Here is a 45175-nt window from a genome sequence, read left to right on the forward strand (position 1 = left end):
GGGGGCGCGGGGCCCGGGGTTGGGCCCGGGGGGGGGGGTGTTTTGCCGGGCCCGGGTTCCGGGCCCGCCCCCCCCCGCCGGCATCAGCAGCGCCGACGCCTCCGCGGCGCACGACGCGGCCGCGGGGTTCCAGGACGTCCTGGTCCGGTTCTTCGCCCAAGCCCCGGGCGCGCACGGACCGGTTTCGGTCCAGATCGCGCCGGACGCCTACGCCGTGTACGAGCTCTCGCCGGACTTCGTCGCCGGAAACCCCGACGCGGCACCAGGTGACTTTGCTTACTTCGCGATCCCCGCGCGTGCCTCAGACGGCCGGACCGCGACGCTCTGGTCGGTCCGCGGCCGGGACGGCACCTGGCAGGTCGGCAACATCGCCTCGGGTGACGTCGAGGGCGAGTACGCCCGGAAGCTGCCCGCGGGCGCCCAGCTGCTGCACGAACCGCAGGTCGACGCCTGGTACGCGGTCCGCGACGGCCGGGTCACGTCGCTGGCCGACGGCAAAGCGGTCGCCGGGTACCAGCAGACCGTCGAGGCGCGCTACGCCGACAAGCTCCCCGGCTCGGCGTACGCCCGCGACGGCGAGGCCGGCGGCTTCGACGCGACGTCCGAGGTGATGCCCCGCGGCGACGGCGGCCCGGCGCCGTCCGGCCACGACACCGGCTGGGTGCCGCTGCTGATCCTCGTCGGCGTGCTCGCGGTCAGCGGCGCCGGCTACGTGCTCCACCTGCGGCGGCACCCCGCCTGAGACGAACCGGCGGGCTCGGCGTCGATCCCCTCCACCGAGCCCGCCGGTCCACCACCGCTGTGCTGATCGGTACTGATCCGACCACAGTCACGGCCGAATGATTTCGTAGCAACGGTTGCGTGCGACCCGGGGGATCGGCCTGCTTTTGGCCGGATCAGTACTGTGACCGGCGTGGGTCGACTGGTGGTCATCGAAGGGCTCGACGGCGCGGGCAAGCGGACGCTGACCGACGGGCTGACGGCGGCGCTGGGCGCCAAGGGCGCGAGCGTGGCGTCGCTGGCGTTTCCGCGCTACGGCGAGAGCGTGCACGCGGACCTCGTCCGCGAGGCCCTGCACCGCGGGCACGGTGACCTCGCCGACTCGGTGTACGGCATGGCGATGCTCTACGCGCTGGACCGCAGTGGCGCCGCGGACCGCATCCGCGAGCTGCGGGACACCCACGACGTCGTCCTGCTCGACCGGTACGTCGCCTCCAACGCCGCGTACGCGGCCGCGCGCCTGCAGCAGGACGCGGCCGGCGAAGTCGTGAAGTGGGTGTGGGAGCTCGAGGTCGACCGCTTCGGCCTGCCCCGCCCGGACGCGCACCTGCTGCTGCGCGTCGCCCCGGCCGTAGCGGCCGAGCGCGCCGAACGCCGCGCGGAGACCGAGACCGGCCGGGAGCGCGACGCCTTCGAAACCGACGACGGCCTGCAGCGGCGGTGCGCGGCCGTCTACGACGAGCTGGCCGCGTCGGGCTGGCTCGCGCCGTGGCACGTCCTGGACGGCGTCGCGGGCGTGGACCACGAAGCGCTGGCGGCGACCCTGCTAGGGCAGTAACCGGGCCGGGTCGAACTGCGCGATCGGGTGCGCGGTGGTGCCGTCCACCACCAGGTCGGCGAGGATTTCCCCGACCACCGGGGCGAACTTGAAGCCGTGGCCGGAGAACCCGCACGCCAGCACCACCCGCTCCTCGGCCGGGTGCGGGGCGAGCACGAAGCTCTCGTCCGCCGTGTCGGTGTACATGCAGGTCGCGGCCCGGAGGAACGCGCCGGGCAGCGTCGGCAGGTGCCGCTTCACCGCGGCCGCGATCTCGTGGACCTCGTCGCCGGACACCGCCCGGTCGATGCCGTCGGGTGTGCACGTCCGGCCGCCGCCGTGGAACGCGACCTTGACGCCGTCCGCCGGCGCGTTGTGCGCCGGGAAGCCGTAGAACGTGTAGCCGTCGCCTTCCCAGAGGTAGACGGGGTGCTCCCGGAACGGCTCGATCCCGCCCGAGGGCGCGAACCAGTACTGCACCTGCCGCCGGACCGTGAAGGCGATGCCGAAGCCGCGGAGCAGCTCGCCGGCCCACGCGCCGGGGCACAGCACCAGGCGGTCGGCCGTGTAGTAGTGGTGCGACGTCCCGATGCGCACCCCGCCGGCCGTGGTGCTCCAGGTGAAGACCTTCTCCTCGTGGTGCATTTCGGCGCCGCACCGCGCGGCGAGCTGCAGGTGCGCGGCGACGCTGCCTTCGGGGGACACCAGCCCGGCACCCGGCTCGTACAGCGCGACCTCGTGCGGAGCCGGCGCCATCGTCGGGAACCGGCGCCGGATCTCCGCCGCGTCCAGGAGCTCGTGCGGGATGTCGAAGGCGCGAGCCGACGCCGTGCTGCCGGTGATCGTCCGCGACTCCGCCGTGCCGACCATGATCCCGCCGCAGCGGGTGAACAGCCGCCGCCCGCTGTCGCGCTCGAGACCGGCCCACAGTTCGTGGGCCCGCAGCAGCAGCGGCACGTACTCGGGGCCTTCGAGGTACGCCTGGCGCGTGATCCGCGAACCGCCGTGGCTCGACCCGCGGTTGTGCACCGGCGCGAACTGGTCGACGCCCAGTACCCGCTGCCCGCGCTGCGCCAGCCGGTACGCCGCGGCGCTGCCCATCCCGCCGAGGCCGACGACGATCACGTCGTAGTGCGTCATGCCACCCTCCCCGGGACCCGCGTGCCGAAGTGCCCGACCTCCACCGGTGTCCGGAACCCGCTGTATTCCACGGGAAGCCAGGCGTACGCGATGGCTTTGCCCGTGGTGTGCCCGTACCCGGCGCTGGTGACGTACCCGGCCGGGCGGCCGTCGACGTGCACCGGATCCCCGCCCGCGACGACACTTCCGGTCGTCAGCCGGGTCAGCCGACGGCTCACCGTCGCCGCCGAACGGGCCGCCAGCGCGTCGCGGCCGAGGAAGTAGCCCTTGTCCATCCGGACCGCGGAACCGAGGCCGGCCTCGTACGGGTCGTGCTCGGTCGTGAAGTCGACGCCGGGTGCCGGGACGCCGGCCTCGAGCCGCAGGCTGGTGCGGGCCCGGTGGCCGGCGACGGCCACGCCGCGGTCCCGGAGCGTGTCCCACAGGTGACGCCCGAAATCCGCCGTCGTGTGCAGTTCCCAGCCCGGTTCGCCCACTGTGGACAGTCGCAGGGCGACGACCGGGACGGTCCCGACGGAAGTCTCTTCGGCCGAAAGGTCCGTTGTGGACAGTTCCGGGAGGACTTCGCCGGCGAGCGGCCCCCACAGGCCGAGGCAGCACGTGCCGGGGGTGGTTTCGTGGATCTGCACCGTGCCGTCGCGCGGGAGATGCCGTCGCAGCCAAGCGAAATCGAGCCGCCCGCCGGCGCCGACGTGGAACCGCTCGTCGCCGAGGCGGGCCACGGTCAGGCAGCCGCGTACGCCGCCGTCCTCGCCGAGCAGCAGCGTTTCCGTCACGGTGCTTGGCGCTTTCGCGAGGTCGCTCGTCGTCATGGCCTGCAGGAACGGCAGCGCGCCGGGGCCGGTGACGGCCAGCCGCGGCTCGGACGTCAGGTCGAACATCGCGACGCGCTCGCGGGTGACCGTCGCTTCGGCGGCCACCTCGGCCGAATACCGCTCCGGCCGCGCCCAGCCGTCCGCGGAGCCGAAGTGCGCACCCAGCGCGATCTGCCGTTCGTGGAAGGGGCCGGCGCGGACCGGCTCCGGAGAAAACCGGGAGAACCGGGAGAACCGGGCGAGGTCGCAGCCGTGCAGGGCCAGCGACGGCTGCCCGTCGACGAGCCAGCGCGCCAGTTCGCGCGCGACACCGGCGGAGTGCTCGGGCCGGACGGCTCCGGCGATCCAGAAACCGTCGATGTCCGGGTGCTCGCCCAGCAGCGGCCGTCCGTCCGGGGTGCCGGGAAGCGTCACCGTCGTGGTGGTTTCGACGTCGGCGTCGCGGAGTGCAGGCAGCAGATCGGCGACGACGGCCACCCCGGCGCCGAGCCGGTCGACGTGCTCGCGGACGTACATCCCGGTGTCGAGGTGGCGCAGCACGGGCTTGCCCGCCTGCACGTGTTCGTCGTTGTGCCCGGCCAGTTCCGGCAGTGGTGACGTCAGCAGGTACTCGTGGGCCACGGGCACCTGCGGCACGTCCAGGCCGGCGAATTCGCCGGCGCACGACACGACGACGTCGGCACGGAACCGCGCGGCCGCGGTGACGACGCCGGTGACGCGGCCCCCGCTGCGCTCGATCGCCGTGACCTCCTCGGCGGCGAACCGGGCTCCGCGGGCTTTGGCCCGCCGGGCCTGGGCTTCGGCCGCGCGTGGCGCGTGCAGCAGGCCGTCGCCGGGGACGTGGAAGCCGCCGAGGACCCGGGCTTCGTCGAGCAGCGGGTGCAGGTCGGCGCACTCGCGGGGCGTGCGCAGGTAGCCGCGCACGCCCCACGACGTCGCCCAGCCGTGGTGCTGCTTCAGGTCCTCGAGCCGCTCCGGCGACGTCGCGACTTCGAGGCTGCCCACCGGGTTGAAGCACCACTGGCCGTCGAGCCCGCTGTACTTCTCGACGGTGTACTGGGCGAACGCCGTCAGCGTGCGGTCGGCGTGGGTGCGGAACACCAGGCCCGGGTGGTCGTCCGCGTCGGCGCCCAGGACGGTGACGTCGGTCCAGCCGCGGTCGGTCAGCTCGTCGGCCAGCGCGCAGCCGAGCAGGCCGGCGCCGACGACGACCACCCGGGGCCGTGCTGCCATTCGCGGATCCCTCCGGGCGAGGTTGCGTCTTCGGCAACAACGTGCGTCATGCGCGACGCAGTGTCAAGCACCCGAAACGGTGTCCCCTCAGGCGCGGGCGAACTCCATGATCCAGTTGCTCTCCCAGGTCTTGCCGCCGTCGGTGGAGAACTCCTGCTCCCACTGCGGGGAGGTGGTGGTCGTGCGTGTCCAGGCGTAGTGGACCTTGATCGGGGCGCCTTCGTGGGTGTCGTCGCCGTAGAAGTCGCCCCGATCACCGGTGAAGGTGCCCACCACCGGCGGGGTCAGCAGTCCGGTGCGGCTGCTGGCCCAGTGCAGCGACCATTCTTCGCGCTCGACGTCGAAGAGCCGGAGGGTGCAGCCGCGGAAGCCGAGGGTCGGGAAGACGATCTCGTCCATGTTGCCGCCGCCCTCGAAGAGGGACCAGCAGGTCGTCGTGCCGGGGAAGACGGTCCAGTCGTCGCTGCCGGTGAGCGGCTTGGCCAGCCGCCGGTTCGTGACGGTCCAGGAGCCGATCAAGAAGTCGAAGTCGTTCATGCCGGCGATCCTGAAGGGCTACCACTGACATCTTCTGTCAGTGGCTGCTGGCAGACTTCGCCGGGTGCGCGCGAGCCGGCTGGTGTCCCTGCTGCTGTTGCTGCAGAACCGGGGGAGGATGAGCGCCGCCCGGCTGGCGGCGGAGCTCGGCGTGACCGCGCGGACCGTGTACCGGGACGTCGAAGCGCTCGCCGCCGCCGGCGTCCCGATCTACGCCGAAGGCGGTCCGAACGGCGGCTACCAGCTGATGGACGGCTACCGGACCCGGCTGACCGGGCTGACCGAAGGCGAAGCGGGGTCCCTGTTCCTCACCGGGCTGCCGCAACCGGCCGCCGAGCTGGGGCTGGGTGCCCAAGTGGCCGCCGCCGAGCTCAAGCTGATGGCCGCGCTGCCGACGCCGTACCGCGACGCGTCGGTGCGGATCCGGCAGCGGTTCCACCTCGACGCGCCCGGCTGGTACCGCGAAGCGGATCCGGTGCCGCAGCTGCTCGCGGCCGCGGAAGCGCTGTGGCAGGACCGGGTCGTCGAGGTCCGGTACCGCCGCTGGTCGCCCACGCCCGGTGTCGTGACGCGGCGGCTGCACCCGCTCGGCCTGGTCCTCAAGGCCGGCGTCTGGTACCTCGTCGCCGGGCCCGAGCCGCGGACCTACCGCGTCGGCAACATCGAGAAGTTCCGGGCGCTCGACGAGCACTTCACCCGGCCGGCCGGCTTCGACCTGGCGGATTTCTGGCGCGCGCACGTCGAACGGTACGAGGAGAGCGAAGCGGGGGAGACCGCCGTCGTGCGCCTGTCGCCCGCCGGGATCGCCGCCCTGCCGGACATCCTCGGCCCGCGAGCGGCGCGGCTCGCGGGGCGCACGCTCGAACCCGCGGACGCCGAAGGCTGGCAGCGTGCGGAAGTCCCGCTGGAAAGCGTGCCCCACGCGGCCGCCGGGCTGCTGCGGCTCGGCGCGGACGCACAGGTGCTGGCGCCCGCGGAACTGGTGGCACACATGGGAACCACGATCCGCGCGATGGCGCGGCTGTACCCGGGTCCGGAACCCGGCTAGTCCCGGAAATAGCCCAGCTGCGCGGAAAGTTCCTCCGCCGCCTCGGTCATCGGCTTCACGATCTGCTTCACGCGCTGCTTCGAGAGCCGGTACGACGGCCCGGAAGCGCTCATCGCGGCGACGACGTCCCCGCCCGGGCCGTGGATCGGCACGGCGACGGCGTGCATGCCGAGTTCGAGTTCTTCGTAGCAGACGGCGTAACCGTCTTCGAGGACCCGTTCCAGCTCGGTCATCAGCTCGTCCGGCTCGACCGTCGTGCGCGGGGTGTACTGCTCCAGCTTCCGCTTCAGCACCCGCTTGCGCTCGGCTTCGCCCATGTACGCCAGGAGGACCTTGCCGCTCGAGGTCGCGTGCAGCGGCGTCCGCTGGCCCGTCCAGTTCTGCGTGGTGATCGCGGCCGAGCCGCGGGCCTGGCTGATGTTGATGGCGACGCCGTCGTCGGCGATGGCGATGTTCACCGTCTCGCCCAGCTCCTCGGCCAGTGCCAGGCAGCTGGCCCGGCCCAGTTTCGCGAGGTCCATGCGCCCGGTCGCGGCACCGGCCAGCCGGACGATGCCGAAGCCGATCGCGTACTTCCCGCGTTCGCCGAGCTGCTCGACCAGGCCTCTGGTCTCCAGGACGCTGAGCAGGCGCGACGCCGTCGACTTGTGGACGCCCAGCTCGCCCGCGATCTCGGTGATGCCGGTTTCGCCGTTGCGCGCGAGCAGTTCCAGCACGCTGATGGCCCGGTCGACCGATTGCACCTGGCTCTGAGTTGCGTTGCCCGAGTCCTGGTTTCGCATGGCGCAACAGTATCCGTTTTGCGGGGTTCCTATCCGCTGAGTGGGCGAATCTCTTGACGAGGGCGTACCCGACGCCGGATTGTTGCGCAAAGGGCGCATCGTCGCGTAATGCGCAACTTTCACCTACCGTCCCGGCATCCTGCCAGTCGTTCTCCGGAGGCCCTGATGATCCGAGCCTGCGCCGTCGCCGACCTGCCCCCGGGCGAGGCCCTCCGTCTCGACGGTCCCGCTCCGATCGCGGTGTTCCACACCGAGGACGGCTTCTTCGCCGTCGACGACACCTGCACGCACCAGGACGCTTCGCTCGCCGACGGCTGGCTGGAAGGCTGCTTCGTCGAGTGCCCGTTGCACGCCGCGCAGTTCGACCTGCGCACCGGCGCGCCCGCCTGCCTGCCGGCGAAGGACCCCGTGCGGACCCACCGCGTGGTCGTCAGCGACGGCGTCGTGTACGTCGACGCGCCCGTGCCGGCCGTTCCCTGAGCCCCCCTCACAGGTCCGTGGAGGCCGCACCGGGGTTCCGGCGCGGCCTCCACGGGCCGTCCAAAGCGGCCGGTACCGGCACCCGGATGGAGCAGGCAGTCCCGGCGATCTTGATCTTTCTGGTGGTCAAACACGCGGGTCGTGCGTGCGGGCGCCGGAACTAGTGCGAATATGTGGACATGAAGGCACGTGTTCTCGTGGTCGACGACGACCCCGCCCTCGCGGAGATGCTCACCATCGTGCTCCGTGGGGAGGGGTTCGACACGGCGGTGGTCGCCGACGGCTCACGCGCGCTGCCCGCGCTGCGTGAGCTGAAGCCCGACCTCGTCCTGCTCGACCTGATGCTGCCCGGGATGAACGGGATCGACGTCTGCAAGGCGATCCGCGCCGAGTCCGGGGTGCCGATCGTCATGCTCACCGCCAAGAGCGACACCGTCGACATCGTCCTCGGCCTGGAGTCCGGCGCCGACGACTACGTCGTCAAGCCGTTCAAGCCGAAGGAGCTGGTCGCGCGTGTCCGGGCCCGCATGCGCCGCACCGAGGCCGAGCCGGCGGAATCGCTCACCATCGGCGACCTGGCGATCGACGTGCCGGGCCACGAGGTCACGCGCGAAGGCAAGGCCATCCCGCTGACCCCGCTGGAGTTCGACCTGCTGGTGGCCCTGGCCCGCAAGCCGCGCCAGGTGTTCACCCGCGAGGTGCTGCTCGAGCAGGTGTGGGGCTACCGCCACGCGGCCGACACCCGGCTGGTGAACGTGCACGTCCAGCGGCTGCGCTCGAAGGTGGAGAAGGACCCGGAACACCCCGAGGTGGTGTTGACCGTTCGCGGCGTCGGGTACAAGGCCGGCCCGCCGTGATGAGTCGATGACTCTCGCGACCGGCCGACGGCTTCCTGCCTCCGCGCGTTCGACGGCACGCCTCCTGCGGCGTGTCGTCGTTTTCGCGCGCCGCCGTGCGGTCGCGTTCAACGAGCTGTGGAAGCACTCGCTGCAGTTCCGCGTCACCGTGTCGACGCTCGCGCTGTCCTCCGCCGTGGTCTTCGTGCTCGGCATGGTCCTGCAGAACCAGATCACCGAACGGCTGCTGGACACCAAGCGCACGGCGGCGGTCGCGCAGACCCGCGCGGCGGCGGACACGGCCGCCGGCGAGCTCGTCGGCCTCGGCTCCGAGAACGTCGAGGCGCTGAACAACCGGCTCGAGAACGCGCTGAAGAAGATCGCGATCACGCCGACCAGCCAGGACGCGGCCGGGTCGGCGGCGGGGACGTTCGTCCCGGTGCTCGCCAGCGGCGGCCACGACCAGTCCACCGCCAACCCGTCGTCCGCGGGGCCGTTCGAGAACGTGCCGCCGCGGCTGCGCCAGTTCGTCGAAGCCGACCAAATGAGCTTCCTCGAGCACACCGTCCCCGAGGCCGGGGGCGGGCGCACGACGTACCTGATCGTCGGCACGCCGTTGAGCACCGTGGCCGTCCCGCTGCAGCTGTACCTGCTGTTCCCGTTGACGACCGAGCAGAACACCGTCTCCACGGTGCAGAACACGCTGCTGGTCGGCGGGCTCGTGCTGCTGCTCCTGCTGGCGGGCATCACGAACCTGGTGACGCGGCAGGTGGTCCGCCCGGTCAGGCAGGCCGCCGCGGCGGCCGAGCAGTTCGCCGGCGGCGACCTCGACCAGCGGCTCGCCGTGCTCGGCGAAGACGACCTGGCGAAGCTCGCGGTGTCCTACAACGGGATGGCCGCGAGCATCCAGCGCCAGATCCGGCAGCTCGAGGAGTTCGGCGGCCTGCAGCGCCGGTTCACCTCCGACGTCTCGCACGAGCTGCGCACCCCGCTGACCACCGTCCGGATGGCCGCCGACGTGCTGCACGCGTCGCGCGAGCAGTTCCCGGCCGGCCTCGCGCGCTCGACGGAACTGCTGGTCGACGAGCTCGACCGGTTCGAGGCGCTGCTCGGCGACCTGCTGGAGATCAGCAGGCTCGACGCCGGCGTGGAGGAGCTGGCCGCGGAGTTCATCGACGTCCGCCCGATCGCCACCCGTGCGGTCGAGCAGGTCCGGGTCATCGCCGGCAACGCGGGCAGCTCGGTCGAGCTCGTGCTGCCCGGGGAAGAGGTGATCGCCGAGGTCGACGCCCGGCGCGTCGAGCGGATCCTGCGCAACCTGCTCGCCAACGCCGTCGACCACAGCGAGGGCAAGCCGGTGGTGCTGACGGTCGGGGCGAACGACACCGCCGTCGCCATCACGGTCCGGGACCACGGCGTCGGCCTGCGGCCCGGTGAAGCGGACCTGGTGTTCAACCGGTTCTGGCGCGCCGACCCGTCGCGCAACCGGCGCACCGGCGGGACGGGGCTGGGCCTGGCGATCAGCCAGGAGGACGCGCGCCTGCACGGCGGCGAGCTCGACGCGTGGGGCGAGCCCGGCAACGGCGCTTGCTTCCGGCTCCTGCTGCCGCGTCAGCAGGACGTGCCCGCCGGGGACTCGCCGCTGGTCCTGCCGCCGCCCGACCGGTTCGCCACCGAGGTGCCGCTCGGCGTCATCGACGTCACGCCGGCGCCGGAGGCGATCTTCGCCGAACGTGAGGGAATCGGTCAGTGAAACCACACGCTCTCCGGCGAACCGGGGCGAAGCTCCTGCTTTCGGTCCTGTGCGCGGTGCTGCTCGCGGGCTGCGCCAACGTGCCGCTGGAATCGCAGCCCCAGGTGGTGTCCGGCGAGCGGCAGGGCCAGGGCTCCGGTGACGTGGTGCCGGAGCCGCCGCCGGGCATCGACCCGCTGTCGCTGGTCCGCGCCTTCGTGGGGGCGACGCTCAAGCCGGGGCAGAACAACGCCGCCGCCCGGGCGTACCTGGACGAGCAGAGCCGGGCGAACTGGCGGCCGAGCCGCAGCCTGACGATCATCCAGGACACCTTCGGCACGGTCTACGACACCGGCCCGCCGCCGGACCCGAACACGCAGGTCGTCAACGTCCGCGGCATCGACATCGGCACGCTGGACCAGAACAGCGCGTTCGTGCCGGACTACAGCCTGGCGATGCTGCAGGTGAAGGTGCGCAAGCAGGCGAACGGCCAGTGGCGGATCGTCGACCCGCCGCCCGACCTGTACGCGACCGAGTCCGACTTCAGCGAGAACTACACACCGGTGCCGGTGAGCTTCTACTCGGAGTCGTCGGCCACCTTCGTCCCCGATCGGCGGTACGTCCTCGCGAAGCCGCAGTCGGGGCTGCCGGGCCGGGTGATGGACCTGCTGGTCAGCGGGCCGTCGAAGAGCCTGGCCGGCGCGGTGAAGAACCTGCTCGGCGAACCCATCGAGATCGACACGAACGTCAAGAGCCTCGACGACGGGACGCTGGTGGTACCGCTGACCGGGCTCTCGGGGGTGCCCGACGACATCCGGAACCTGATCGCGGCGCAGATCGTGCTGTCCCTGCAGTACGTCACATCGGCCCGGATCCGCATCCTCGGCGACGGCGCCCCGCTCGTGCCGAACCACCCGGACTGGCGGCAGAACGACCTGCCCGCGTACGGCGCGTCGCTGTCGATCAGCTTGCAGCTGCCGGGCTTGATGACGGTCGGCGGCCGGGTCCGTTCCCTCGGTGACGGCGCCCCGGTGCCGGGCCCGGCCGGCAACGGCGGGTACGACGTCGTGAGCGCGGCCCAGTCGATCGACGGCAAGCGCCTGGCGGTGGTGGAGCGCAGCGGCGGCGGCGTGCGCCTGCGGATCGGCGACCTCGGCCGCGATCTGGCGCTGACCACCCTCGGTGGCAGCTCCCTGACCCGCCCGACGTGGCGCCCCGGCACCGGCGAGCTGTGGACGGTGGTCGACGGGCCGTCGGTGGGCCGGATGGTGCTCGACCAGAACGGCCAGTGGACGGCGCTGAGCGTCAACGCCACCGACCTGACCCAGCAGGGCGACCTCACGGAACTCCGGTTTTCCCGCGACGGCGCCCGCGTCGCGGCGGTGATCAAGGGTGAGCTGTGGGTGGCCTCGGTGGTCGCCAACGGCGACTCGGTGTCGCTGCGCGAACCGCGCCACCTCCAGCCGCACGACCTCGAGGACGTCGTCGACGTCGACTGGGTCGCCCCGGACAGCCTGGTGGCGGTGACGAAGTCGCCGTCCCAGCCGGTGGTCAAGGTGACGGTCGACGGCCAGCGCCTGGACGCGTTCAACAGCAGCAACCTGACCCCGACGGTCCACGGCGTGACGGCGGCCCCCGGCCGCCAGATCGTGGTCGCGGACGCGAACGGCCTGTGGACGGCGTCGGTGCTGGGCGAGGTGTGGCGCCCGCAAAGCCACACGATGAAGGACGCGGACCCCTTCTACCCGGGCTGATCTTTTTCACTCGGGCGGGTGACGTCCGGGCGTTCGAAACTGTCGGTGCCGGTCGTGACACTGTCGGTGTGCTGAAGAGACTGCTCGATCTGCTGATCCCCAGCCGCTGCGCCGCGTGCGGAGCCCGCGGCGAGCCGTGTTGCGCCGGGTGCGAGCGCGTGTGGGGCGCGGCTCGGGAGGTGGTGCGAGGGCCCACGGCGGGGTTGGTGCGGGTGTTCGCACTGGCCAGGTACCACGGGGTGGGCCGGAGGTTGCTGATCGCGTACAAGGAGCGCGGCCGCCGTGACCTGGCGCCTTCGTTGGGGCGGGCGGTGGCGGAGGCGCTGGTGGCGCTGCCGTTGAAGCAGGCTGCGATCGGCGGGCCGGGTGGGGTGTTGGCTGGGTCTGGGTCTGGGTCTGGGTCTGGGTCTGGGTCTGGCGGAGCTTCGGCCCGAGTGAAAGCAGGTCCGGCTGGGGTGGGTGGGGTTTCGGCTGGTTCCGGCGGAGCTTCGAGCCGGGCGGGTGCTCGTCCGGCCGCGTCCAGCGCAGCTTCGCCCCGGCCGGCTGCCGGTCCTGGCCTACCGACCGGCGCTCATCCTGCTCCGGCGCATCCCCCAGACGGGTCCGATCCCACCCCGGGACGTGCCGCACCCCCGACCCCGGCAAGCCCCTCGGCCCGGGCGATCTGCCTGGTCCCGGCCCCGAGCCGCCCGTCGGCGGCGCGGGTGCGCGGTGGCCCGCACGTGGAGCGACTGGCCCACGCGGCGGCGAGCGTCCTCGCGGCGCGGGGCATCGAAGTCGTCGTTGCCCCGGCGTTGGAGCTGGCGGGCGCGGCCCGCGACGCGGTCGGCTTGAGCCGTGAGCAGCGCATGGCCAACCTGGCCGGCCGCCTGAGGTTCCGTGAGGCCGGGCGGCCGCCGCCGGGATTGAGCATCGTGGTCCTGGACGACGTGATCACCACCGGTGCCACCGCGGCGGCCTGCACCAGAGCCCTTGCGGCGGCGGGATTCACGGTCTCCGCCGTCCTGACCCTCCTGGCCGCCGGCTGAACCGGCCGGGCTCGCCGCCGCGCGCTGGAAACCGATCCATGGGCACCACTGTGGACCTTCCCCGGGAAGTGCGCAGACCGGGCCACCAAACCCGCAACACACGACGAACCATCGTGGTACCGGTTCCGCCGCTCACCCCGATCAAACGCCCCCGGCCCGCTCAGCAACCAACTTCTCCCCAGCTCAAGCCGCAAAAAAGTCCGACCGGGAACCACTTCTCGCGCCCGGGTGAACCTGATGTCACCTATCCGAGTGACAACTGCCGGGAACGCGAGCGGACCGGCGCCCGTTGTCCGGGCATGAGGGTGTCGATCACGATCACTCGGCCGCCGCACCACTCCACCGGAGTGGCGGCTGCGGGAGACCGGGCTGTCACCCTCGGCGTCCACCAGCAGGCAGCGGTGCGCCGTCCGTGTGAAAGCACGGTCACCGCGCCGCGTCCGACCAGCGGGTGTTTTGTGGTGCCCACTCCGCGATCACTGCGCGGGGTGACCGGGTCCCACCCCCTGACATCCCCCGGCTCGGGGGCTGTTGTAACGGGCGTGAGGAAGCTAACGTGCTCCGCAATCAGCAATCCCCGCAGGCAGGGAGGTGACGAGCCCATGTCCCTGGCGCCGGAGGTGCGCTGAGTCCGCGCTCGGTCACCGGAACGAGACGTCGTCCACCGTTTCCGAGTTCCTTCTCAGCCCGCGATCCGGGCTCACGTCCCCGCAATACCGGCGCCGTGTGTGAACACATCAGCTCGCAGTCATCTCAGCGAGGGAGGTCGTGTATGGACATCGTCGTTAAGGGCCGTAACGTGGAGGTGCCCGACCACTATCGGGCGCTTGTCAGCGAAAAGCTGGCCCGCCTCGAGCGCTACGACAGGAAAGTCATCCGGTACGACGTGGAACTGTTCCACGAACCGAACCGGCGCCAGGCCAAGAGTTGCCAGCGCGTCGAAATCACCGGAAAGGGGCGGGGCCCGGCCGTACGCGCTGAAGCGTGTGCCGCCGACTTCTACGCGGCGCTCGATTCCGCAGTCACCAAGCTGGAAAACCGGCTGCGGAGGACACACGACCGGCGGCGCGTGCACTACGGCCGCAGCCGCCCGGAATCGGTCGCCGAAGCGACCTCGGCACTGCCGGGTGGTGGATCCCCGGCCGCAGCCAGTCCCGCCGCGCGTACCGCGGTGTTGGACGCACCCGAAGCCGAGCCGCAGACGAACGGCTTCGCGAGTGCCGAAGAATTCCACCTGCCCCAGCAGCAGAGCTGGGCCGACGATGACCTGGGCCACCAGCCCGGCCGCGTCGTTCGCGAGAAGCAGCACACCGCCGAACCCATGACGGTGGACCAGGCTCTCTACGAGATGGAGCTGGTCGGCCACGACTTCTACCTCTTCAACGACTCCGAAGCGGGCCGGCCCAGCGTGGTCTACCGGCGGAAAGGCTTCGACTACGGCGTGATCCGGCTCGGCTGAGCCGAGCCCGAGGGAGGTCTTGACGGAGGGTCCGCACGCGCTCGCGTGCGGGCCCTCCGCATGTCAGGACGTACGGCGTGTGCACACGACGGCCACCGTTCCCTACGATGGGGGTGGGAAGGTGGCGCCGAACACGGCCGCCACCGCGGGAGAACCTGCCCGGGACCGGCCTGGGCGTGCTCATATTCAGCTAGTGAGGTCGACCGGATGGTGCTGAACCGCCTGCTCCGCGCGGGTGAGGGCAAGATGGTGAAGCGGCTGCGCAACATCGCCGATCACATCAACACCCTCGAAGACGACGTCAAGGACCTGACCGACGCCGAGCTGCGGGCCAAGACCGAGGAGTTCCGCAAGCGGAACGGCGACGGGGAATCCCTCGACGACCTGCTCCCGGAGGCCTTCGCGGTCGTCCGGGAGGCGGCCAAGCGGGTGCTGGGCCAGCGTCACTTCGACGTCCAGCTGATGGGCGGCGCGGCGCTGCACCTCGGCCAGGTCGCCGAAATGAAGACCGGCGAGGGCAAGACGCTCACCTGCGTCCTCCCCGCCTACCTCAACGCCATCCCCGGCAAGGGCGTCCACGTCGTCACGACGAACGACTACCTGGCCAAGCGTGACTCGGAGTGGATGGGCCGCATCCACCGCTTCCTCGGCCTCGAGGTCGGCGTCATCCTCTCGGAGCAGCAGCCGGAGGTGCGGCGCTCCCAGTACAACGCCGACATCACCTACGGCACGAACAACGAGTTCGGCTTCGACTACCTGCGCGACAACATGGCGTGGAGCCTGGACGACTGCGTCCAGCGCGGCCACTACTACGCCATCGTCGACGAGGTGGACTCGATCCTCATCGACGAGGCCCGGACGCCGCTGATCATCTCCGGCCCGGCCGACCAGTCGTCGCGCTGGTACGTCGAGTTCGCGCGGCTCGCCCCGCTGATGCAGGGCATCGACACCACCACGATGGGCTCGCGCGAGCGCGTCGAGAAGACGAACCTGATCAACTCGAAGTACCACTACGAGGTCGACCAGCGGAAGCGGACCGTCGCGGTCACCGAGAAGGGCGTCCGGTTCGTCGAGGACCAGCTCGGCATCGAAAACCTGTACGAGGCCGCCAACACCCCGCTGGTCGGGTACCTGAACAACGCGCTCAAGGTCCAGGAGCTCTTCCACCGCGACAAGGACTACATCGTCCGCAACGGCGAAGTCATGATCGTGGACGAGTTCACCGGCCGGGTGCTGCACGGCCGCCGCTACAACGAGGGTATGCACCAGGCGATCGAGGCCAAGGAAAAGGTCGAGATCAAGGCCGAGAACCAGACCCTCGCCACGATCACGCTGCAGAACTACTTCCGCCTCTACGGCAAGCTCGCCGGGATGACCGGTACGGCCGAGACCGAGGCCGCCGAGTTCCACCAGACCTACAAGCTGGGTGTGGTGCCGATCCCGACGAACCGCCCGATGGTCCGCCAGGACCAGCCGGACCTGATCTACAAGACCGAGGAAGCGAAGTACGAGGCGGTCGCCGAGGACATCGCCGAGCGGTTCGAAAAGGGCCAGCCGGTGCTGGTCGGCACCACGAGCGTCGAGAAGTCCGAGCGGCTGTCGAAGCTGCTGGTCAAGCTGAGCGTGCCGCACGAGGTGCTGAACGCGAAGCACCACGACCGGGAGGCGCTGATCGTCGCGCGCGCCGGCCAGAAGGGCGCCGTCACGGTCGCCACGAACATGGCCGGTCGCGGTACCGACATCGTGCTGGGCGGCAACCCCGACCTCATCGCCGACCAGGTGCTGCGCGAGCGCGGCCTGGACCCGGTCGAGCACTCCGAGGAGTACGAGGCCGCGTGGCCGGAGGTCCTGGAGCAGGTCAAGGCCGAGTCCAAGGCCGAGGCCGAGGAGGTCCGCGAGGCGGGCGGGCTGTACGTGCTGGGCACCGAGCGGCACGAGTCGCGCCGCATCGACAACCAGCTCCGCGGCCGTTCCGGCCGGCAGGGCGACCCGGGCGAGTCCCGCTTCTACCTGTCGCTCGGTGACGAGCTCATGCGCCGCTTCAACGCGACGATGGTCGAGCGCGTCATGACGACCATGCGCCTGCCCGACGACGTGCCGATCGAGCACAAGATGGTCTCCAAGGCCATCAAGAGCGCGCAGACCCAGGTCGAGCAGATCAACATGGAGCAGCGCAAGGACGTCCTCAAGTACGACGAGGTCATGAACGAGCAGCGCAAGGTGATCTACGCCGAGCGCCACCGCGTGCTGGCCGGCGAGAACCTGCGCGACCAGATCGAGGGCATGCTCGTCGACGTCGTCAACGCCTATGTGGACGGTGCGACGGCCAACGGCTACGCCGAGGACTGGGACCACGAGAAGCTGTGGACGGCGCTGAAGACGCTGTACCCGGTGAGCATCGAGTGGGACGACCTCATGGAGGACGGCGACCTCGACGAGAGCTCCCTGCGCGAGGCGCTGGTCCAGGACGCCCGCAACGCCTACGACAAGCGCGAAGCGGAGATCAACGCGCTCGTCGGCCCCGAGGGCATGCGGACCCTGGAGCACCAGGTGATGCTGACGGTCCTCGACCGCAAGTGGCGCGAGCACCTCTACGAGATGGACTACCTCAAGCAGGGCATCGGCATGCGGGCGCTCGCCCAGCGCGACCCGCTGATCGAGTACCAGCGCGAGGGCTTCGACATGTTCCGCGCGATGCTCGACTCGCTGAAGGAGGAGGCCGTCGGCTTCCTGTTCAACCTGCAGGTCGAGCGCGCCGAGGCACCGCCGGCCGAGGAGGCCGCGGCGCTGCCGACGGGCGTCCCCACCGGCAACGGCCAAGCGGCGGAGGGCCGGCACGCGCGTCCGGCGCCGCCGCAGCCGCCGACGACCGACACCGAGTCCGTCCCGGCCGCCCTGCGCGGCAAGGGCCTCGGCGGCGGTGGCCAGCAGTCGGGCATGACGCTGTCCGGCCCGGGCGAGGACGGCGAGGTCGAGTCCCACGCCGACGGCGAGGCGCAGGCCGCGGGCGGTGGCGGTGGCGGTACCCGCCGGGACCGTCGCGCTGCCCAGCGTGACGCCGCCAAGAAGGGCAAGAAGGGCCCGCGTCGCTGACACGGGTGTGACCGGGGCGCGCGGCTGGTCCGCGCGCCCCGGTGTCATGAATGGGGGTGGCTTGGTGACTTCGGCGGATCCGCAGGAGTTCTTCGCGTTGTTCGCGGCCGAGCGGCGGCCGGACCCGTACCCGGCGTACCGGCGGTGGCGTGAGCGGTGGCCGGTCGCGGCCCTGAACGAGCGGCTGTTCGTGGTGAGCGGCCTCGCCGAGGCGACGCAGGTGCTGCGCGACCCGGCGTTCGGGCACCCCGAGCCCGAGTACCTGGATCCGGCGGACCGCCTCCCGGACCAGCCGGTCGACGAATCAGGACGCGTGGTCCGGGCGTTCCTCTCGCTGAACCCGCCGGACCACACGCGCCTGCGGCGGCTGGTGGCGAAGGCGTTCACGCCGCGGATGGTCGAGCAGCTCACGCCGCGCATCGAGGAGATCACGGCAGCGCTCATCGACGGCGCGCCGGCGGAGTTCGACGTGATGACAGCGCTCGCGAAGCCGTTGCCGGTCGAGGTGATCGCGGAACTCCTCGGCGTACCGCTGGACGACCGCGAGCGTTTCGCGGAGTGGTCGCACGCGATGGCGCGGGCGCTGGACCCGCCGTTCCTGCAGCGCCCGGAGACGTTCGAACCGGCGGTCAAGGCACGCCAGTCGTTCGTGGGCTACTTCCGCGAGCTGGCGGCCCGGCGACGGCGCGAGCCGGGTGACGACCTGTTGTCGGCCCTGGTCGCGGTGTCCGACGCGGGCGACGTGCTCAGCGAGGGCGAGCTGCTGGTGACGCTCACGCTCCTGCTGATCGCCGGCCACGAGACGACGACCAACCTGATCGGCAACGGAGTCCTGGCGTTGCTGCGCGGCCCGGACGGCCTCAAGCCGCTGGGCACGGACGGCGAGAACGCGGCGCGGGTGGTGGAGGAGGTGCTGCGCTACGACTCACCGGTCCAGCTGACGGCCCGCACGGCCCTGCGCGACACGGAGCTGGGTGGGCTGGCGGTACCGGCGGACAGCCAGCTGATCATCGTGCTCGGCGCGGCCAACCGCGACCCCGCAACGGGCCCGTCCCCGGAATCCTTCGACCCGGCGCGGGAGCCGGGCCGCCAGTTGGCGTTCGGCCAGGGCATCCACTTCTGCTTGGGAGCGCCATTGGCGAGGTTGGAGGCCCGCATCGCATTCCGCGAACTGGCCCGCCGCCGCCCGGACCTGGCATTGGCGGGCACGCCGGAGTGGAACCCGACGACCACTTTGCGTGGCTTGTCGGCCCTTTCGGTGGCGAGCGGCGGTTAGCTTCCGGCGCGACGCGGACCGCGCCGCGCCGGCCGCCCGTGACGACAACGTCGGCCCAGCGAACCGCGCCGCTCGGAGCGGCGCGGCTCCCCGTGGGCGGTGGCGGTTGATGTGACGCGCCCCCGCAAGCCGCCGGCCGCCGGGGAGCGGGCAACCAAGACCCCCGCCTCGCTTCGCCGCCTTTCAGCCGGTGGTGAGCGGCCCCCACCTCCCCGTCTCACGCTGCCCGCCGGATCGGGTTGGCCGGCTGCTGGGGTTTCAACAGCGCGAACCGCACGCACCGCCAGCCCGTCGGGGTGCGGGTGAAGCGGGCCGCCAGTGCGAACGACCGGCCGTCCGCCTCCACGCGCGCGCACGCCTCGACCACCTCCGGTGCCGGGGTGCACGTGTGGATCGTCTGCGTCCGGTGCCGTGGCCTCGTCCGGCGTGGCCCGGCGAAACCCGCGTACACCTCCGGCGCCACCAAGGCGCGCACCTGCGCCGCCGGGCGGCGGCCGTCGTAGGCCTCCAGCAGCGTGTTCAGCAGGTGGCCCACCTCGCCCGCATCGAGCTGCCTCGGCGCCGGGTACCGTCCGCCGCCGCGGTGCTCCTCCCTCGGTGTTCCCTCGTCCGGACGGTCCGCCCGGCGAACCGCCTCGCAGTGGATCAACGTCCGCAACCGGTGTTCCTCGATCATTTCCTTCCCTCCCTGACTCGGCTATTCGCTTAGAGGGGGAACGGACCGGAAAGGACACCGGAATCGCACGATCCGGGCGAGAACCGCCGAAGCCGTGGATTCGCGGCGACCGTTGCGGTAAGCCGACCGATCGGTGAGACACCGCGTCGCCGCCCCGGCTATGGTGTGCCGGGTGCTGAAAGGGCTATTGGTCGATTTCGCCGGAGTTCTCACCGATCCCGACGCCGGCCGGTTCTACGACTACCTGGCGGCCGCACGCGAGCGCGGCGTCCGCACCGCGCTGTTGTCCAACGCCCCCGGGGCGTCGGACGAGGTCAAGAACACGATGTCCGACTACTTCGACGCCCTGGTGTTCTCCGGCGAGGTCGGCGTGGCCAAACCGGACCCGGCGGTCTACCTGATCGCGGCCGACCGGCTCGGGCTGCCCGCCGCGCGCTGCGCGTTCGTCGACGACTCGGCGACGAACATCCGCGGCGCCGTCGAGGCGGGCATGGTCGGGGTGCACCACCGGTCGGTCAGCGAGACGCTGGACGAACTCGCCGTGCTGTTCTCCGCCGGGTGAGGGTCAGCGCGCGCGGCGGACCAGCTCGAACGACAACACCGCGGCGGCGGCCGAGACGTTCAGCGACTCGACGTCGCCCGGCATCGGGATCGACAGCCATTCCGTGACGAGCTCGCCGACCTCCGGCCCGACCCCGGCCGTCTCGCCGCCGAGGACGAACGCCGCGCGTTGCGGCAGGTCGACGTCGAACACCGTCGTGCGAGCCGACGCGCCCAGCGCGTAGAGCCCGTAGCCGGCTTCGGCCAGCATCTCCGCGGCCTCGCGCGCCGAGCCGCAGCGCAGCACCGGCGCGCGGAACGCCACGCCGGCCGACGCCTTGACCACCAGCGGGTCCAGCGCCGCGACGCCGCGCCGGGGCACGATCACCCCGGCCAGGCCGGCCGCGGTCGCCGTCCGCAGGATCATGCCGACGTTCGCGGGCGTGGTGATGCCGTCCAGCAGCAGCACCCGCGACGGCGGGCGCCGGTCGGCCAACGCCGCGGAAAGTGCTCGCATCCGCGGGGCGAGGACGTCGGCGAGCACCCCCTGGTCCTGCTTGCCGTTTCCGGCGAGCACCTTGACCCGGTGGGCGCTGGCGCGCTGCACCGGCACCCCGGCCGCCTTCGCCGCGCGCTGGATCTCCGCCGCGCCGGGGCCCCGGGCGGTGTCGGCGAGGATCACCTTGTCCACGCGCAGGCCGTTGTCCGCCAGTGCCTCGAGCACCGGCTTGCGGCCGTACACGGTCAGGAAGCGGTCCTTCGGCGAGATTGTCGACTCATCACCCACACCCCGCAGTCTCGCATCATGAAAGGATCGGCCCATGCCCGACCGCCTTTCCGCGCTGGACGCCTCGTTCCTGTACGTCGAGGACCACGCGACCCCGATGCACGTCGGCGGCGTGGCGATCTTCGAACGGCCCCGCTCCGGGTTCGGCTACCCGCAGCTGGTCGACCTCATCGGGGGCCGGCTCGCCTACCTGCCGCGGTACCGGCAGCGCGTGCTCGAGGTGCCGGGCCACCTGGCGCGGCCGGTGTGGGTGGACGACGTCGACTTCGACCTGACCTACCACGTCCGGCGCTCTGCGCTGCCCCAGCCGGGCAGCGACGAGCAGCTGTTCGACCTGGTCGCCCGCCTGATGTCGCGGCGGCTGGCCCCCGAGCGGCCGCTCTGGGAGGCGTACTTCATCGAGGGGCTGGCCGGCGACCGGGTGGCGCTGGTGACGAAGACCCACCAGTCCGTTGTGGACGGTGTCGGCACGATCGACCTCGGCCAGCTCATCCTCGACCCGGCGCCGGCCGAGCCGGAGCCGTTCGAGGACATCTGGACGCCGCGCCGCGAGCCGAGCCGCGCCCAGCTGGTGCTGGACGCGATCAGCGAGGGCGTCCAGCGGCCGGGCGAGGTGGTGGAGAACGTCCGGTCGGCGGCGAACGACGCGTTCGCGACGGCGGGCAAGTTCGCCGAGACCGTCGGCGGGGTGGCGTCGACGCTGCGCACCCTGGTGAGCCCGGCGCCGCCGGGGCCGCTGAACGTCCGGGTGTCCGGTGGTCGCGTGTTCGCCGTGGTCCGCACGCGGCTGGAGGACTTCCGCAAGATCCGCGCGGCGCACGGCGGCACGGTCAACGACGTCGTGCTCGCGGCCATCACGGGGGCGCTGCGCGAATGGCTGCTTTCGCGCGAGGTCCAGCTGACGCCGAACACGACGATCCGCGCGCTGGTACCGCTGGCGGTCCGCGACGCCGAGACGCCCGAGTACGCGACGCCGGGGCTGATCGGCAACCAGGTGGCGGCGTACCTGGTGGACCTGCCGGTCGGCGAGCCGAACCCGGTCCTGCGGCTGCAGCACGTCGGGCACGCGATGGCCGAGCACCTCGATTCGGGCCGTTCGGTCGCCGCCCGCGGGCTGCTCAAGGTGGGCGGCTTCGCCCCGGCTACGCTCCATTCGCTCGGCGCGCGAGCGGCGGGGTCGCTGTCCGGGCGCATCTTCAACGTCATGGTGACCAACTCGCCGGGCCCCCAGGTGCCGATGTACGCCGGAGAGGCCAGACTGATCGAGATGTTCCCGGTGATGCCGCTGATGCGCACCCAGGCGCTGGCGATCGGGGTGACGTCCTACCACGGCGGCGTCTACTTCGGACTGAACGGCGACCGCAAGGCCGCTTTCGACGTCGACCTGGTCGCCGGGATGATCGAAGAGTCCTTGGAAGAGCTGAAGGGTGCGCACTGGTGAGGGTTTATCTGCCTGCGACCATCGCGATGCTTCGCGACCTCGAGACATCGGGGGAGTTCCGCGCCCGCAGCGGAACGGCGTTCGCGCTGACGCCGGCGTTGCGCGAGGCGTACGTCAGCGGTTCGGACGAAGAGCTGGAGTACGCGGCCCTGCTGGACGCGGCCCGGGCGTCGTTGCGCCTGATCGCGGCGGAGGAGAAGGGCGAGCCACGCCGGGTGGTGGTGTCGGCGGACGTAGCCGGGGTGACGCTGCGGCCGGACCTGGACGCACCGGTGGTGCGCATCGGCGGCCCGATCCCGTTGTCGGCAGTGGCGGCGATCCACGTGGACACCCCCGAAGCGGCCGAGGCGGTAGCCGCGGCGGCGGCGGTGATCGACGCGGCGGACCTGGGCGATCCGGACGCGGAGTTCACGTTGGGGGACGCGGAGGACCACGAGCTGGCCTGGTACGCGCCGCAGGAGCTGCCGTTCCTGCTGGAGCTGCTCTGAGCGGTTGTCCACAGTGGGGGAAGTCTGTGGACAACCGGCCTTGAGCTGGGGTTTTGTCCGGGGTGGCCGGTAGCCTGGACTGGGGGACGGCCCCTTTGACTACCCCACCTCGCCCACCGGTGGCGGCTGCACATCGACCGGAGCGCCCCAGTCCGTGTATCGCGTCGTGATGCGGGCCTCGCCCTGCAGGATCGGGGAGAGGTCCAGCACGATCTGCAGCGGCCGGTGCGTCTCGTCGAGCCACAGCTCCACCGGGAACTTGCCGCCCACCCGGCCCGCCGCGTCCGCGGGCAGCCCCGCCGGCAGGTCGGTGCCCAGGCGTGCCAGGTCCAGGTCGACGCGGTAGTGCTCCGCCGCCACCCCGCCCAGGTCCGTGCGCTCGGCCGCGACGATCGTGCCCGCCGTGCGGATCTCGCCGAGGGTGTGCGCCGGGTCGTTCTGGGCGGCCAGCTGCGTCAGGCTGGCTCCGAGAACCTGGGAGAACGGGTCCGTGCCGTCCGCCGCGACCAGCACCCACGGCTTGCCGGTGCCGACCTCGTCGCGGGCGCCTTCCGGCACCTTCGCGTACAGCTTCCCGGCCACCAGCCGCAGTTCCACCGGTTCGCCGAGGAAGTCCGTCGTCATCACCTGGGCCGTCCCGCCGGCGCCGAACCGCGCCTGGCCCTGGCCCTTCGACCGGACCGAGCCGACCGCGACGTCCGTGGCGAACTTCGCCGAGCCACCGCTCGTCGTGGCCGTCGTCGCGGCGTCGGCCAGCGCTCGCGCCTCCTCGAACGCCGGACGGCGCGGCGGGTCGGAGCACGCACCGGCGAGCAGGGCGAACAGCAGCACCACGGCGGCTTTGCGCATGGTGCCAACAAAAACACAGCGGCTCCCCCGATCTCGTTCGGGGGAGCCGCCGCTACTGTGCCGGTAGGTACTGATCCGGCCACAGCCACGGCCGGGTGACTTTGCCGCCGCGGTCACGTGCCGCGCGCGAGCCGGCCTGCTTTTGGCCGGATCAGTACTCAGCGTCGTCCGGTCAGCGACCGGCCTTCTTCATCAGCTCGCCGAGGTCGACGACCTGGTCGGCGGGCGGTGCCTTCACGTCGACCTGGGTGCCCCAGTCGCTGTACTTCATCGTGAACTTCGCGTCGCCGGCCGGCGCGCCCAGCGCCTGCATCATCGGGCCCTGGTCCATGGTCACCTGCACCGGCAGGTTGTCCTTGTTCAGCCACAGCTCGGCCGGCAGCTTGATGTCCTTGCCCTTGAGCATGTCGGTGAGCTTGTCGCGCGTCGCGGCCGGAACCTGGCCGGTGAACTGGTCGACGGCCTTGGCGACGTCGAGCTCCACCTTGTAGTGGTTGACCTTCTCGCCGTTCAGCTCGGTCTGGTCGGACGAGATGATCCGGCCCGCCTTGGAGATCTGGTCGAGCATCTTGCTCGGGTCGCTCTGCTCCGCCGACTTCGACAGCGCGCCGCCCAGGGCCTGCGAGAACGGGTCGTTGCCGTCGGCCGAGATCTTGGCCCACCCCTTGTCCGTACCCAGCTGCTTCTGCTCTTCGGCGGGCAGCTTGATGTACATGACCTTGTCGACCAGGCGCATCTCGGTGGTCTGCCCGGCCGCGGTGCTCGTCATCGAGAACCGGGTGTCGGTCGCGTCCATGGCCATCGCGCCGGTGGCGCTCAGCGTCTGGCCGGCGGCCGAGCCCTCCATCGTGAACTTGGCCGACTTCGACTTCACGGTGTTCTGCTTGGACGCCGACGCCAGCTGGACCGCGTCGGTGAACGGCGAGGCGAGGCCGGCGGACTGGCTCTGCCCGCCCGCGGCCGCCGGCTCGGCGGTGCCGGTGGCGGAGTTACCACTGCACGCGGTCAGCGTGAGCACCAGCGCGGCGCCCGCGGCGACCAGGGTGGTCTTGCGCATTGAGTTCCCCTCGGAGTTGGATCTTCCGCTCGGCATATCGCCTGACCGGGTGATTGGTTACCGATGTGACGATGACGATCGGCGACCGGTTCCGGTTGCCTAGGCCTCCGTGGGGCGAGTCATATCGTGGCCGCCGCGTGAGGCCAGCAGGCGCCGCAGCGACGCGAGCCGTTCCGGGCTCGCCTTCCCTTCGGTGACGACGTCGTCGAGCGCGCAATCCGGGTCCTCGGGCGCGCCCAGGTGCCCGCAGCCCGACGGGCACTCCTCAGCGGCCTCGGCGAACTCCTCGAAGGCGTCGACGATGTGGTCGGCGGTGACGTGGGCCAGCCCGAACGATCGAACACCGGGCGTGTCGATCACCCAGCCGCCGTCCGGCAGCGGCAGGGCCACCGCGGCGACGGACGTGTGCCGCCCCTTGCCGACTCCGCTCACCACGCCGACGGCCAGGTCGGCGTCCGGCACCAGGCGGTTGACCAATGTCGACTTGCCGACACCGGAGTGCCCGACCAGCGCCGTCACGCGGTCCTTCAGCATCCCGGCGAGGCCTTCGGGCTCCTGGTCGAAGCGGGTCACGATCGCCGGGATGTCGAGGCCCGCGTAACCCGCCAGGAGCTCGTCCGGGCTGGCCAGGTCGGCCTTCGTCAGGCAGAGGACCGGCTCGACGCCACCCGCGTAGCAGGCGACGAGGCAGCGGTCGATGAAGCCGGTCCGCGGCGGCGGGTCGGCCAGCGCGGTGACGATCAGCAGGCGTTCGGCGTTCGCGACGACCAGCCGCTCGTACGGGTCGGTGTCGTCGGCCGTGCGCAAGAGCGAACTGGTGCGCTCGTCGACGCGGACGATCCGCGCGAGGGTGTCCGGCTTGCCGGAGACGTCCCCGACGATGCCGACCCGGTCGCCGACGACCACCGGGGTCCGGCCCATCTCGCGGGCCCGCATGGCCGTGATCACCCGGGCCGGATCGGCGTCGATCGCGCAGGTCCAGCGGCCGCGGTCCTTGCCGATGACCATGGCCGTGACGGCGTCGGCGTGCTCGGGACGGCGCTTGCTGCGGGGCCGGGTGCCCTTGCCTGGACGCACCCGGACGTCGGACTCGTCCAGCTTGCTCCAGTCGTTGCGCGCCAAACCCGTCGTCCTCTCGTGTGCCGGTGCCCACCCGAATGATCCCACGCCGCTCGCCACGGCCCTGGCCTGCGTGTAACGATGACGTCCCGGACTGTTGGGGAAGGCACGAGGAGGTTGGCCATGTGCGGCCGCTACGCCGCCACGAAAGACCCGGCGAAGCTGATCGAGGAGTTCGACGCGATCGACCTCACCGAAGGCCACGCGCGCGCCGACCACAACGTGGCACCGACGAAGAACGTGGTCACGGTCGTGCAGCGGCACCCGCGTGACGAAGACGGCCAGGTCCTCGAGGACGAGCCCGCCGAGCGCTCGCTGCGGATGATGAAGTGGGGCCTGGTGCCGTTCTGGGCCAAGGACCCGTCGGTCGGCTCGCGGATGATCAACACGCGCGCCGAGACGGCCGCCGAGAAGCCGGCCTTCCGCCGCGCGCTGGTGTCGCGCCGCTGCCTGGTGCCCGCCGACGGCTGGTACGAGTGGCGCCGCACGGGCAAGGAGAAGGAGCCGTTCTACATGACGGCGCCCGACGATTCGTCGATCGCGTTCGGCGGGATCTGGGAGAGCTGGCGGCCGAAGGACGACGACAAGGCGGCGCCGCTGATCACCTTCTCGATCATCACGACCGACGCGGCCGGCCAGCTCACCGACGTGCACCACCGGATGCCGCTGATCGTGCCTCGCTCGCACTGGGACGGTTGGCTGGACCCGGACCGCGAAGACGTCACCGACCTGCTGGTGCCGACGCCCGAGGAGATCGTGGCGTCGCTGGAGCTGCGCCCGATCTCGAGCAAGGTGAACAACGTCCGCAACAACGGCCCCGAGCTGCTGGAGCGGGTCGATCCGGCGCAAGAGGGCGCCCTGTTCGACGCGCCGAAGTCATGACGGCCATCCCGATCGAGACCGCCTACGGCCCGGCGCGGGTGTACCTGCACTGCGCCGAGGAGGGCGTGGCGGTGCTCATGCTCGGCCACGGCGCGGGCGGCGGGCTCGACGCGAAGGACCTGGTGGCGGTGACGCGCGCGGCCCAGGCGGCCGGCGTGCACGTGGCGCTGGTCGAGCAGCCCTACCGGGTGGCGGGCCGCCGCGCGCCGGCCCCGGCGAACCAGCTGGACACGGCGTGGCTGACGGTGGCGGACGAGCTGTCGGAGCGCTTCGACGGCCTGCCGTTCGTGTTCGGCGGCCGGTCATCGGGTGCGCGGGTGGCCTGCCGGACGGCGTCGGCCGGGCAGGCGGTGGCGGTGCTGTGCCTGGCGTTCCCGGAACACCCGCCGGGCCGGCCGGAGAAGACGCGCCAGCCGGAGTTCGACGCGGTCGAGGTCCCCACCTTGGTGATCCAGGGCGAGCGCGACCCCTTCGGGCGCCCGAAGCCGGGGCCGCACCAGGAGCTGGTCCTGGTCGACGGCGACCACAACCTGGGCAAGGACCTGGAGGCGCTCTCGCGCGCCGCGACCGAGTGGCTGTCGAGGGTGCTGCGGCCGCTGGCCTGACGGTGACAGCGGATGAGACTCAGGCCCCGATCGGTGCCACCACCGCGCCGGTCAGCCGGATCAGCTCACCCGGCGCCAGCTCCACCTCCAGCCCGCGGCGACCGGCCGAACAGAACACCGTCTCGAACTTCTCCGCCGAAGAGTCGATCACCACCGGGAGCCGGCTTCGGTGGCCCAGGGGCGAGATGCCGCCCAGCACGTACCCGGTCGCCCGCTGGGCCGCCGCCGGGTCGGCCATCTTCGCCTTCTTGCCGCCCGCCGCGGCCGCCAGCGCCTTCAAATCCAGCTGGCCCGTGACCGGGACCACGCCCACCACGAGCCGGCCGTCCACCTCCGCGACCAGCGTCTTGAACACGCGGGCGCGGTCCAGGCCCAGCGCTTCCACCGCCTCCAGCCCGTACGACTCCGCGCGCGGGTCGTGGTCGTAGGCGTGCAGCGTGTGCGCCACCTTTTGCTTCACCAGCAACGCCGTCGCCGGGGTGCCTTTGCCAGCCATGGCGGAAGTCTAGGGAATGCCCGATCGCCCCGGCCGGTTGTACCGGACGTGACAACAACGCTCGCCACCACACGCTCACGCAGCCGCCGCAGTTCCCAGGCACCGGCGAACCGCGGCGTGCCCGGTCCCCGCGTAAACTCGGGTCCGCCGTATGCGCGCACGCGCATCGACGCCGAGCGGGAAGGGAACGGTTTGCCGAGCACGCAGAACTCAGCGCCGGAAGAAGCGACCGAGGCCGAGCGCGCCGAGCGCTTCGAGCGCGACGCGATGCCGCTGCTCGACCAGCTGTACTCGGCCGCGATGCGGATGACCCGCAACCCCGCCGATGCCGAGGACCTGGTCCAGGAGACCTACCTGAAGGCGTACGCCGCCTTCGCTTCCTTCAAGGCGGGAACCAACCTCAAGGCCTGGATGTACCGCATCCTGACCAACACCTACATCAACGGCTACCGCAAGCGACAGCGGCAGCCGGTGCAGGCCCCCACCGAGGAGATCACCGACTGGCAGATCGCCAAGGCGGAGAACCACACCTCCAGCGGGCTGCGGTCGGCCGAGGTCGAGGCGATGGACAACCTGCCCGACTCCGACGTCAAGGCCGCCCTGCAGAAGCTGCCCGAAGAGTTCCGGCTGGCCGTTTACCTGGCCGATGTCGAGGGCTTCGCGTACAAGGAGATCGCCGAGATCATGGACACGCCCATCGGCACCGTGATGTCCCGTCTGCACCGCGGCCGTGCCCAGCTGCGCGACCTGCTCGCCGACGTGGCGCGGGAGCGCGGCTTCATCCGGGGTGCCCAGGAAGAGGTGGCCGGGCGATGAACGACATGTGCGAGGGCGCGTCCGACAAGGTCCGCTGCGAAGAGGCGCTCGCCGACATCTACCTGCTGCTCGACCGCGAGTGCAGCGCCGAGCGTGACGCCGCCCTGCGGCAGCACATCGAAGACTGCCCGCCGTGCCTCGAGGAATACGGCATCGACGAGCACATCAAGCAGCTGCTGGCCCGCAAGTGCGGCGGCGACCACGCCCCGGCCGAGCTGAAGAGCCGGCTGCGCGCGTCGATCCGCCAGACCGTCGCCACGCGCGGCGGCGTCACCGTGGAACGCACCGAGATCACCCTCGAGCAGCGCTCCGAGTAGCGCGCCTGAGCACGACGAAGGCCCCCACGCTGGTGTGTGGGGGCCTTCGTCATGCCGACGCCGGGAATCAGGCGTTGGGCTTCTTGCCGTGGTTCGCGCCGTTCTTCTTCCGGTCGCGACGCTTGCGGGCGCGCTTCGACATGTTCACTCCTCGTCGTCAAAAGTGGCCACGGCCGCGGCGCTGGCGCCTGCCGGGCTGGGGTCAACTGCTCAAGTGTGTCATGACGGCCCCCTCTGGTTGGATGGGGTGCGTGTCCACGCTCGCCGAACTGCTCGCCGACAACACCGGCCTCCCCGGAGAGGCGGCGGACCACCTGCAGACCGTCGTCGCCGAGTGGCAGCTGCTGGCCGACCTGTCCTTCGCCGACTTCCTGCTCTGGGTCCCGGTGACCGAGGAGCTGCAGCCCGACGGCGGCGACTTCGTCTGCGTTGCGCACGCGCGGCCGACGACAGCGCCCACAGCGCACCCCGAGGACGTCGTCGGCACGCGGTTCACGGTCCAGGAACACCCGCAGCTGGCGAAGGCCATGCGCGAGGTGCGGATCTGCCGCGAGGAGGACCCGCACTGGTACCGCGACCTGCCGATGCGGCGCGAGGCGATCCCGGTGCGGTTCCACGACGAGGTCATCGCCGTGATGAGCCGCGAGACGAACCTGGCCGCGCCGCGCGTGCCGTCGCCGTTGGAGATCGCGTACCTGGGCAGTGCCGGCGACCTGTGCCAGATGATCGTCGACGGCACGTTCCCGCCGAACGGGACCAACGCGACCGACACGCACACGTCGCCGCGGGTCGGGGACGGGCTGATCCGCCTCGATTCGAGCGGCACGGTCGTGTTCGCCAGCCCGAACGGCCTGTCCGCCTACCACCGGATGGGGCACGAGTCCGACCTGGTCGGCACCCGGCTGGCGCCGCTGACGCGGTCGCTGATCCGCGACCCGTTCGACGCGACCGAGGTGTCCCACCGGATCATCGAGGCCCTCGACGGGAAGCCGTCGAGCCGCACGGAGGCCGACTCGCGACGTGGCGCCGTGGTGCTGTTCCGCGCCCTGCCGCTGCGGCCGGCCGGCCAGGCGGCGGGCGCGCTGGTGCTGGTCCGCGACGTCACCGAGGTGAAACGGCGGGACCGCGCGCTGCTGTCGAAGGACGCGACGATCCGTGAGATCCACCACCGGGTGAAGAACAACCTGCAGACGGTGGCGGCGTTGCTGCGGCTGCAGTCCCGGCGGACGTCGTCGGAGGAGGCGCGGCTCGCCCTGGCGGAATCCGTGCGCCGGGTGACGTCGATCGCGCTGGTGCACGAGGCGCTGTCGATCTCGGTGGACGAGCGCGTCGACCTCGACAAGCTGCTCGACAACGTGCTGCCGATGGTCGGCGAGGTCGCCACGGCGGAGTCGCAGGTCGGGCTGTCCCGGAAGGGCTCGTTCGGGGTGGTGGTCGCGGAGATCGCGACGCCGCTGGTGATGGTGCTGGCCGAGCTGGTGCAGAACGCGATCGAGCACGCGTTCCCGGCGGGCCGGTCGGGCAAGGTCGAGCTGATCGTGGAGCGTTCGGCCCGCTGGCTGGACATCGTGATCCGCGACAACGGGCGCGGCCTGCCGGCGGGCTTCTCGCTGGAGCGGTCCGACGGGCTCGGGTTGCAGATCGTCCGGACGCTGGTGGAGTCCGAGCTGCGGGGCTCGCTGTCGCTGCGCAAGGTGCGGACGGAGACGTCGGCGACCCGCGTGACGGGGACGGAAGCCGCGCTCCGCATCCCGCTCTCGCGCCGGCTCTGACTCGTGTCGTCCCTTCAATCACGCGCGTCGTCTCCCTGATCACGCGAGCTGGCTGCTCAATCACGCGTGGGCCCATCGGCCGTGTGATCGAGCGGTCATCACGCGTGATTGCGGGGTCGACACTCGTGATTGAGGGGACGACACGTTGAAGGCCCGGCACCAGGTGCGTGGTGCCGGGCCGTTCAACGCTTCGTGGGAGGACTTGATGTCCCGGTGAGGTTTCGCCGCACCCGTCGCCAGGTGGTTTCGCCTCGGTTGTTAAGCTCAGACCGGGTAGGTATCACCCCAGACGGCGTGGGCACGACAAATGCCCGCCGGGTGAAATTCCTGCTCGGCCTGGGTGGATCTCGAGAAACTTAGGCGTTGGTACGCGTGCCGATGTGCGTACGGCGGCGCTTGAGCGCGCGTCGCTCGTCCTCGCTCATGCCGCCCCACACGCCCGCGTCCTGGCCGCTGGCCAGAGCCCAGGCCAAGCAGTCGGAAGCGGAGGGGCAGCGGTGGCACACGGCCTTCGCCTGCGTAACCTGCGACAGAGCCGGACCGCTGGTTCCCACCGGGAAGAACAGCTCGGGGTCCTCGTCTCGGCAGGCCGCGTCGTGGCGCCAGTCCATGTTCGTGAGCTCCTTCATATGGCGCGGGAGGGCCGCGCCACAGTCGTCAATGGCGGTCGTGTTCTTGGGTGCTTGTGAATGCTTTCACGAAGCACCGCTTTCGACAAGGGTTTCCGGAAGATCGGTGAGTCAGGTCACCCGGCCGAGCGACCCCTCTGACCTGCGGTTTCTCTCCGAAGCAGCCGTCGAAAGGGAAGGCTGATGCGCTGAGTGGAGCTTCTCCGTCGACGAACGGCACCTGGTACTTATCCGCAGGCGATCAGCGGTCCCGTCGTCACACGATTACCGTGAGTGCGTTCGGGACACTGAAGAATTCCACTCGGGTCCGCTGGCCGACGAGGTCGCCGTCCACCTGGAAGTTTACCGGTTCAGCTGCATCTATGCGGATCATCGGCAGGTCATCGTGACGCACGAGACGCCGGCCGCGCTGGTTGCTCTTCGTAGTCAAAGCTTGGCGTACATGCTTGAACACTGTGGGCAACCCCAGACCGTTCAACGCGAACAAACCCAATCCCGTCTCGAACGAGCAACCCGGGTTGAGGTGGACGGCTCGCTCGCCCAGGTAGCTCCACGGATCGGTGTTCGACACGAAAGCGGTCAACGCCTCGGCCGGTTCCTCGCCCGGGATGCGGATCGTGAGGGCCGGCCGGCCCAGCGGCGGCCGGAAGTAGGAGCGGACGGCGGCCCGCAGGTAGAGGCCGGCCGTCGTCTGCTTGCCGCGGCGCTTGGCCACCCGGCCGACGACGTCGGCGTCCCAGCCGAGGCCGGAGTTGAAGGTGAACCAGTGGCCGTCGGCCAGGCCGAGCCCGACCCGGCGCGAGCGGTCGTTCTCCAGCGCGTTGAGCAGCTGGTGGGTGGCCTCGAACGAATCCGCCGAGATGCCGAGGGCCCGCGCGAACACGTTGGCCGAACCGCCGGGGACGACGCCCAGGGCGGGCACCGGCCCGATGTCGTTCGGATCGCCGTCGGCGTCGGCCAGCAGGCCGTTGACGACCTCGTTGACCGTGCCGTCCCCGCCGTGCGCCACGACCAGGTCGATGCCGTCCCGCGCGGCCGAGCGCGCGATGGCCATCGCGTGACCGCGGTAGTCCGTCTCGACCACGTCGAGCTTGACCTGGCTGGCGAGCGCGTGCGCCAGCACGTCCCGGCCACCCGCGGTGGTCGAGGTGGCCTGGGGGTTCACGACGAGGATTGCGCGCATTACCGCAGAGTAAGTGACTTCCGGCGGCCCGAGAACCTTCCGGCGCCGCATGGTGACGGGCGCAACCCCGGGGAACAGCACGTTCGAGACCCTGTGCCGGGCGGTCCTCCTTCACAGCGCGGTGTCCGCACGTCGTGACAAGTGCACCCGGGCCGACCGCCCGCTCATCGACGACCCCTGAATTTTCGGTGCCCGGGCGGTCCCGCGAAAACGGCCGACCGGGTGGCATACGATCGAATTGGCTCACGCACGGTGACTCGCCCTGGTCGAGTCCACTGTGCTGCCCGCAAACCTGTGCTCCCGCAAAGCCCCGCGCCCCGCACTCGCCCAGTCCGTCCGGAAGGCCGCCGCAGTGAAGTTCTCGCCCGCTCCCCGCGAGGTCCGGCTGGCCGGTGCCGTCACCGCGGTACCGTCGCTCGCCCTGCTGGTGTTCGGGGTGATCGTGCTGGTGAACGGCCTGCGGTCGCCGGCTCAGCCGGGCAACAACGTCTTCGTCGAATCGGGCACGTTCATCGTGGTGGCGCTGGCGTTCCTGGCCGCGTCGGCCGGGCTGGTCCTCGGTCAGACGTGGGCGCGCTCGCCGGGCGTGGTGATCGCGCTGATCGTGATCGGCCTCGGCTGGTACCTGCTGGGCCCGTCCGGCGAGCCGCTGTGGGGCGTGCCGATCGCCCTGCTGGGCATCGCGGCCCTGGCCCTGCTGTTCCGTCGGCCGGCCCGGGCCTGGGCGCTGGGCCTGCGCGAAGGCGAGACCGAGACGGAAGCCGCCGAACGCGGCGGTCTCGCCGGCCGCCGCGCCGAGCGCGAAGGCCCCGAAGAGGACTGAACCCCGAATCCGGCGTGATCAGGCCCGTGACTGGCGTGATTGGGGCCGTAACCGGCGTGATTGGGGCCGTAACCGGCGTGATTGAGGCCGTAACTCGCGAGATCCGGCTTCAATCACGCGAGATCCGGGCTGGATCACGCGAGATCCGGGTCTGATCACGTGAGTTACGCCTGGGCGGCCAGGGCCTGGAGCGGGGCGTCGGTGAGGCGGTTGACCGTCCACTCGTCCATCGGGACCGCGCCGAGGGCCTTGTAGAACTCCGTCGCCGGGTTCCAGTCCAGTACCGACCACTCGAGCCGCGCGTAGCCGTTCGCGACGCACTCGGCCGCCAGTGCGGCCAGCAGCGCCTTGCCCAGGCCCGAACCGCGGTGGGACGCCCGCACGTACAGGTCCTCGAGGTAGATCCCGTGCACCCCGCGCCAGGTCGAGTAGTTGAGGAACCAGACGGCGAAGCCGACGATCTCGCCGTCCACTTCGGCCACGTGCCCGAACAGCTTCGGCGCCTCGCCGAACAGCGCTTCCCGCAGCTGTGCCGGCGTCAGGTGGCACTCGTCCGGCGCGCGCTCGTACTCCGCCAGGTCGTACACCAGGCCGACGGCCGCCTCGACGTCGTCGGGGCGGATCCGGCGGATGCGGTCGTCGGGCACGTCAGTCCTCCGCGGGCAGCAGGTTGAGGTGTTCGATCTGGGGTTCGCCGCGCTCGTCGCCGAGCACCGCGATGCCGGCCGCGTCCAGTCCGAAGTGGACGCCGGCGGTGGCGGGCAGGCCGAGCCAGCGGGCCACCAGCACCCGGCTGAAGTGCCCGTGTCCCACCAGGATCACGTCACCGGCTTCGCAGGCACGCCGGGCGCGCTCCAGCACGCGATCCGCGCGGGCGGAAACGTCCGGAGCGCTTTCGCCACCGGGGATCGGGTGGCTCCAGACCGTCCAGCCCGGCACGGTTTCGCGGATCTTCGGCGTGGTGACACCTTCGTAGTCGCCGTAGTCCCACTCGGCGAGGTCCTCGGTGACTTCGTCGACACGCAGGCCGGCCAGCGCGGCCGTGCGCAGCGCCCGGGCACGCGGGCTCGACAGCACCAGCGACGGGCCGCCCACCAGGCTGCGGAGGGTGCCGCCCGCCGCACGTGCCTGGCCTTCACCCGCCGGCGTCAGCGGGATGTCCGTGCGGCCGGTGTGCCGCCCGTTCAGCGACCATTCGGTCTGCCCGTGCCGGAGGAGGAAGAGACGGTTGGTCACGCGCCCGAATATATCCGGCGGTTTGCGCGGCGGCTGGCCGTCTGCTTAGCTACTGAACGGTAGCTTAGTTCGAGGAGACCTCCATGTCCCAGACGCCGACGTTCGCGATGTGGCACAGGCTGGCCGGGAAGCCGGGCGGGAAACAGCTGTTCAGCGCCGCGATGTGCCTCCGGGTGCCGTACTTCCGCACGGTGCTGCCGTCGGTGCGCGAGCTGCGTCCGGGCCACTGCGAGGTCACCGCGCCGAAGTGGTGGGGTGTTTACAACCACATCCGCACCTTTCACGCGATCGCGGCCTGCAACCTCGCCGAAATCGCGATGGGCATGCTCGCCGAGGCGACGGTCCCCACCACCCACCGCTGGCTGCCGAAGGGCATGAACGTCCAGTACGTCGCGAAGGCGGAGACGGGCCTGCGTGCGGTGGCGGCGCTGCCCGAGCTGCCGGAATTCGGCGATGCCGGTTTCGACCTCGAAGTCCCGGTGACCATTTCGGACACGAACGGCCGGCCCGTGGTCACCGGGACGATCACGGTCTGGGTGACGCCGAAGAAGCGTTAGAGCTGCTTGTACTGCACGTACGTGGTCTGTTGGAACGTGTTCTGCCCAGTCGGCGACGGCAGCCCCAGCTTCCGGTCGACGAGCCGGCCGAGCGGGCCGCAGCCCTGCGTCGCCGGGAGCGCGAGATCCGGGTCGACGACGCCGAAGTGGAACGTCGGCGGGTTCTTGGAGAGCACCGTCGGAGGCAGCGCCGGGTCGTCGTGGACGACGGTGTGCAGCGGCGCGGCCGCCGTGCCGATGCTGCATTCCCGGCGCAGCAACGGGTGCCGCAGCACCGCGTAGACGTCGAGCTCGCCGCGGCGAGCGTCATTGCCCTGGAAGTCCGAATAACCGCCGTAGCGCAGCTGGAGCGTCGTGCCGGCCAGGCCGGGCACGCGCACCGGCTCGTGCCGCAGTGCGCCGAACGCCTGTGCGTACTGGCCGTTCACCCGCCCTTCGCTGAACGTCAGCCGCAGCTCTCCCAGCGGGACCTCCTGGGTGCCGATCGTCAGCTTTCCCTGGGAGACAAAGGCTTCGCAGCGCCACGTGCCCGGATCGGCGTTCGCGGGCGGCGCCGGGCAGTCGGTGAAGTCGAACGTCGGGAGTTCGTCCGCGGACGCGGTTCCCGGGGTCAAGGCCAGTGCGACCGCGGCCGCCCCCAGTGCGAGAAGTTTCATGGCGGTGAGCCTGCTCGCGCAGCGACGCCGTGACATCCGGGATCGCCCCCAAGGAAGACCCGGGAATCATCAGGGGCCGAGCCGGGCCAGCGCGTCGACGAAACCGTCGTCGGTGGCCGCGAAGAATTCGGCGTCCGCGGCCTCGACGTCCTTCAGCGCCTTCGCGACCAGTTCGAGGCCGGCCGGGGTGACTTCCAGTCGCTTCGCGCGGGCGTCGGCCGGGTCGTCGGCGCGCGCGAGCAGGCCGCGATCGGCGAGCTTGCGGACGACCTGGCTGGTCATCATCGTGTCGGTGCCGGCCTGGTCGGCGAGCTGCCGCTGGGTCGGTGGCTCGCCCGAGCGGGTGAGCCACCACGTCGTCGTCAGCAGCACGAACTGGACGTGCGTGAGGTCGTGCGGGGCCAGTGCGGCCCGCATCGCCCGCTGCCAGGCCAGCGTCACGCGCCACAGCAGGAAGCCGGGGCTGCGCTCGGGGCCGGGCAGGCGGGACTCCGGGGCGTTCATGCTCGTGATCCTGTCCTTCGGGGGTTCCGGGTGGCGGAGTCCTCGGCCTGGGGCGAAGCCCCGGATATCGCTGCCTCGGCGAGCCGGGCGAGCGCGCGCATGGCGTCCGGGGTGTCTTCGGTCACCTGGGGGCCGAAACCTTCCGGGCCGTCGATCGTGACGCGGTAGGTGATCCGCGTGCCGCCGTCGATGTCGGTCAGCTCGTGCTCGAACCGCAGGTGCGCGTCCGGCAGCCGGGTCTCGTCGGTGAAGCTCCGGCCCTCGGTGACCTCGGTGAGGGTGAACGGGATCGGCGGCATGCCGTCCATCGTCATCGTGCCGCTGGAGCCGACGGCGAAGGGGCCGTCGAGGACCACCGACCGGACGCCCGCGTCCCACTCCGGCCAGCGGCCGGTCTCGGCCCAGAGCGGCCAGATCGCGGCGGCGGGGGCGGCGGAGGTCTCGCTGTGCTCGTACTCGTAAAGTGTCATGCGAGCAGACTATATGCGCGCATACTAAAAGCGCAAGCGGCCTCGCGGCCGGGGACCGGTCAGTGCGCCGAGCGGAGCTTGTCGTAGTAGGCGACGCAGTCCGCGTACATCGGGAGGAAGCCCTGTTCGCGGGCTTCGGCCAGGGTCGGCGCGGTGCGGTCCTTGTCCGACATGATCCGTTCGATGTCCGCGGGCCAGGGCAGGTCCAGTGCGGGGTCGAGCGGGGTGATGCCGTGCTCGACCGCCGGGTTGTACGGCTCCGAGCAGAAGTACGTCATCGCGGTGTCGTCCTCGAGGGCGACGAAGCCGTGGCCGAGCCCTTCGGCGAGGTACATGGCGCGGAACTCGCGCGAGTCGAGCACGACCGCGTCCCACCGGCCGAAGGTCGGCGAACCGACGCGGATGTCGACGACGATGTCGAGCAGCGACCCGCGCGGGCAGTAGACGTACTTGGCCTGGCCGGGCGGGGTGTCGGCGAAGTGGATGCCGCGGATGGTGCCGCGCCGGGACACGCTGTGGTTCGACTGGCCGAGCCGCAGCGGGTGACCGACCGCGTCGAGGAAGGCGTCCTCCTGGAAGGGTGCGACGAACAGGCCCCGGTCGTCGGGGAACGCCCGGGGGGAGAACTCGTAGGCGTCCGGGACGCTCAGCCGGCGGAATTGCATGGCGTCACCTTATCGGGCGCCAACAAAACCGGACGGACGTCTTGGGAATTGCCGGGAAATCGGCGCCGGTGTGACATCAACCGCACCGAGGGGTCACCGGCGGCGGGGGACCTGTCACAATGAACGAACCGCCGCGTCCGCGGCCATCGCCAGACCCACGGCACCGATGGCCGACGTGACGCCTCGCCGACAGGCCGGCGCTACCGCGCTGGGCTGCCGTGCCGGGATCCCCCACGGTTTCCCCCTGCGGACCGTGGTCCCAGCCCGCATGCCCAGGAGAAATTCCAGTGACCCGAGTCCGAACCGCGAGTTCCGTCATTCCCACTGGGGGAATGACGGAAACGACGACAGGAAACCCCATGACCGACCCCACCGGCGCTGTCGCGCCGGTCACCGACGAAGAGATCTTCACCGGGCACGAGGGCGGCAAGCTCTCGGTGGCGGCCACCCGCCCGATTTCCAGCCCGCGTGACCTTTCGATCGCGTACACCCCGGGTGTGGCGAAGGTGAGCCGCGCGATCGCCGAGGACGCCGCCAAGGCCAAGCGCTACACGTGGGCGGACCGGCTGGTCGTCGTGGTCAGCGACGGAACGGCGGTGCTCGGCCTCGGCGACATCGGCGCCAGCGCGTCGCTGCCGGTCATGGAGGGCAAGTCGGTGCTCTTCAAGACCTTCGGCGGGCTCGACTCGATCCCGCTGGTGCTGGACACGACCGACGTGGACGAGATCGTCGAGACGCTGGTGCGGCTCCGGCCGTCGTTCGGGGCCGTCAACCTGGAGGACGTCTCCGCGCCGCGGTGCTTCGAGCTGGAGGACAAGCTCAAGGAAGCGCTGGACTGCCCGGTCATGCACGACGACCAGCACGGCACGGCGATCGTGACGCTGGCCGCGCTGCGCGGCGCCAACCTGGTCCTCGACCGGGCGATCGCCGACCAGCGCGTGGTCGTCTCCGGAGCCGGCGCGGCGGGCGTGGCCTGCGCGAAGATCCTCCAGGAGGCCGGCATCGGCGACGTCACGGTGCTCGACTCCCGCGGCATCATCCACTCCGGTCGCGACGGCCTGAACCCGGTCAAGGAGCGGCTGGCCGCGACGACGAACAAGGCGGGCCTGCGCGGCGGGCTGGCGGAGGCGCTGGAAGGCGCGGACGTGTTCCTCGGCCTGTCGGGCGCGACGATCGACGAGTCGCTGCTGGGCCGGATGGCGGGCGGTGGCATCGTGTTCGCACTGTCCAACCCGGACCCGGAAGTCCACCCGGCCGCGGCCGCGCGGTACGCCTCGATCGTGGCCACCGGGCGGAGCGACTTCCCGAACCAGATCAACAACGTCCTGGCGTTCCCGGGCGTCTTCCGCGGCGCGCTGGACTCGGGTGCCCGGGCGATCACGGAGAACATGAAGCTGGCGGCCGCCGAGGCGATCGTGTCGGTGGCGATGGACGACCTCGGCGCGGACCGGATCGTCCCGAGCCCGCTCGACCCGCGCGTGGCCCCCGAGGTCGCGGCCGCGGTGGCGAAGGCGGCGGAAGCCGACGGCGTCACGGACTGAGCGTTCCCGAAGGCGGCCCTTCCCCACGGGTGGGAGGGCCGCCTTCGGCGTGTTCAAAGCAGTTCGACGAGCCGGTGGCGGGGGACGTCGACCAGGCGCAGGTCCGTGAGATCCGTGGGGACGTCGAGGGAGACGTTCGCCAGGCGGGCGTGGGCGCGGGTCAGGATCTCGTCCTGGTGCTCCACCGCGTCCGCGACCACCACCGCGTGGCGGTTGTCCGGCGTGCTCCGCAGGTACCGCAGCGTGTACTTCCCCCGGACGAGTGATGCGAGCGCCTCCTGGGCCGCCTGGTCCGCCAGGTCGGGGTGGGCGTTCGGCAGCAGCAACGCCAGCCGCCGGGCATTCGTGCCGAGCAGCGTCCGCAGCAGCCACGGGCCCGGGTCGCCCGAGAGGTCCATCGCCACCGCGTCACCCTCGGGGCCGGAGATCGACCAGTCCACCGGGCGCGACTCCAGCGAAAGCCCGCCCGCGACCGCGATCTCCTTCAGCTTCTCCAGCAGTGCCGGTTTGGTCCCGGCCGCCTCCACCGACTGCGGGCCGTGCGTGTAGATCGCCTTGCCGCTGCGCATCTTCTTGGCTTTCGCCGTCGGCTGGCAGATGTACAGGTCCGCCGCGCTGCCGATCGCCTGCGCCCCGAAGTAGCGGTGGAAGCCCGGCAGGATCGCTTCGAACGTCAGCCCGAGCGTCGCCAGCGAGCGCTGCACCTGCGCGCCCAGCGCCGGGTGGCGCGGGCTGTAGCCGTAGGCCAGCAGCAGCCGTCCCTCGCTCGGCTCACGCAGCGCCTGCACCCCGCGCGCCGCGAACAGGCCCATGCCCTCGGGCGTGTACGGCGGATCGCTGAACACCAGGTCGAAGCCGTTCGAGAGCGATGGTGGCAGGCCGACGCGCAGGTCCGCGTGCGCGGTCCGGATCTCGCGACCGCCGCGGTCGTCGAGGTAGGCGAGCACGCGCTCGTCGAGGTCGACGACGGTCAGGGCCGCCGACGGGCAGACGGCCCGCACCGCCAGCGACGTCAGGTCGTGGTCGCCGAGGAACAGCAGGCGTGCCGAGGCGAGGTCGTACTGCGCGTCCAGCCAGAGCGCGCGGCGCAGCACGGTCTCCGGTGTGGCCTGCACGTGGTCGAGCGCGGCCAGCGGCGGCGGCACCTCGGCCACCCACTCGGCGATCTTCGGCAGCAGCTCGTGCGCCGCGACGGCTTCGTCGAGCGGGTCGGCGTAGCGCGGCGCGCGGTACTGCAGGTACGACGCCGCGACGCCGGGGGCGATGCGCAGGCGGTCGCCGCTGCGGTCCAGGTCGTCGCCGAGGGCCGTGAGGACGGCTTCCACACTGCGCCGCGGTGCGGTGCTCAGCCGCACCAGCTCGCCGAGGTCGTGGTCACCGGTGCGCAGCAGGTCGAGGACGCGGTACAGCGGGCGGACGCCGACGCCGTGCGCGGCGAGGACGTCGTCGAGTGCCTTCACGGGCTCCGAGCCTAGCCAACCACCTGCCGGAACGGCGTGCCAACCACCGCGGACTCGGCTACGGTCGAACCGACCGGGACATGGGGAGTGGCAGTGACCATCGAATTCCGCGACGTGACCAAGCAGTATCCGGATGGGACGGTCGCCGTCGACAAGCTGAACCTGACGGTCGAAGACGGCACGATCACCGTGTTCGTCGGCCCGTCCGGCTGCGGCAAGACGACGTCGCTGCGGATGATCAACCGGATGGTCGAGCCGACCGCAGGCCAGGTGCTCCTGGACGGCAAGGACGTCGCCGAGGGCGACCCGGCGCTGCTGCGCCGCGGCATCGGCTACGTCATCCAGCACGCCGGTCTCTTTCCACACAGGACGGTGCTCGACAACATCGCCACCGTGCCCCTGCTTTCCGGCTGGGACAAGGCGAAGGCGCGCACGCGGGCCGCCGAACTGCTGGAGATCATCGGCCTGCCGGTCGAGCTCGGCAAGCGCTACCCGGCCCAGCTCTCGGGCGGCCAGCAGCAGCGCGTCGGCGTCGCCCGCGCGCTCGCCGCGGACTCGCCGGTGCTGCTGATGGACGAGCCGTTCTCCGCGGTCGACCCGATCGTGCGCGAGGACCTGCAGAACGAGCTGCTGCGGCTGCAGTCGCAGCTGGGCAAGACGATCGTGTTCGTCACGCACGACATCGACGAGGCGGTCCGGCTCGGGGACAAGGTCGCGGTGATGCGGGTCGGCGGCAAGCTCGCCCAGTACGGCACCCCCGCCGACGTCCTGCGGCACCCGGTGGACGACTTCGTCGCGTCGTTCGTCGGCCGGGACCGCGGCTACCGCGGGCTGTCGTTCCTCTCCGCCGAAGGCGTCGAGGTCAAGGAGCTGGAGCTGGTCGAAATCGGCTCCGCCGTCTCCGCGAGCGACGGCTGGCGGCTCGCGGTCAACACCGAGAAGCAGCCCCGCGGCTGGCTGCCCCCGAACTCCACTGTGGACGGTCCGCTCGGGGAAGACGCCCTCGTGGCCGGTGGTTCGCTGTGGGTGCGGGGCACGCCGATCCGGGGCGCGCTCGACGCGGCGCTGTCGTCGCCCGCCAGCCTCGGCGTGGTCGTGGACGAAGATCACCGGGTGGTCGGCGCCGTGGTCGCGCGGCAGGTGCTGGACGTCATCGAGGCGACGCCGCAAGCGTCATGAGCTTCTTCGACGAGCTCGGGCGGTACCTGAGCAGCGCCAACAACCGTGTCCAGATCCTCGGTGACCTCGGCGACCACGTGTACCTCGCGCTGCTCCCGCTGGTCATCGGGATCGTACTGGCGATCGCGGCGGGTTGGCTCGGCCACCGCTGGCGGCCCGCGCGGCAGGTGCTGATGGTGGCGGCGAACCTGCTCTACACGATCCCGTCGCTGGCGCTGTTCGTCGTCATCCCCGGCCTGATCGGGTCGAAGATCCTGGACAGCGTCAACGTCGTCGTCGCGCTGACGATCTACACCTCGGCGCTGCTGGTCCGGCCGGTGCTCGACGCGCTCGACGCGGTCCCGGCGCCGGTGGTCGCCGCCGCGACCGCCGTCGGGTACAAGCCGGTGCGCCGCTTCTTCGCCGTCGAGCTGCCCCTGTCCGTGCCGGTCCTGGCGGCCGGCGTGCGGGTCGCGTCGGTCAGCAACATCAGCCTGGTCAGCGTCGGCGCGCTGATCGGCACCGGCGGCCTCGGCGTGCTGTTCACCGACGGCTTCCAGCGCGAGTACTTCTCGCCGATCGTGGTCGGCATCGTGCTGACCCTGCTGCTGGCGCTGGTCGTCGACCTGGTGCTGGTCGGCTCGCGAAACCTGCTGACGCCGTGGACCCGGGTGGGGGCGCCGTGATCACCGATCTCTTCCGCTGGTTCGGCGACCCGGCGCACTGGTCCGGGCCGGACGGCATCCCGCAGCGCTTGCTGGAACACCTCGGCTACACCGCGTTGTCGCTGGTGATCGCGCTGGTCATCGCCGTGCCGCTGGGTCTGTTCGTCGGCCACACCGGCCGCGGCGGCGTCGCGCTGGTGAGCGCCGGCAACGCCATCCGCGCACTGCCGACGCTGGGGCTCGTCACGTTCCTGTTCCTGCTCTTCACCGAGAGCGTCACCTCGACGATCATCGGGCTCGTCGTGCTGGCCGTGCCGCCGATCCTGGCCGGCACGTACGCCGGGCTGCAGGCGACCGACCACGGCGTGGTCGACGCCGCCGAGGGGGTCGGGATGACCGGCTGGCAGCGGCTCTGGAAGGTCGAGGTGCCGATCTCGCTGCCGCTGGTGCTCGGCGGCATCCGCAACGCCGTGCTCCAGCTCGTTGCGACGGCCGCGGTGGCGGCGTACGTCGGACTCGGTGGCCTGGGCCGGTTCCTGCTCGACGGACTGGCCATTTTGGACTACTCCGAGGTCATCGCGGGCGCGCTGCTGACGACGTTGCTTGCCATCGTCCTGGACCTGCTCTTCTCGTTGCTGAACCGGGCTTTGGTGCCCCGGGGCGTCCGGCTCGCGGCGGCTGTGAAGAAGGTGGCGGCGTGAAGCGGCTGGTCTTGTCGGTGGTTTTGGTGCTGGCGGCCGGCTGCGGCAACCCCCTGGCGGGCGGCGGTGAGGGCGGCGCTTCCGGGGACATCATCATCGGAGCGTCCGACGTCGGCGAAAGCCTGCTGCTGGCCCAGATCTACGCCGGGGCGCTGCGGGACGCGGGCGCGGCGAACGTGACCGTGCGGCCGCCGGTCGGCAGCCGCGAGGTCGTCGTCAAGGCGCTGCAGGACAAGTCGCTGTCGGTCGTGCCCGACTACACCGGCAACCTGTTGCGCTACTTCGACAAGGACACCACCGCGACGACGTCCCAGGACGTCTACGCGCAGTTGCGGCAGAAGATCCCGCCCGGGTTCGAGGTGCTGGACCAGGCACCGGCGGAGGACAAGGACCTGCTCGTCGTCGGCCCGCAGCTGGCGTCCACGGGCGTGAAGACGTTCTCGGACCTGGGGCGGCGCTGCCGAGACCTGGTGTTCGGCGGCCCCGGCCAGTGGAGCAGCCGCTGGAAGGACAAGATCAAGTCGTTGTACGGCTGCGAGTTCAAGGAAATCCGCACGACGGACACGGGCGGCCCGGTGACGGTGGCGGCCCTGAAGTCCGGCGACGTACAGGTGGCGGACCTGTTCAGCACGTCGTCGACGATCGCGGCGAACGGGTTCGTGCCCCTGGTCGACGACAAGAACATGTTCCCGGCGCAGAACATCGTGCCGCTGGTGGCGCGGGGAACGCTGTCACCGCGTGAGGTGGCGGCGCTGAACCGCGTGTCGGCGGCGTTGACGACTTCGGAACTCACGCGGCTCAACGTCGAGTTCACGGAGGAGAAGCGCAATCCGCTGGACATCGCGGAAGACTTCCTGGCGCGGGCTTAGCGCTCAGCCCTGCCGGGTGGGCCGGATGGTGAGGTCGCCGATCTCGACGTCGTCCGGCTGCTCGATGGCGAACGCGATCGCTCGCGCCACGGCGTCGGGGCCGATGCCGAGCGCCGCCATCGCCTGCTGCGCCTGCTCGCGCTGCGCGGGGTCCTCGACGTGGTCGACCAGCTCGGTGCGCACGAACCCCGGCGAGATCGACGTCGTGCGCAGGACGCCGTCGGTCGATTCCTGCCGCAGCGCTTCCAGCAGCGTGCGCACGGCGTTCTTGGTGCCCGCGTAGACGGCTTGCGTCGGGACGATCTTCAGCCCCGACGTCGAGACGGTCGTGACGAAGTGCCCGCGGCCCTGCGCGCGGAAGACCGGCAGCGCGGCGGCGATGCCGTGCAGCACGCCGCGGAGGTTGACGTCGATCATCGCGTCCCAGTCGTCGACGTCGAGGGCGCTCACCGGCGCGATCCGGGCGACGCCGGCGTTGGCCACCAGGACGTCAAGACGGCCGAAGCGATCGACGGCGAGGGCGACGAGCCGCTCGAGGTCGGCCCGCCGGGTCACGTCGACGTCCAGCAGTTCCGCACGGCCGCCGTCGTTTCGGATCTTTTGCGCAAGCGCTTCCAGCCGGTCGGTGCGCCGGGCACCCAGCACGACCGCCGCCCCGCGGCTCGCCAGTTCCACGGCCGTCGCCTCGCCGATCCCGCTGCTCGCACCCGTGATGGCGACGACCTTGTCCAGTCCGTTCGACATGGCACCTCCCGCTAAGCTGACAACTGTCCGGTTAAGCCTACCGGACACTTGTCCACTTATGTCGAGGAGCAGGTCTTGCGCGAGCGCCGATCGGACGCCGTCGCCAACCGCGACCGGATCGTCGAGGCCGCACGGGCGGAGCTGAGCGAGTCCAACGGCGCGGCGGCCGAGCTGAAGCTGCACCGGGTCGCCAAGGCCGCGGGCGTCGGACAGGGCACGCTCTACCGGCACTTCCCGACGCGCGAGCACCTGCTGGCGGAGGTGTACCGGGGAGAGCTGAGCCAGCTCGTCGGCACGGTGGCGCCGCTGCTGGCGGAGCACGCCCCGCTGGACGCGCTGGCTCGGTGGCTGGACCGGCTGGTCGAGTACGCACGCGTCAAACGCGGCGTCATGGCGGCGCTCGAGGTGCCGGCGTGGCAGGACCTGTACTCCGGCCAGCATCACCGGCTCGATGGTGCGCTCGAAACGCTGCTGGACCAGGGAAAGGCGGCCGGGCAGATCCGCGCGGGCGTCGACGCCGCGGACGTCATCCTGCTCCTGGGGGCGCTGTCGCGGATTCCTGAAGCGGCCTGGGCCGAGCGCGCACCCCGGATCGTGGCGGTGATCGTCGACGGCCTGCGCGCTTAGCCTCGGGATTTCATGACTTGGTCGGCGACACGGGCCGGTAGTAAGACGGAGTGCCTGTCTCACAGGGCAAACTTGGGATTGCGAAGTCACAA

The 45175-nt window shown here is 71.3% G+C and carries 48 protein-coding genes; 27 read left to right on the top strand and 21 right to left on the bottom strand.

Features of this window, described 5'->3' with window-relative positions; translation table 11 throughout:
* The first annotated feature begins 37 nt into the window (after positions 1-37).
* The gene (locus tag ACFVYA_RS33105) at positions 38-742 is read left to right on the top strand and encodes a hypothetical protein (RefSeq protein ID WP_387050690.1); all 705 of its coding nucleotides are present in this window, start codon (positions 38-40) and stop codon (positions 740-742) included.
* Positions 743-904: 162 nt separating this feature from the next.
* Positions 905-1558: a dTMP kinase gene (locus ACFVYA_RS33110; RefSeq protein ID WP_387050629.1), complete on the top strand. Its 654-nt coding sequence runs from the start codon at positions 905-907 to the stop codon at positions 1556-1558.
* Here the strand turns inward: ACFVYA_RS33110 and solA are convergent.
* The 3 genes from solA to ACFVYA_RS33125 all read right to left on the bottom strand — a co-directional run bounded on the left by solA (position 1547) and on the right by ACFVYA_RS33125 (position 5262).
* Complete coding sequence (gene solA / locus ACFVYA_RS33115) at positions 1547-2677, bottom strand: N-methyl-L-tryptophan oxidase (RefSeq protein ID WP_387050631.1); 1131 nt, start codon at positions 2675-2677, stop codon at positions 1547-1549. The two genes, ACFVYA_RS33110 and solA, sit on opposite strands and share 12 nt — an antisense overlap.
* Complete coding sequence (locus ACFVYA_RS33120) at positions 2674-4725, bottom strand: FAD-dependent oxidoreductase (protein WP_387050632.1); 2052 nt, start codon at positions 4723-4725, stop codon at positions 2674-2676. The genes solA and ACFVYA_RS33120 overlap by 4 nt, the downstream gene beginning before the upstream one ends.
* 87 nt (positions 4726-4812) lie before the next feature.
* Positions 4813-5262 (bottom strand): hypothetical protein, encoded by a 450-nt coding sequence (locus ACFVYA_RS33125; RefSeq protein ID WP_387050634.1) that lies wholly within the window; start codon positions 5260-5262, stop codon positions 4813-4815.
* 64 nt (positions 5263-5326) lie between these two features.
* On the opposite strand from ACFVYA_RS33125, the gene ACFVYA_RS33130 reads away from it, so the two are divergent.
* Positions 5327-6310: a helix-turn-helix transcriptional regulator gene (locus ACFVYA_RS33130; RefSeq protein WP_387050636.1), complete on the top strand. Its 984-nt coding sequence runs from the start codon at positions 5327-5329 to the stop codon at positions 6308-6310.
* On the opposite strand, the gene ACFVYA_RS33135 is transcribed toward ACFVYA_RS33130, so the two are convergent.
* Entirely contained in the window at positions 6307-7092 is a 786-nt protein-coding gene (locus tag ACFVYA_RS33135) for an IclR family transcriptional regulator (protein WP_285986090.1), read from the bottom strand. The two genes, ACFVYA_RS33130 and ACFVYA_RS33135, sit on opposite strands and share 4 nt — an antisense overlap.
* Positions 7093-7257: 165 nt before the next feature.
* Here ACFVYA_RS33135 and ACFVYA_RS33140 point away from each other — a divergent pair, with 165 nt between their 5' ends.
* The 8 genes from ACFVYA_RS33140 (at position 7258) to ACFVYA_RS33175 (ending at position 18750) form a co-directional block, all read left to right on the top strand.
* Positions 7258-7572: a bifunctional 3-phenylpropionate/cinnamic acid dioxygenase ferredoxin subunit gene (locus ACFVYA_RS33140; RefSeq protein WP_387050637.1), complete on the top strand. Its 315-nt coding sequence runs from the start codon at positions 7258-7260 to the stop codon at positions 7570-7572.
* A gap of 179 nt (positions 7573-7751) precedes the next feature.
* Positions 7752-8429 (top strand): MtrAB system response regulator MtrA, encoded by a 678-nt coding sequence (gene mtrA / locus ACFVYA_RS33145; RefSeq protein ID WP_005150760.1) that lies wholly within the window; start codon positions 7752-7754, stop codon positions 8427-8429.
* Positions 8430-8436: 7 nt separating this feature from the next.
* Positions 8437-10161 (top strand): MtrAB system histidine kinase MtrB, encoded by a 1725-nt coding sequence (gene mtrB / locus ACFVYA_RS33150; protein WP_387050639.1) that lies wholly within the window; start codon positions 8437-8439, stop codon positions 10159-10161.
* Positions 10158-11894: an LpqB family beta-propeller domain-containing protein gene (locus tag ACFVYA_RS33155; protein WP_387050640.1), complete on the top strand. Its 1737-nt coding sequence runs from the start codon at positions 10158-10160 to the stop codon at positions 11892-11894. Before mtrB ends, ACFVYA_RS33155 begins: the two co-directional genes overlap by 4 nt.
* A 722-nt stretch (positions 11895-12616) precedes the next feature.
* Positions 12617-12922, top strand: coding sequence for a hypothetical protein (locus ACFVYA_RS33160; protein WP_387050641.1), 306 nt, complete (start codon positions 12617-12619; stop codon positions 12920-12922).
* A 772-nt stretch (positions 12923-13694) separates the two neighbouring features.
* Positions 13695-14381: a ribosome hibernation-promoting factor, HPF/YfiA family gene (gene hpf / locus ACFVYA_RS33165; protein ID WP_285986086.1), complete on the top strand. Its 687-nt coding sequence runs from the start codon at positions 13695-13697 to the stop codon at positions 14379-14381.
* A 207-nt stretch (positions 14382-14588) separates the two neighbouring features.
* Positions 14589-17474, top strand: a complete 2886-nt coding sequence (gene secA, locus ACFVYA_RS33170; RefSeq protein ID WP_387050643.1) for a preprotein translocase subunit SecA — start codon at positions 14589-14591, stop codon at positions 17472-17474.
* A gap of 64 nt (positions 17475-17538) precedes the next feature.
* Positions 17539-18750: a cytochrome P450 gene (locus ACFVYA_RS33175; protein WP_387050645.1), complete on the top strand. Its 1212-nt coding sequence runs from the start codon at positions 17539-17541 to the stop codon at positions 18748-18750.
* A gap of 217 nt (positions 18751-18967) precedes the next feature.
* Here the strand turns inward: ACFVYA_RS33175 and ACFVYA_RS33180 are convergent, their stop codons facing one another.
* Positions 18968-19426 (bottom strand): Rv3235 family protein, encoded by a 459-nt coding sequence (locus tag ACFVYA_RS33180; protein WP_285986083.1) that lies wholly within the window; start codon positions 19424-19426, stop codon positions 18968-18970.
* A 187-nt stretch (positions 19427-19613) separates the two neighbouring features.
* On the opposite strand from ACFVYA_RS33180, the gene ACFVYA_RS33185 reads away from it, so the two are divergent.
* Positions 19614-19988: an HAD-IA family hydrolase gene (locus ACFVYA_RS33185; RefSeq protein WP_285993944.1), complete on the top strand. Its 375-nt coding sequence runs from the start codon at positions 19614-19616 to the stop codon at positions 19986-19988.
* A gap of 3 nt (positions 19989-19991) precedes the next feature.
* Here ACFVYA_RS33185 and ACFVYA_RS33190 read toward each other — a convergent pair whose 3' ends face one another.
* Positions 19992-20753, bottom strand: coding sequence for a TrmH family RNA methyltransferase (locus tag ACFVYA_RS33190; RefSeq protein ID WP_387050647.1), 762 nt, complete (start codon positions 20751-20753; stop codon positions 19992-19994).
* Between the two features lie 34 nt (positions 20754-20787).
* Between ACFVYA_RS33190 and ACFVYA_RS33195 the strand changes: the two genes are divergently transcribed.
* Entirely contained in the window at positions 20788-22194 is a 1407-nt protein-coding gene (locus ACFVYA_RS33195) for a wax ester/triacylglycerol synthase family O-acyltransferase (RefSeq protein WP_387050649.1), read from the top strand.
* Positions 22191-22682 (top strand): DUF6912 family protein, encoded by a 492-nt coding sequence (locus ACFVYA_RS33200; RefSeq protein WP_285986080.1) that lies wholly within the window; start codon positions 22191-22193, stop codon positions 22680-22682. The genes ACFVYA_RS33195 and ACFVYA_RS33200 overlap by 4 nt, the downstream gene beginning before the upstream one ends.
* 99 nt (positions 22683-22781) lie before the next feature.
* On the opposite strand, the gene ACFVYA_RS33205 is transcribed toward ACFVYA_RS33200, so the two are convergent.
* The 3 genes from ACFVYA_RS33205 to rsgA form a co-directional block, all read right to left on the bottom strand.
* Positions 22782-23531 (bottom strand): hypothetical protein, encoded by a 750-nt coding sequence (locus ACFVYA_RS33205; RefSeq protein ID WP_387050651.1) that lies wholly within the window; start codon positions 23529-23531, stop codon positions 22782-22784.
* A gap of 172 nt (positions 23532-23703) precedes the next feature.
* Entirely contained in the window at positions 23704-24588 is an 885-nt protein-coding gene (locus tag ACFVYA_RS33210) for a hypothetical protein (protein ID WP_387050653.1), read from the bottom strand.
* A 99-nt stretch (positions 24589-24687) separates the two neighbouring features.
* On the bottom strand, positions 24688-25710 hold the full coding sequence (gene rsgA / locus ACFVYA_RS33215; protein ID WP_387050655.1) for a ribosome small subunit-dependent GTPase A: 1023 nt from the start codon (positions 25708-25710) through the stop codon (positions 24688-24690).
* A gap of 120 nt (positions 25711-25830) precedes the next feature.
* Between rsgA and ACFVYA_RS33220 the strand changes: the two genes are divergently transcribed.
* Positions 25831-26589, top strand: coding sequence for an SOS response-associated peptidase (locus ACFVYA_RS33220; RefSeq protein ID WP_387050657.1), 759 nt, complete (start codon positions 25831-25833; stop codon positions 26587-26589).
* Positions 26586-27194 carry an alpha/beta family hydrolase gene (locus ACFVYA_RS33225; protein WP_285986075.1) on the top strand — a complete coding sequence of 203 codons (609 nt, stop codon included), beginning with the start codon at positions 26586-26588 and terminating at the stop codon, positions 27192-27194. The genes ACFVYA_RS33220 and ACFVYA_RS33225 overlap by 4 nt, the downstream gene beginning before the upstream one ends.
* A gap of 19 nt (positions 27195-27213) precedes the next feature.
* Here ACFVYA_RS33225 and ybaK read toward each other — a convergent pair whose 3' ends face one another.
* The gene (gene ybaK / locus ACFVYA_RS33230; protein ID WP_387050659.1) at positions 27214-27690 is read right to left on the bottom strand and encodes a Cys-tRNA(Pro) deacylase; all 477 of its coding nucleotides are present in this window, start codon (positions 27688-27690) and stop codon (positions 27214-27216) included.
* A gap of 192 nt (positions 27691-27882) precedes the next feature.
* Between ybaK and ACFVYA_RS33235 the strand changes: the two genes are divergently transcribed.
* Entirely contained in the window at positions 27883-28506 is a 624-nt protein-coding gene (locus ACFVYA_RS33235; protein ID WP_387050661.1) for a sigma-70 family RNA polymerase sigma factor, read from the top strand.
* A complete protein-coding gene (gene rsrA / locus ACFVYA_RS33240; protein ID WP_387050663.1) occupies positions 28503-28823 on the top strand; it encodes a mycothiol system anti-sigma-R factor in 321 nt (106 codons plus the stop codon). Before ACFVYA_RS33235 ends, rsrA begins: the two co-directional genes overlap by 4 nt.
* A gap of 67 nt (positions 28824-28890) precedes the next feature.
* On the opposite strand, the gene ACFVYA_RS33245 is transcribed toward rsrA, so the two are convergent.
* On the bottom strand, positions 28891-28965 hold the full coding sequence (locus ACFVYA_RS33245; RefSeq protein WP_098515123.1) for a 50S ribosomal protein bL37: 75 nt from the start codon (positions 28963-28965) through the stop codon (positions 28891-28893).
* Positions 28966-29074: 109 nt separating this feature from the next.
* Between ACFVYA_RS33245 and ACFVYA_RS33250 the strand changes: the two genes are divergently transcribed.
* Positions 29075-30595 (top strand): sensor histidine kinase, encoded by a 1521-nt coding sequence (locus ACFVYA_RS33250; protein ID WP_387050665.1) that lies wholly within the window; start codon positions 29075-29077, stop codon positions 30593-30595.
* Positions 30596-30951: 356 nt separating this feature from the next.
* Here the strand turns inward: ACFVYA_RS33250 and ACFVYA_RS33255 are convergent, their stop codons facing one another.
* Positions 30952-31206 carry a WhiB family transcriptional regulator gene (locus tag ACFVYA_RS33255; protein ID WP_285986072.1) on the bottom strand — a complete coding sequence of 85 codons (255 nt, stop codon included), beginning with the start codon at positions 31204-31206 and terminating at the stop codon, positions 30952-30954.
* A gap of 274 nt (positions 31207-31480) precedes the next feature.
* Complete coding sequence (locus ACFVYA_RS33260) at positions 31481-32407, bottom strand: diacylglycerol kinase family protein (RefSeq protein WP_285986071.1); 927 nt, start codon at positions 32405-32407, stop codon at positions 31481-31483.
* 352 nt (positions 32408-32759) lie between these two features.
* On the opposite strand from ACFVYA_RS33260, the gene ACFVYA_RS33265 reads away from it, so the two are divergent.
* Positions 32760-33230, top strand: a complete 471-nt coding sequence (locus ACFVYA_RS33265) for a hypothetical protein (protein WP_285986070.1) — start codon at positions 32760-32762, stop codon at positions 33228-33230.
* Positions 33231-33394: 164 nt separating this feature from the next.
* On the opposite strand, the gene ACFVYA_RS33270 is transcribed toward ACFVYA_RS33265, so the two are convergent.
* Together ACFVYA_RS33270 and ACFVYA_RS33275 are read right to left on the bottom strand one after the other, a co-directional pair.
* Entirely contained in the window at positions 33395-33877 is a 483-nt protein-coding gene (locus ACFVYA_RS33270; protein ID WP_387050669.1) for a GNAT family N-acetyltransferase, read from the bottom strand.
* 1 nt (position 33878) lies between these two features.
* Positions 33879-34466, bottom strand: a complete 588-nt coding sequence (locus ACFVYA_RS33275) for an acid phosphatase (protein ID WP_285986068.1) — start codon at positions 34464-34466, stop codon at positions 33879-33881.
* A gap of 83 nt (positions 34467-34549) precedes the next feature.
* Here ACFVYA_RS33275 and ACFVYA_RS33280 point away from each other — a divergent pair, with 83 nt between their 5' ends.
* Positions 34550-35023, top strand: a complete 474-nt coding sequence (locus tag ACFVYA_RS33280) for a hotdog fold domain-containing protein (RefSeq protein WP_387050671.1) — start codon at positions 34550-34552, stop codon at positions 35021-35023.
* Here the strand turns inward: ACFVYA_RS33280 and ACFVYA_RS33285 are convergent.
* From ACFVYA_RS33285 to ACFVYA_RS33300, 4 genes are all read right to left on the bottom strand, one after another.
* Complete coding sequence (locus ACFVYA_RS33285) at positions 35020-35679, bottom strand: hypothetical protein (RefSeq protein ID WP_387050673.1); 660 nt, start codon at positions 35677-35679, stop codon at positions 35020-35022. The two genes, ACFVYA_RS33280 and ACFVYA_RS33285, sit on opposite strands and share 4 nt — an antisense overlap.
* Positions 35680-35748: 69 nt before the next feature.
* Positions 35749-36183: a MarR family winged helix-turn-helix transcriptional regulator gene (locus ACFVYA_RS33290; protein ID WP_285986065.1), complete on the bottom strand. Its 435-nt coding sequence runs from the start codon at positions 36181-36183 to the stop codon at positions 35749-35751.
* Positions 36180-36653, bottom strand: a complete 474-nt coding sequence (locus ACFVYA_RS33295; RefSeq protein ID WP_387050676.1) for an SRPBCC family protein — start codon at positions 36651-36653, stop codon at positions 36180-36182. Before ACFVYA_RS33295 ends, ACFVYA_RS33290 begins: the two co-directional genes overlap by 4 nt.
* A 59-nt stretch (positions 36654-36712) precedes the next feature.
* Positions 36713-37318 (bottom strand): dTDP-4-dehydrorhamnose 3,5-epimerase family protein, encoded by a 606-nt coding sequence (locus ACFVYA_RS33300; protein ID WP_387050678.1) that lies wholly within the window; start codon positions 37316-37318, stop codon positions 36713-36715.
* A 359-nt stretch (positions 37319-37677) separates the two neighbouring features.
* Here ACFVYA_RS33300 and ACFVYA_RS33305 point away from each other — a divergent pair, with 359 nt between their 5' ends.
* Positions 37678-38859 carry an NADP-dependent malic enzyme gene (locus ACFVYA_RS33305; protein WP_387050680.1) on the top strand — a complete coding sequence of 394 codons (1182 nt, stop codon included), beginning with the start codon at positions 37678-37680 and terminating at the stop codon, positions 38857-38859.
* 53 nt (positions 38860-38912) lie between these two features.
* On the opposite strand, the gene ACFVYA_RS33310 is transcribed toward ACFVYA_RS33305, so the two are convergent.
* Positions 38913-40319, bottom strand: a complete 1407-nt coding sequence (locus tag ACFVYA_RS33310; protein WP_387050682.1) for a bis-aminopropyl spermidine synthase family protein — start codon at positions 40317-40319, stop codon at positions 38913-38915.
* Positions 40320-40412: 93 nt separating this feature from the next.
* Here ACFVYA_RS33310 and ACFVYA_RS33315 point away from each other — a divergent pair, with 93 nt between their 5' ends.
* Genes ACFVYA_RS33315 through ACFVYA_RS33330 form a run of 4 tightly spaced genes read left to right on the top strand, consistent with a single transcriptional unit; the run spans position 40413 to position 43712 of the window.
* Positions 40413-41498, top strand: a complete 1086-nt coding sequence (locus ACFVYA_RS33315; protein WP_285986061.1) for an ABC transporter ATP-binding protein — start codon at positions 40413-40415, stop codon at positions 41496-41498.
* Positions 41495-42163: an ABC transporter permease gene (locus tag ACFVYA_RS33320; RefSeq protein WP_387050684.1), complete on the top strand. Its 669-nt coding sequence runs from the start codon at positions 41495-41497 to the stop codon at positions 42161-42163. Before ACFVYA_RS33315 ends, ACFVYA_RS33320 begins: the two co-directional genes overlap by 4 nt.
* Positions 42160-42843 carry an ABC transporter permease gene (locus ACFVYA_RS33325; protein ID WP_285986059.1) on the top strand — a complete coding sequence of 228 codons (684 nt, stop codon included), beginning with the start codon at positions 42160-42162 and terminating at the stop codon, positions 42841-42843. The genes ACFVYA_RS33320 and ACFVYA_RS33325 overlap by 4 nt, the downstream gene beginning before the upstream one ends.
* The gene (locus ACFVYA_RS33330) at positions 42840-43712 is read left to right on the top strand and encodes an ABC transporter substrate-binding protein (protein WP_387050686.1); all 873 of its coding nucleotides are present in this window, start codon (positions 42840-42842) and stop codon (positions 43710-43712) included. The genes ACFVYA_RS33325 and ACFVYA_RS33330 overlap by 4 nt, the downstream gene beginning before the upstream one ends.
* Before the next feature lie 3 nt (positions 43713-43715).
* Here the strand turns inward: ACFVYA_RS33330 and ACFVYA_RS33335 are convergent, their stop codons facing one another.
* A complete protein-coding gene (locus ACFVYA_RS33335; RefSeq protein WP_285986057.1) occupies positions 43716-44456 on the bottom strand; it encodes an SDR family oxidoreductase in 741 nt (246 codons plus the stop codon).
* A gap of 75 nt (positions 44457-44531) precedes the next feature.
* On the opposite strand from ACFVYA_RS33335, the gene ACFVYA_RS33340 reads away from it, so the two are divergent.
* Complete coding sequence (locus ACFVYA_RS33340) at positions 44532-45083, top strand: TetR/AcrR family transcriptional regulator (protein WP_387050688.1); 552 nt, start codon at positions 44532-44534, stop codon at positions 45081-45083.
* Positions 45084-45175 lie beyond the last annotated feature (92 nt).

Source organism: Amycolatopsis sp. NPDC058278 (assembly GCF_042881395.1).
Taxonomy (GTDB): Bacteria; Actinomycetota; Actinomycetes; order Mycobacteriales; family Pseudonocardiaceae; genus Amycolatopsis.

Coding starts and splice junctions, on each gene's coding strand:
- ACFVYA_RS33210 (WP_387050653.1), bottom strand. CDS start 24,588: ATGCGCAAGACCACCCTGGTCGCCGCGGGCGCCGCGCTGGTGCTCACG.
- ACFVYA_RS33195 (WP_387050649.1), top strand. CDS start 20,788: ATGCCCGACCGCCTTTCCGCGCTGGACGCCTCGTTCCTGTACGTCGAG.
- ACFVYA_RS33320 (WP_387050684.1), top strand. CDS start 41,495: ATGAGCTTCTTCGACGAGCTCGGGCGGTACCTGAGCAGCGCCAACAAC.
- ACFVYA_RS33285 (WP_387050673.1), bottom strand. CDS start 35,679: ATGAAACTTCTCGCACTGGGGGCGGCCGCGGTCGCACTGGCCTTGACC.
- secA (WP_387050643.1), top strand. CDS start 14,589: ATGGTGCTGAACCGCCTGCTCCGCGCGGGTGAGGGCAAGATGGTGAAG.
- ACFVYA_RS33125 (WP_387050634.1), bottom strand. CDS start 5,262: ATGAACGACTTCGACTTCTTGATCGGCTCCTGGACCGTCACGAACCGG.
- ACFVYA_RS33290 (WP_285986065.1), bottom strand. CDS start 36,183: ATGAACGCCCCGGAGTCCCGCCTGCCCGGCCCCGAGCGCAGCCCCGGC.
- ACFVYA_RS33120 (WP_387050632.1), bottom strand. CDS start 4,725: ATGGCAGCACGGCCCCGGGTGGTCGTCGTCGGCGCCGGCCTGCTCGGC.
- mtrB (WP_387050639.1), top strand. CDS start 8,437: ATGACTCTCGCGACCGGCCGACGGCTTCCTGCCTCCGCGCGTTCGACG.
- ACFVYA_RS33335 (WP_285986057.1), bottom strand. CDS start 44,456: ATGTCGAACGGACTGGACAAGGTCGTCGCCATCACGGGTGCGAGCAGC.
- solA (WP_387050631.1), bottom strand. CDS start 2,677: ATGACGCACTACGACGTGATCGTCGTCGGCCTCGGCGGGATGGGCAGC.
- ACFVYA_RS33255 (WP_285986072.1), bottom strand. CDS start 31,206: ATGGACTGGCGCCACGACGCGGCCTGCCGAGACGAGGACCCCGAGCTG.
- ACFVYA_RS33280 (WP_387050671.1), top strand. CDS start 34,550: ATGTCCCAGACGCCGACGTTCGCGATGTGGCACAGGCTGGCCGGGAAG.
- ACFVYA_RS33225 (WP_285986075.1), top strand. CDS start 26,586: ATGACGGCCATCCCGATCGAGACCGCCTACGGCCCGGCGCGGGTGTAC.
- ACFVYA_RS33220 (WP_387050657.1), top strand. CDS start 25,831: ATGTGCGGCCGCTACGCCGCCACGAAAGACCCGGCGAAGCTGATCGAG.
- ACFVYA_RS33300 (WP_387050678.1), bottom strand. CDS start 37,318: ATGCAATTCCGCCGGCTGAGCGTCCCGGACGCCTACGAGTTCTCCCCC.
- ACFVYA_RS33305 (WP_387050680.1), top strand. CDS start 37,678: ATGACCGACCCCACCGGCGCTGTCGCGCCGGTCACCGACGAAGAGATC.
- rsrA (WP_387050663.1), top strand. CDS start 28,503: ATGAACGACATGTGCGAGGGCGCGTCCGACAAGGTCCGCTGCGAAGAG.
- ACFVYA_RS33205 (WP_387050651.1), bottom strand. CDS start 23,531: ATGCGCAAAGCCGCCGTGGTGCTGCTGTTCGCCCTGCTCGCCGGTGCG.
- hpf (WP_285986086.1), top strand. CDS start 13,695: ATGGACATCGTCGTTAAGGGCCGTAACGTGGAGGTGCCCGACCACTAT.
- ACFVYA_RS33180 (WP_285986083.1), bottom strand. CDS start 19,426: ATGATCGAGGAACACCGGTTGCGGACGTTGATCCACTGCGAGGCGGTT.
- ybaK (WP_387050659.1), bottom strand. CDS start 27,690: ATGGCTGGCAAAGGCACCCCGGCGACGGCGTTGCTGGTGAAGCAAAAG.
- ACFVYA_RS33135 (WP_285986090.1), bottom strand. CDS start 7,092: ATGCGAAACCAGGACTCGGGCAACGCAACTCAGAGCCAGGTGCAATCG.
- mtrA (WP_005150760.1), top strand. CDS start 7,752: ATGAAGGCACGTGTTCTCGTGGTCGACGACGACCCCGCCCTCGCGGAG.
- ACFVYA_RS33260 (WP_285986071.1), bottom strand. CDS start 32,407: ATGCGCGCAATCCTCGTCGTGAACCCCCAGGCCACCTCGACCACCGCG.
- ACFVYA_RS33140 (WP_387050637.1), top strand. CDS start 7,258: ATGATCCGAGCCTGCGCCGTCGCCGACCTGCCCCCGGGCGAGGCCCTC.
- ACFVYA_RS33295 (WP_387050676.1), bottom strand. CDS start 36,653: ATGACACTTTACGAGTACGAGCACAGCGAGACCTCCGCCGCCCCCGCC.